Annotated in this window: 59 protein-coding genes and 1 other RNA gene (1 of these 60 only partly in view); 22 read left to right on the top strand and 38 right to left on the bottom strand. The window is 63.0% G+C overall.

Annotated features, from left to right (window positions below):
- A protein-coding gene (locus AC1RQ9_RS02575; RefSeq protein ID WP_485985455.1) for a peroxiredoxin crosses the window boundary here: on the top strand, positions 1-3 show its final stretch. Its footprint begins 501 nt before the window's first position; 3 of the gene's 504 nt are visible here — the last part of the coding sequence; its start codon lies off the left edge, out of view; it ends in the stop codon at positions 1-3.
- Positions 4-6: 3 nt separating this feature from the next.
- Here the strand turns inward: AC1RQ9_RS02575 and AC1RQ9_RS02570 are convergent, their stop codons facing one another.
- The 4 genes from AC1RQ9_RS02570 to aat all read right to left on the bottom strand — a co-directional run bounded on the left by AC1RQ9_RS02570 (position 7) and on the right by aat (position 2506).
- Positions 7-312 carry a hypothetical protein gene (locus AC1RQ9_RS02570; RefSeq protein WP_485985454.1) on the bottom strand — a complete coding sequence of 102 codons (306 nt, stop codon included), beginning with the start codon at positions 310-312 and terminating at the stop codon, positions 7-9.
- A 135-nt stretch (positions 313-447) separates the two neighbouring features.
- Complete coding sequence (locus tag AC1RQ9_RS02565; RefSeq protein ID WP_193732523.1) at positions 448-1050, bottom strand: DUF4412 domain-containing protein; 603 nt, start codon at positions 1048-1050, stop codon at positions 448-450.
- 38 nt (positions 1051-1088) lie between these two features.
- On the bottom strand, positions 1089-1778 hold the full coding sequence (locus AC1RQ9_RS02560; protein ID WP_485985453.1) for a hypothetical protein: 690 nt from the start codon (positions 1776-1778) through the stop codon (positions 1089-1091).
- A 68-nt stretch (positions 1779-1846) separates the two neighbouring features.
- A complete protein-coding gene (gene aat, locus AC1RQ9_RS02555; RefSeq protein WP_485985452.1) occupies positions 1847-2506 on the bottom strand; it encodes a leucyl/phenylalanyl-tRNA--protein transferase in 660 nt (219 codons plus the stop codon).
- A gap of 82 nt (positions 2507-2588) precedes the next feature.
- Between aat and AC1RQ9_RS02550 the strand changes: the two genes are divergently transcribed.
- A complete protein-coding gene (locus tag AC1RQ9_RS02550; RefSeq protein ID WP_485985451.1) occupies positions 2589-3563 on the top strand; it encodes a 2-hydroxyacid dehydrogenase in 975 nt (324 codons plus the stop codon).
- A gap of 448 nt (positions 3564-4011) precedes the next feature.
- On the opposite strand, the gene AC1RQ9_RS02545 is transcribed toward AC1RQ9_RS02550, so the two are convergent.
- The 3 genes from AC1RQ9_RS02545 to AC1RQ9_RS02535 form a co-directional block, all read right to left on the bottom strand.
- Positions 4012-4863: an EcsC family protein gene (locus AC1RQ9_RS02545; RefSeq protein ID WP_485985450.1), complete on the bottom strand. Its 852-nt coding sequence runs from the start codon at positions 4861-4863 to the stop codon at positions 4012-4014.
- A 180-nt stretch (positions 4864-5043) separates the two neighbouring features.
- Positions 5044-5457 carry an EVE domain-containing protein gene (locus tag AC1RQ9_RS02540; protein WP_193732529.1) on the bottom strand — a complete coding sequence of 138 codons (414 nt, stop codon included), beginning with the start codon at positions 5455-5457 and terminating at the stop codon, positions 5044-5046.
- A gap of 10 nt (positions 5458-5467) precedes the next feature.
- Positions 5468-5761: a YciI family protein gene (locus tag AC1RQ9_RS02535; RefSeq protein WP_010506782.1), complete on the bottom strand. Its 294-nt coding sequence runs from the start codon at positions 5759-5761 to the stop codon at positions 5468-5470.
- A 176-nt stretch (positions 5762-5937) separates the two neighbouring features.
- Here AC1RQ9_RS02535 and AC1RQ9_RS02530 point away from each other — a divergent pair, with 176 nt between their 5' ends.
- The 8 genes from AC1RQ9_RS02530 (at position 5938) to AC1RQ9_RS02495 (ending at position 11429) form a co-directional block, all read left to right on the top strand.
- Positions 5938-6741 (top strand): heme ABC transporter permease, encoded by an 804-nt coding sequence (locus tag AC1RQ9_RS02530; protein WP_141260689.1) that lies wholly within the window; start codon positions 5938-5940, stop codon positions 6739-6741.
- Positions 6738-6884 (top strand): heme exporter protein CcmD, encoded by a 147-nt coding sequence (locus AC1RQ9_RS02525; RefSeq protein WP_193732531.1) that lies wholly within the window; start codon positions 6738-6740, stop codon positions 6882-6884. Before AC1RQ9_RS02530 ends, AC1RQ9_RS02525 begins: the two co-directional genes overlap by 4 nt.
- Positions 6881-7414, top strand: a complete 534-nt coding sequence (ccmE, locus tag AC1RQ9_RS02520; protein ID WP_193732532.1) for a cytochrome c maturation protein CcmE — start codon at positions 6881-6883, stop codon at positions 7412-7414. The genes AC1RQ9_RS02525 and ccmE overlap by 4 nt, the downstream gene beginning before the upstream one ends.
- A gap of 9 nt (positions 7415-7423) precedes the next feature.
- Positions 7424-9403: a heme lyase CcmF/NrfE family subunit gene (locus tag AC1RQ9_RS02515; protein WP_193732533.1), complete on the top strand. Its 1980-nt coding sequence runs from the start codon at positions 7424-7426 to the stop codon at positions 9401-9403.
- Positions 9400-9972: a DsbE family thiol:disulfide interchange protein gene (locus tag AC1RQ9_RS02510; protein ID WP_485985449.1), complete on the top strand. Its 573-nt coding sequence runs from the start codon at positions 9400-9402 to the stop codon at positions 9970-9972. The genes AC1RQ9_RS02515 and AC1RQ9_RS02510 overlap by 4 nt, the downstream gene beginning before the upstream one ends.
- Positions 9969-10448, top strand: coding sequence for a cytochrome c-type biogenesis protein (locus AC1RQ9_RS02505; protein WP_193732535.1), 480 nt, complete (start codon positions 9969-9971; stop codon positions 10446-10448). The genes AC1RQ9_RS02510 and AC1RQ9_RS02505 overlap by 4 nt, the downstream gene beginning before the upstream one ends.
- Before the next feature lie 7 nt (positions 10449-10455).
- Positions 10456-11178, top strand: coding sequence for a c-type cytochrome biogenesis protein CcmI (gene ccmI / locus AC1RQ9_RS02500; protein WP_193732536.1), 723 nt, complete (start codon positions 10456-10458; stop codon positions 11176-11178).
- Positions 11179-11249: 71 nt separating this feature from the next.
- A complete protein-coding gene (locus AC1RQ9_RS02495) occupies positions 11250-11429 on the top strand; it encodes a DUF1674 domain-containing protein (RefSeq protein WP_193732537.1) in 180 nt (59 codons plus the stop codon).
- 129 nt (positions 11430-11558) lie between these two features.
- On the opposite strand, the gene AC1RQ9_RS02490 is transcribed toward AC1RQ9_RS02495, so the two are convergent.
- Together AC1RQ9_RS02490 and AC1RQ9_RS02485 are read right to left on the bottom strand one after the other, a co-directional pair.
- On the bottom strand, positions 11559-12080 hold the full coding sequence (locus AC1RQ9_RS02490; RefSeq protein ID WP_485985448.1) for a hypothetical protein: 522 nt from the start codon (positions 12078-12080) through the stop codon (positions 11559-11561).
- Between the two features lie 49 nt (positions 12081-12129).
- Complete coding sequence (locus AC1RQ9_RS02485) at positions 12130-13302, bottom strand: serine hydrolase domain-containing protein (RefSeq protein ID WP_485985447.1); 1173 nt, start codon at positions 13300-13302, stop codon at positions 12130-12132.
- Positions 13303-13387: 85 nt separating this feature from the next.
- Here AC1RQ9_RS02485 and AC1RQ9_RS02480 point away from each other — a divergent pair, with 85 nt between their 5' ends.
- On the top strand, positions 13388-16087 hold the full coding sequence (locus AC1RQ9_RS02480) for a M16 family metallopeptidase (RefSeq protein ID WP_485985446.1): 2700 nt from the start codon (positions 13388-13390) through the stop codon (positions 16085-16087).
- Positions 16088-16496: 409 nt separating this feature from the next.
- On the opposite strand, the gene rpsA is transcribed toward AC1RQ9_RS02480, so the two are convergent.
- The 4 genes from rpsA to aroA all read right to left on the bottom strand — a co-directional run bounded on the left by rpsA (position 16497) and on the right by aroA (position 20480).
- Positions 16497-18212 (bottom strand): 30S ribosomal protein S1, encoded by a 1716-nt coding sequence (gene rpsA / locus AC1RQ9_RS02475; protein WP_010513132.1) that lies wholly within the window; start codon positions 18210-18212, stop codon positions 16497-16499.
- Positions 18213-18215: 3 nt separating this feature from the next.
- Positions 18216-18419: a hypothetical protein gene (locus AC1RQ9_RS02470; protein ID WP_485985445.1), complete on the bottom strand. Its 204-nt coding sequence runs from the start codon at positions 18417-18419 to the stop codon at positions 18216-18218.
- 70 nt (positions 18420-18489) lie between these two features.
- A complete protein-coding gene (gene cmk / locus AC1RQ9_RS02465) occupies positions 18490-19131 on the bottom strand; it encodes a (d)CMP kinase (protein WP_485985444.1) in 642 nt (213 codons plus the stop codon).
- A complete protein-coding gene (gene aroA, locus AC1RQ9_RS02460; protein WP_485985443.1) occupies positions 19128-20480 on the bottom strand; it encodes a 3-phosphoshikimate 1-carboxyvinyltransferase in 1353 nt (450 codons plus the stop codon). The genes cmk and aroA overlap by 4 nt, the downstream gene beginning before the upstream one ends.
- Before the next feature lie 178 nt (positions 20481-20658).
- Between aroA and AC1RQ9_RS02455 the strand changes: the two genes are divergently transcribed.
- Positions 20659-20997 carry a TIGR02300 family protein gene (locus AC1RQ9_RS02455; RefSeq protein WP_193732544.1) on the top strand — a complete coding sequence of 113 codons (339 nt, stop codon included), beginning with the start codon at positions 20659-20661 and terminating at the stop codon, positions 20995-20997.
- Positions 20998-21039: 42 nt separating this feature from the next.
- Here the strand turns inward: AC1RQ9_RS02455 and folB are convergent, their stop codons facing one another.
- The 9 genes from folB to AC1RQ9_RS02410 all read right to left on the bottom strand — a co-directional run bounded on the left by folB (position 21040) and on the right by AC1RQ9_RS02410 (position 29499).
- Complete coding sequence (folB, locus tag AC1RQ9_RS02450) at positions 21040-21441, bottom strand: dihydroneopterin aldolase (RefSeq protein ID WP_485985442.1); 402 nt, start codon at positions 21439-21441, stop codon at positions 21040-21042.
- Between the two features lie 11 nt (positions 21442-21452).
- Entirely contained in the window at positions 21453-22250 is a 798-nt protein-coding gene (locus AC1RQ9_RS02445) for an SDR family oxidoreductase (protein WP_485985441.1), read from the bottom strand.
- Positions 22247-22843 (bottom strand): recombination mediator RecR, encoded by a 597-nt coding sequence (gene recR / locus AC1RQ9_RS02440; RefSeq protein ID WP_485985440.1) that lies wholly within the window; start codon positions 22841-22843, stop codon positions 22247-22249. The genes AC1RQ9_RS02445 and recR overlap by 4 nt, the downstream gene beginning before the upstream one ends.
- Before the next feature lie 22 nt (positions 22844-22865).
- Positions 22866-23189, bottom strand: a complete 324-nt coding sequence (locus AC1RQ9_RS02435) for a YbaB/EbfC family nucleoid-associated protein (RefSeq protein ID WP_010506817.1) — start codon at positions 23187-23189, stop codon at positions 22866-22868.
- A gap of 15 nt (positions 23190-23204) precedes the next feature.
- Positions 23205-25211, bottom strand: coding sequence for a DNA polymerase III subunit gamma/tau (locus AC1RQ9_RS02430; protein WP_485985439.1), 2007 nt, complete (start codon positions 25209-25211; stop codon positions 23205-23207).
- Positions 25212-25277: 66 nt separating this feature from the next.
- An RNA gene (ffs, locus tag AC1RQ9_RS02425) (signal recognition particle sRNA small type) lies at positions 25278-25372 on the bottom strand.
- 71 nt (positions 25373-25443) lie between these two features.
- The gene (gene ggt / locus AC1RQ9_RS02420) at positions 25444-27219 is read right to left on the bottom strand and encodes a gamma-glutamyltransferase (RefSeq protein WP_485985438.1); all 1776 of its coding nucleotides are present in this window, start codon (positions 27217-27219) and stop codon (positions 25444-25446) included.
- A gap of 179 nt (positions 27220-27398) precedes the next feature.
- Entirely contained in the window at positions 27399-28211 is an 813-nt protein-coding gene (map, locus tag AC1RQ9_RS02415; RefSeq protein WP_485985607.1) for a type I methionyl aminopeptidase, read from the bottom strand.
- A gap of 139 nt (positions 28212-28350) precedes the next feature.
- Positions 28351-29499, bottom strand: a complete 1149-nt coding sequence (locus tag AC1RQ9_RS02410; protein ID WP_227672569.1) for a D-alanyl-D-alanine carboxypeptidase family protein — start codon at positions 29497-29499, stop codon at positions 28351-28353.
- Positions 29500-29811: 312 nt separating this feature from the next.
- Here AC1RQ9_RS02410 and clpS point away from each other — a divergent pair, with 312 nt between their 5' ends.
- The 3 genes from clpS to AC1RQ9_RS02395 all read left to right on the top strand — a co-directional run bounded on the left by clpS (position 29812) and on the right by AC1RQ9_RS02395 (position 33096).
- Entirely contained in the window at positions 29812-30192 is a 381-nt protein-coding gene (clpS, locus tag AC1RQ9_RS02405) for an ATP-dependent Clp protease adapter ClpS (protein ID WP_026019524.1), read from the top strand.
- A 161-nt stretch (positions 30193-30353) separates the two neighbouring features.
- Entirely contained in the window at positions 30354-32684 is a 2331-nt protein-coding gene (gene clpA, locus AC1RQ9_RS02400; RefSeq protein WP_485985437.1) for an ATP-dependent Clp protease ATP-binding subunit ClpA, read from the top strand.
- Between the two features lie 88 nt (positions 32685-32772).
- Positions 32773-33096 (top strand): YnfA family protein, encoded by a 324-nt coding sequence (locus AC1RQ9_RS02395; RefSeq protein ID WP_485985436.1) that lies wholly within the window; start codon positions 32773-32775, stop codon positions 33094-33096.
- Positions 33097-33216: 120 nt separating this feature from the next.
- On the opposite strand, the gene AC1RQ9_RS02390 is transcribed toward AC1RQ9_RS02395, so the two are convergent.
- From AC1RQ9_RS02390 to AC1RQ9_RS02380, 3 genes are read right to left on the bottom strand one after another with little or no spacing between them, the layout of a single operon-like run.
- Entirely contained in the window at positions 33217-33786 is a 570-nt protein-coding gene (locus tag AC1RQ9_RS02390; protein ID WP_485985435.1) for a hypothetical protein, read from the bottom strand.
- A 55-nt stretch (positions 33787-33841) separates the two neighbouring features.
- Positions 33842-34771: a polyphosphate kinase 2 family protein gene (locus AC1RQ9_RS02385; RefSeq protein WP_485985434.1), complete on the bottom strand. Its 930-nt coding sequence runs from the start codon at positions 34769-34771 to the stop codon at positions 33842-33844.
- A gap of 2 nt (positions 34772-34773) precedes the next feature.
- Positions 34774-35532, bottom strand: a complete 759-nt coding sequence (locus AC1RQ9_RS02380; RefSeq protein ID WP_485985433.1) for an SDR family NAD(P)-dependent oxidoreductase — start codon at positions 35530-35532, stop codon at positions 34774-34776.
- Between the two features lie 130 nt (positions 35533-35662).
- Between AC1RQ9_RS02380 and AC1RQ9_RS02375 the strand changes: the two genes are divergently transcribed.
- Entirely contained in the window at positions 35663-36247 is a 585-nt protein-coding gene (locus AC1RQ9_RS02375; protein ID WP_193732554.1) for a YqgE/AlgH family protein, read from the top strand.
- Between the two features lie 15 nt (positions 36248-36262).
- On the opposite strand, the gene AC1RQ9_RS02370 is transcribed toward AC1RQ9_RS02375, so the two are convergent.
- The 7 genes from AC1RQ9_RS02370 to AC1RQ9_RS02340 form a co-directional block, all read right to left on the bottom strand.
- Positions 36263-37138, bottom strand: a complete 876-nt coding sequence (locus tag AC1RQ9_RS02370) for a TIGR01459 family HAD-type hydrolase (protein WP_485985432.1) — start codon at positions 37136-37138, stop codon at positions 36263-36265.
- Positions 37135-38211 (bottom strand): quinone-dependent dihydroorotate dehydrogenase, encoded by a 1077-nt coding sequence (locus AC1RQ9_RS02365; protein ID WP_193732556.1) that lies wholly within the window; start codon positions 38209-38211, stop codon positions 37135-37137. Before AC1RQ9_RS02365 ends, AC1RQ9_RS02370 begins: the two co-directional genes overlap by 4 nt.
- Positions 38212-38255: 44 nt before the next feature.
- The gene (locus AC1RQ9_RS02360; protein ID WP_485985431.1) at positions 38256-39464 is read right to left on the bottom strand and encodes an L-dopachrome tautomerase-related protein; all 1209 of its coding nucleotides are present in this window, start codon (positions 39462-39464) and stop codon (positions 38256-38258) included.
- An 86-nt stretch (positions 39465-39550) separates the two neighbouring features.
- Positions 39551-40861: a c-type cytochrome gene (locus tag AC1RQ9_RS02355; protein ID WP_485985606.1), complete on the bottom strand. Its 1311-nt coding sequence runs from the start codon at positions 40859-40861 to the stop codon at positions 39551-39553.
- Positions 40862-40890: 29 nt separating this feature from the next.
- Positions 40891-42678: a GMC family oxidoreductase gene (locus tag AC1RQ9_RS02350; protein WP_485985430.1), complete on the bottom strand. Its 1788-nt coding sequence runs from the start codon at positions 42676-42678 to the stop codon at positions 40891-40893.
- Entirely contained in the window at positions 42675-43325 is a 651-nt protein-coding gene (locus tag AC1RQ9_RS02345) for a gluconate 2-dehydrogenase subunit 3 family protein (RefSeq protein ID WP_485985429.1), read from the bottom strand. The genes AC1RQ9_RS02350 and AC1RQ9_RS02345 overlap by 4 nt, the downstream gene beginning before the upstream one ends.
- 117 nt (positions 43326-43442) lie before the next feature.
- A complete protein-coding gene (locus AC1RQ9_RS02340; protein WP_485985428.1) occupies positions 43443-43583 on the bottom strand; it encodes a hypothetical protein in 141 nt (46 codons plus the stop codon).
- Between the two features lie 11 nt (positions 43584-43594).
- Between AC1RQ9_RS02340 and cbiB the strand changes: the two genes are divergently transcribed.
- The gene (gene cbiB / locus AC1RQ9_RS02335; protein WP_485985427.1) at positions 43595-44638 is read left to right on the top strand and encodes an adenosylcobinamide-phosphate synthase CbiB; all 1044 of its coding nucleotides are present in this window, start codon (positions 43595-43597) and stop codon (positions 44636-44638) included.
- A gap of 95 nt (positions 44639-44733) precedes the next feature.
- Here cbiB and AC1RQ9_RS02330 read toward each other — a convergent pair whose 3' ends face one another.
- From AC1RQ9_RS02330 to cobU, 4 genes are read right to left on the bottom strand one after another with little or no spacing between them, the layout of a single operon-like run.
- Entirely contained in the window at positions 44734-45003 is a 270-nt protein-coding gene (locus tag AC1RQ9_RS02330) for a hypothetical protein (protein WP_485985426.1), read from the bottom strand.
- Between the two features lie 39 nt (positions 45004-45042).
- Positions 45043-46515, bottom strand: a complete 1473-nt coding sequence (locus AC1RQ9_RS02325) for a cobyric acid synthase (RefSeq protein WP_485985425.1) — start codon at positions 46513-46515, stop codon at positions 45043-45045.
- Entirely contained in the window at positions 46515-47123 is a 609-nt protein-coding gene (cobO, locus tag AC1RQ9_RS02320) for a cob(I)yrinic acid a,c-diamide adenosyltransferase (RefSeq protein ID WP_485985424.1), read from the bottom strand. Before cobO ends, AC1RQ9_RS02325 begins: the two co-directional genes overlap by 1 nt.
- Positions 47120-47713: a bifunctional adenosylcobinamide kinase/adenosylcobinamide-phosphate guanylyltransferase gene (gene cobU / locus AC1RQ9_RS02315; RefSeq protein WP_485985423.1), complete on the bottom strand. Its 594-nt coding sequence runs from the start codon at positions 47711-47713 to the stop codon at positions 47120-47122. Before cobU ends, cobO begins: the two co-directional genes overlap by 4 nt.
- Here cobU and cobT point away from each other — a divergent pair.
- On the top strand, positions 47712-48740 hold the full coding sequence (cobT, locus tag AC1RQ9_RS02310; protein WP_485985422.1) for a nicotinate-nucleotide--dimethylbenzimidazole phosphoribosyltransferase: 1029 nt from the start codon (positions 47712-47714) through the stop codon (positions 48738-48740). The two genes, cobU and cobT, sit on opposite strands and share 2 nt — an antisense overlap.
- A complete protein-coding gene (gene cobS / locus AC1RQ9_RS02305; RefSeq protein WP_485985421.1) occupies positions 48737-49489 on the top strand; it encodes an adenosylcobinamide-GDP ribazoletransferase in 753 nt (250 codons plus the stop codon). Before cobT ends, cobS begins: the two co-directional genes overlap by 4 nt.
- On the opposite strand, the gene AC1RQ9_RS02300 is transcribed toward cobS, so the two are convergent.
- Positions 49386-50042: a histidine phosphatase family protein gene (locus AC1RQ9_RS02300; protein ID WP_485985420.1), complete on the bottom strand. Its 657-nt coding sequence runs from the start codon at positions 50040-50042 to the stop codon at positions 49386-49388. The two genes, cobS and AC1RQ9_RS02300, sit on opposite strands and share 104 nt — an antisense overlap.
- 275 nt (positions 50043-50317) lie before the next feature.
- Between AC1RQ9_RS02300 and AC1RQ9_RS02295 the strand changes: the two genes are divergently transcribed.
- Positions 50318-51595 carry a restriction endonuclease gene (locus AC1RQ9_RS02295; protein ID WP_485985419.1) on the top strand — a complete coding sequence of 426 codons (1278 nt, stop codon included), beginning with the start codon at positions 50318-50320 and terminating at the stop codon, positions 51593-51595.
- A gap of 22 nt (positions 51596-51617) precedes the next feature.
- On the opposite strand, the gene AC1RQ9_RS02290 is transcribed toward AC1RQ9_RS02295, so the two are convergent.
- Entirely contained in the window at positions 51618-52514 is an 897-nt protein-coding gene (locus tag AC1RQ9_RS02290; protein WP_485985418.1) for a hypothetical protein, read from the bottom strand.
- A gap of 403 nt (positions 52515-52917) precedes the next feature.
- On the opposite strand from AC1RQ9_RS02290, the gene AC1RQ9_RS02285 reads away from it, so the two are divergent.
- Complete coding sequence (locus AC1RQ9_RS02285) at positions 52918-54369, top strand: amino acid permease (RefSeq protein ID WP_485985417.1); 1452 nt, start codon at positions 52918-52920, stop codon at positions 54367-54369.
- Positions 54370-54562: 193 nt separating this feature from the next.
- Positions 54563-55705 (top strand): hypothetical protein, encoded by a 1143-nt coding sequence (locus tag AC1RQ9_RS02280; RefSeq protein WP_485985416.1) that lies wholly within the window; start codon positions 54563-54565, stop codon positions 55703-55705.
- Positions 55706-55740 lie beyond the last annotated feature (35 nt).

Here is a 55740-nt window from a genome sequence, read left to right as displayed (position 1 = left end):
TGAAGTTCAGTAATACGGCCGTCCCGGACCGCCATAGGGGCCATAGACCACCGTGGGCGGCGGAGGGGGCGGCGGCGCGTAATAAGCCATGGGCGGCGGGGCCGGGCGGTAATACATCGGCGGCGGAGGGGGCGGAGGCGGCCCATAGGCATCCACCATCGCACCCGCCACGGCACCGCCAACAAGACCGCCCACCAGACCGCCGACAAACGCATCGCCACCGCCACGCCCATGGGCATGCGCCTGCGGGGCGGCTGTCGCCAGCCCGGCCAGAACCAGAAGCCCCGCTGCGATACGTCCTGTGTTCTTCATCAACCTGTTCCCGTTACTGATCCTGATCCGGCGGGAGAAGCGCCCCGCCGGAATCGGTTAGACAGCATCGCGATGGCGATTTACGGGCAGGTTGCGCCCTTTTCATGCCATAAAGCGGACCGGGCCGGGTCCGTATCAGGGATGGGCCGCGTGCAGTTCCTTCAGCCCCGACGGGACGGTGAACACGCTTTCATCCTGCGGCGTACGCGTAACGGATGCTGCTTCGACCATCACCTTGCCATCGCGGATGACTTCCATCATCACGCCATCATCGGTGTAGCAGATCTCGCTTGAACGCTGGTCGGTATCCTGTGTCTGCCACAGGGCGCAGGGAATTCCCGCAACCTTTGACACGCCGGTGCGCAGCCACGTGCCCTGCGCGCGCTGGCCCATCTGCACATTGGCCGCCCCCGGGGCGGGAATGACCGTCTTGACCTTCTGGCCGGGATTCACCACCGTCAGGGTCCCGGCATGGTAATCGGTAATCATGTAGGTGGCGGCATTGGCCGGGTCCACGCGCTGCATCATGCGGCTGGCGGACCAGCGCATGCGCTGGCTCATTACCTCACTCGTGTCATGCGGGGGATAGATGGTGTAGGTCACGTCCACATCATCCTGCGGGGTGACATAGGGGCTCTGCGGATCCGGATCGGCGGCGGAGGCATGGCCTGCCACCCCCGCCAGCAGCAGGCAGGCCACCAATGCAGCCCGGCGACCGCCATGCGCAAATCGTTTCACTTCATGTCATCCTTGAAAACTGGCCTTGAACAACGGCATCAGCCGCCCTTCTTGTCCGCATCCTTGCGGGCGGGCGGCGTGCCGGGCGGGGGTGGCGGGTCGATCTTGCGGTAACCCTCCGGTGGCTGGAACATGCTGTCGGGGATCGGACCGTACACCACCTTCGTCGCTTCCAGCCGCCCCTTCAGCCCGTCACCATCCACGCCGATTTCCTGCAGCACCACGCCATCATCGGTCACGCAGGCGGTGGCGCTGCCCTGATCGGTGGTGACATCCCACTGCGTGCAGGGCACGCCCGCCACGGTGGAACTACCCTTGCGCGAGAAGGTCATGGACAGGTCGAGCAGGAAGGGATTGCGAATGCCATAGCGGGCATCAAGCTGGCTGTACACCTTCTGCGGGTTGATGATGATCGTGACCTGGCGACTCATGCGGTTGAGAATCGTCTCGCCCATGCCCTGAGGGCTGTCGATTCGCATCAGGCCGCCGTTATAGGCGAACCATGTGCGCACGGCCTTGGGTTCGGGCACGCCATCGGGCTGTACGTTATAATCCACCTGCACGTCACGGGTGGGGGTCAGCGGGGGATGAACGCTGGAAGGGTCCTCCGCCCGCGCGGCGGGAATGTCGCAGCCGGACGCGATACCCGCCGCCAGTGCGGTCATGCCCAGCCGCAGCGCACCCGTCCTTGTCCACTGCCATCGCGGGCGGGCCGTTCCATGCTTCATCGTGTTTTCCCTTTCATCTGCCAAGACGGAACCCCGCATGGCCGATTGTGTCAACCGCCCGCACCCCGTCACGCGCGCAGGGCGCGGATGGCGGTTTCCAGTTCCGTTACGCGATCATTTCCAATCCACGCCGCCTGCCCCCGCACCGCATGGCCCAGCTGCCGCATGTAGTCCCATGCCGGAATTTCCACCCCGCCGAAACTGGCCAGATGGTCGGTGCCGAACTGTGTGTCCAGCAGGCTGAATCCCCCCAGCCGCAGCCGCGCGACAAGATGGACAAGGGCGACCTTGGACGCATCACGCATGCGGCTGAACATGCTTTCGCCAAAGAACGCCTGCCCGATCGCCACGCCATACAGGCCGCCAACCAGCCTGCCTTCGTGCCTGACCTCCACGCTATGGGCATGGCCCATGTCATGTAGCGCGCAGAACAGGCTGCGGATGCGCGGGCTGATCCATGTCGTCTCGCGTCCCGGCGCGGGTTCGGCGCAGCCATCCATGACGGCGGGGAAATCCTGATCCGCCGTAACCGCAAAGCGCGCCGACAGCACGGTGCGCATGAGCCTGCGACTGACATGAAACCCGTCCAGCGGCAGGATACCGCGCATTTCGGGGCGGTACCATTCCAGTTCATCCGACCCGGCATCCGGCGCCATGGGAAACAGCCCGGCCATGTAGGCGCGCAGCATAAGTTCCGGCGTGATGGGAACCGTCTCTTGACCCGTCATGTTCTTAGGATAACCCTTTTCGCATGCCTTCGTGGGCATGATCGCCCATGGCATGCCCGCCTGTCAGGAGAAACCACCCCATATGTCCGATACCCGTCCCCGCCTGTTGCTGACCCAGCGCCAGACCACCCCGGTCATGCAACGCATTGAACAGAGCTTTAACATACCCGCCGTTCCAGACCAGCAGATGACAACGCGTGAACTTCTGGATGCGGCGCGCGCATTCCAGCCGCGGGCGATCATGACCGCCACCGGGCTGCCGCTGCGGGGCAACGACGTGCTGCTGCTGCCCGACAGTGTAAAGGTCGTGGCCACGGTCAGCGTCGGCACCGACCATCTGGACATTCCTGCCCTGCATGCGCGCGGCATTGTTGTCACCAATACCCCCGACGTACTGACCGAATGCAATGCGGACATGGCCATACTGCTGATGCTGGCGGCGGCGCGACGGGCCAGCGAATACGGCGCGCTGATGCGCAGGGGCTGGGGCCGGTCGCTGGCCATGGATGAACTGCTGGGCACGCGCATAAGCGGCAAGCGGCTGGGCATTGTCGGCATGGGCCGCATTGGCCGGGCGGTGGCCAGGCGGGCCCGTGGCTTTGATATGAAGGTGATGTATTCCAACCGTCGCCGCCTGCCGGCGGATCAGGAAGCGGGCGCGACCTTTTTCAGCACCGTGACCGACATGCTGCCGCATTGCGATATCCTGAGCCTGCACCTGCCCGCCAGCCCCGAAACCGATGGCATGATCAATGCCGACCTGCTGTCCCGCCTGCCGCGCGGGGCAATTTTCATCAATGCGGCGCGTGGGGCGCTGGTGGATGAGGATGCGCTGATCGATGCCCTGCGCAGTGGCCGGCTGGCAGCCGCCGGGCTGGATGTCTACCGCAATGAACCCAACCCCGACCCGCGCTTCCTTGAACTGCCCAACGTGTTCCTGACCCCGCATGTCGGCAGTGCGACGGTGGAAACCCGCACTGACATGGGCATGATGGCGGTGGACAATGTGGAAGCCGTGCTGGCGGGCCGCGACGCGCTAACGCCGGTTGCGGCCTGATCCGGCACAATGACAGGAAGGACAGGCGCATGATCGGACTGCCCGGTGTTTTTGTGGTGTTCGCGCTGATTACAGTGCTGCTGGAGTATCTTGTTCCCCGCTTCCACGGGGTGCTGGATACGCTGCTGGCTTTTTAAACGCTTTTCGCGCTGGTAGCCGCCTTTATCGAACTGCGCGCCCATCCGAAACCCGCGCCAGCCGTGCCCGACAAACCAGCCTGAGCGGCTGGCAGGGACGGTGGCAGGCCCTGTCCCTGAAACTTAGAAAGTGTTCAAAAAAAACAACGCGTCAATAAACAAAAATAAAAGTCTTTGGGTGCCGCCTTTTTTCAAAAAGGCGGCATTTTTTAAAGCTTTTTGAAAAATGCTTCACCAAAAGCTTTCTTATGATCGTCGGATGTTATCCGGGCTGGCTTTTCAACCAGCCTGCAGAAACCATCCTGTTGCCTTCAGCTTTCGCGAACCTGTGCTGCCGCATGGCTCTTCAGGTCCATCGCGGTGCGGCGGACTTCGGGGCCGTATTCACGCTCCAGCCTGCGGATGGTGAAATGCGCCTGCGCCACGGCGCGGTAATGCGACAGGAACGCCACATTCAGCGACGCCCCGCACAGCGCGCCAGCCACCGGCATCATCTGCAATGCGAATTTACGCGACAGGCCCAGCCCGTAATGGGTCGCGACCTCACTGACCAGCATGACGACCGGGCGGCCGCGCAGCATGGCGCGGGCAGAGAAATAGCCCAGTTCGTTATCCTCGCCCTGCCCCTGGTTTTTTGCCCCGCCAAAGGGGAAGGCACGCAGGGCGAACACTTCCAGACAGGCGGCACGCGCATCTTCCTGCGACAGGTCTTCACCCTGTTCACGCGCAATGCGGGCGATTTCGCGCATGATGGTCAGGGTGGTGAAGCCCACATCCGCCACAAGGCCCGGCAGGCCGGTAAAGCCGCCTACGGCCCCCGAGACCGTGACGGCGGCCTTCAGCGCCGGGTCACGCCATCCCGCGCCATCATCAGGGGTGGCGGAGATGTCACGGGGGCGGTCCATGCCCACAACCGCAAGGTCGAACGCGCGCCGGATCGCGGTTTCCGCCGTGGCCTGCAGCCGTGCCTGCAGTCCCGGCGCCAGCCCCAGCGTGCGCATGCCCAGCATGGCCGCCTGCCCCACGGCCCCACCCATGAGATCGGCAAGGCGCACCAGCACGCCGCGCCCTGATTCAACCCGTTCCAGCGCCTGCTGGAGTTCAGTGATACACGCGCTGTCCAACGTCAGCGGCGCCAGTTCGTTTGAGGAACCTGCACTCATTACAATGCCCTTCGCCTGATCTTCCGTACCTTCACGGACCGGTCGCGCCATGCCCGTCATAAAGACGGGGCATGGGAAACCGCCCGCGACACCCATGCGGCAGTTCCCACCGTTTCAGCACCATGGCGGCGTTCTTGCAACGTGCGTCGCCATGGTGCTGCCATGAAACGTGGCACGCCCCTAGCTGTTCCAGCCCCCCATCCGGCACAGGTGCCCCCAGTGTGCGTCCGAAACCGGCACGACGGACAGGCGCGACTGCCGGATCAGCGCCAGGTCCGCAAGCGCCGGATCGGCCTTCATCGCCGTCAGCGTGACCGGATGCGGCATCGGGCCGATGGCGCGCACGTCAACGCAGACCCATCTGCCATCCGCCGCCGTGGGGTCGGGATAGGCTTCGCGCACGACCTCCACCACGCCCACGATTTCACGGCCCACGTTGGAGTGGTAGAAAAAGGCCCGGTCGCCCACCTTCATGGCCGCCAGGTTTTTCTTTGCCTGGTGGTTGCGCACGCCGGTCCACGGTTCAATATCGTTTTCAACCTGCTCGGACCATGAAAAGGCATCGGGCTCGGACTTGATCAGCCAGTAGGACATGACCGTTTTTTTACTCCACCCGAAGCCCATCACGAAAAACTGAACGGAACGGACGGATCACCACGCTCTCGAACAGGTCAACCTTCGCATAGGGGTCTTCCACCGCGAATCCTTCCGCCGCGGCGCGGTCGGCCACGTCCACCACCAGCAGGCTGCCACAGGGGCGGTTTTCCGCGTCCAGCAGCGGCCCGCCATGGATGATGTGGCGCTTCCACCGTTCCAGATAGGCAAGGTGGCGTTCACGCGTTGCCTTGCGGGTTTCAAGGCTGGCGGGCTTGTCGGTGCAAATGATCGCAAACAGCATGTTTTCTCCTCCTGCGGGTCGACCGTACCATCATGGGACAGGACTGGCCGTGTCTTTTTTAACGCGATAGTGTAGAGCAGGAAAACGCAAGCCCCCACCCATGCAAGGGTGATGGCACGAATTTCTTGACCGTTTTCATTGCAGGGACAGGTGCCCCGGGCACGGATGGATCAACCTTGAACGCAACGCAGAGCCTTACCGCACGAACCGGTAACCTTTTTCACCGTTACGCCAATCCCGGCCGCTTCCTGCGCATGGGGGCGAAGCTGCAGCCATGGCTGACATGGCCCGCGCTGGTGCTGTCCATTGCCGGAATCGTGTGGGGGCTGTTCTTCTCCCCCGCCGACTGGCAGCAGGGCGACAGCGTGCGCATCATGTACGTGCATGTGCCGACCGCGTGGCTTGCCTCGTCCGGTTACATGGGACTGGCGGTCTGTTCGCTGCTGTCGCTGGTCTGGCGGCACCCGCTGGCCGACCTGGCGGCGGTGGAAATCGGGCCGGTGGGCGCATCCATCACCGCCGTCTGCCTTGCCACCGGTTCGCTGTGGGGCAAGCCGATGTGGGGCACGTGGTGGGTGTGGGATGCACGCCTGACATCCGTTCTGGTGCTGTTTTTCCTGTATCTGGGCCATATCGCGCTGATCCGTGCATTTGATGAACCGCAGCGCGGCTACCGTGCCGCCGCCATACTGGGGCTGGCGGGCGCGGTTGACCTGCCGATCATCAAGTTCAGCGTACAGTGGTGGAACACCCTGCACCAGCCCGACAGCATCACGGTTACGGGGGCGCCGACCATGTCCACCTCCATGCTGTGGCCGCTGGGGCTGACCACGCTGGGATTCACGCTGGGATTTGGCGCGATCGTGCTGGCCCGCCTGCGCGCATCGGTCATGGAAAGCCGTATCCGCACGATCCTGGCCGCCAACCGTGGCCGCCAGTCCGCCAACCCCGCCCCCAAGCCTGACAGTGCCGCCGTATGACCCACCTGCCCTATATCCTGGCCGCCTATGGCCTGACGCTTGGCGTTGCGACGGTTTTGTCCGTCAACGCCGCCATCCGCCTGCGCACCGCGCGCAAACGTCTGGCCGCCATTGAACAGCCCCGGACACGTCAGCCCTCATGACCCGCAAAAGCCGACGCCTGTGGCTGGTGGTGGCGTGCATGATCGGACTTGGTTCCGCTGCCGCGCTGACGCTGAACGCCTTTTCATCCAATATCGTTTTCTTCATGGCGCCGTCACAGGTCCATGCCAAGCCGCCCCCGGCCGATCGCACCATCCGCCTTGGCGGCATGGTCGTGGCCGGCAGCGTGCACCGTGAAAAGGTAAAGGATTCACCCGTCAACCTGTTTGACGTAACTGATGGGCAGGCCGCCGTGACCGTGCGGTACGAAGGCATCCTGCCCGACCTGTTCCGTGAGGGGCAGAGCGTGGTCGCCGTGGGCACCGTCAACCCTGACGGCACCTTCCGCGCCAGCGAGGTGCTGGCCAAGCATGACGAGACCTACATGCCCAAGGAAGTGGCGGAGGAACTGCGCCGCAGCGGCAAGTGGGATCCCCGTTTCGGCAAGGCCCCGGACGCTGCCAGCTGGAACACCATGACGGCTGCCGACACGCCGAAAAAACCGGCCACCCAGACACCTGACGGAAACTGACATCCGACAATGAACCCGGAACTTGGAAATTTTGCGCTGGCGCTGGCATGCTGCATGGCCGCTGGACAGGCCATCCTGCCCCTGATCGGGGCCAACCGGCGTGACGCACGCCTGATGGCGTTGGCCCCGGCGCTGGCGGTGGGGCAGATGATCGCGCTGATCACCTCCTTTGCGTGCCTGATCCACGCCGCCATCACCAATGACTTTTCCGTGCAGAACGTGGCCGCCAACAGCGCGGTCAGCAAGCCGCTGCTGTATAAGATCACCGGCGTATGGGGCAACCATGAGGGATCGGTCCTGCTATGGGCAATGATCCTGTCCATATGCGGTGGCGCGGTCGCCCTGTTCGGGCGCAACCTGCCTTCCGCCCTTCAGGCACGCGTCATTGCGGTGCTGGGTGGGGTTGCGGCAGGATTTGAACTGTTCTGCCTGACCACGTCCAACCCGTTCGCGCGTGTCTGGCCCGCGCCGCTGGATGGGCAGGGCATGAACCCGCTGCTGCAGGACCCCGGCCTCGCGTTCCATCCGCCCATTCTCTACACCGGCTATGTCGGCTTTGCCGTGCCGTTCGCCTTTGCCATCGCCGCCCTGATCGAAGGGCGCGTCGATGCGGCATGGGGTCGCTGGGTGCGCCCGTGGGCGGTGGCGGCATGGTGCTTCCTGACCTGCGGCATCGCCATGGGGTCATGGTGGTCTTACTACGTGCTGGGCTGGGGTGGTTACTGGTTCTGGGATCCGGTGGAAAACGCATCGCTGATCCCGTGGCTGACGGGCACGGCGCTGGTGCATTCGGCCATCGTGGTGGAAAAGCGCGAGGCGCTGAAGATCTGGACCGTGCTGCTGGCGATTGGCACGTTCTCGTTCTCGCTGTCCGGCACGTTCCTTGTGCGTTCGGGTATCCTCAATTCCGTCCATGCCTTCGCCAATGACCCGGCGCGTGGCGTATTCATCCTTGGCCTGCTGGCACTGGTCATTGGCGGGTCGCTGCTGCTGTTCGCCATCCGCGCCCCGCAACTGACCACCGGCGGGCTGTTTTCGCCCGTATCGCGTGAGGGACTGCTGGTCCTGAACAACATCCTGCTGTGTTCGATCTGCGCGGTGGTGCTGACGGGCACGATGTACCCGCCGTTCATGTCGCTTCTGTTCGGCAAGACGATTTCGGTCGGCAAGCCGTTCTTTGACGCAACCACCATTCCGCTGGCCATACCGCTTATGGTGTTCATGGGCTTTGGCCCGATGGTGCCGTGGAAACGGGCACAGATGTGGCCGGTGCTGCGCCGCCTGTGGTGGGCGGCCTGTGTGGCGCTGCTGGCGCTGGTGCTTGCTACCTTCCGGATGCGTGACATCCTGGCGGTACTGGCCACGGCGACGGCCGTATGGGTGATCTGTTCCAGCATTGCCGATATTGCCGAACGCCTGCGCCTGTTCCGCCAGCCCCTGGCGCAAAGCTGGCAGCGCGCACGCAGCCTGCCACGCGCGGTGTTCGGGGCGGCCCTGGCCCATGCCGGTGTCGGGATTGTCGTACTGGGCATTGCCGGGATGTCGCAGGCTGCGCACCGGATTGTGGAAGTGCATGTGGGCGAGAGCGAGATGCTGGCCGGTGACAGCTGGACCCTGACCGACGTGCACCCGGCGGAAGGTCCGAACTACAGTGCGCTGGTCGCGACCATCGAGGTCCGCCACAATGGCCGCCTGATCACGACGCTGCACCCCTCCAAGCGCACCTTCGCCAGTCAGCACCAGACCACGACGGAAGTGGCGATTCATACCAACCTGCTGGCCGATATTTACGGCGTGCTGGGTGACAAGCATGGCGATGACGCCAACCCGACCTATGTGCTGCGCCTGCATTACAACCCGCTGGCGCCGTGGATGTGGCTGGGTGGGCTGATCATGGCCTTTGGCGGCGCGCTGTCGCTGTCTGACCGGCGCGTGCGCGTTGGTGCGCCCCGCCGGGCCAAAACCGTGGACGTGGTGGTGGTGCAATGAGTGACCAGCCTTCTTCCCCTACCCGTCGCCGCCTGCTGATGGCGGCCCCGCTGGTTGTGGCTGGCGGGATAGGCGTGGGCTTCTGGCGCATGCTGTCGGGCATGACCAGGGGATCATTCGATCCGCATGACATCCATGCCCCGGCGCTGAACCGCCCCGTGCCGGATTTCGCTCTGCCGGACCAGGCGCCGGGACAGGGCTTTTCCGCACAGGACCTGCGTGCGCTGAAATCCCCGGTTCTGGTGAATTATTTCGCATCATGGTGCATTCCGTGCGTTGCCGAAATGCCGGTGCTGAACGCGCTGAAGGAACGCCTGCCGATCTGGGGCATTGCGTATAAGGACAAGCCCGAACACGCGCTGGGCTTCGTGCAGCGCGCGGGCAATCCCTATGCCCGCATCGCCGCCGACCGTGACGGGCTGGCCGCGATCGACTGGGGTGTGTCCGGCGTGCCGGAAACCTTCCTGATCGGGCCGGGCGGTGTGATCCGGTGGCATACGGCCTCGCCCATTACCGAAACCATGATCACCAATACGATCATGCCGCTGGCGGACAGCCTGAAGTCATGAAAACACATCCCCTGCGCCACTATGGTGTGATTGCCCTGCTGGCCTGCCTGCTGTTTGCCCCGTTTGTGGCGATGGCGGTGGATGACCCGTCGGAAATGCTGCCCGACCCGGCGCAGGAACAGCGCGCCGAGGCGATCGGGTCGCAGTTGCGCTGCCTTGTGTGCCAGAACGAGTCGATCGAGGACAGCAGCGCCGACCTGGCCCGTGACCTGCGCCATGTCGTGCGTGAACATGTGGCCAAGGGCGAAAGCAACCGGCAGATCATGGACTGGATGGTCAACCGCTATGGCAACTTCATCCGCCTCAAGCCACCACTGACCATCGGCACGCTGCTGCTGTGGGTCATGCCGCTGCTGGCGCTGTGCATTGGCATGGGCGTGGCGTGGTGGACATTCCGCAGGCCCCGTACGGTAACGCCCACGCCCCTGACGGACGCGGAACGTCGCCGTCTGTCCGACCTGACCGAAACACGCTGAGAGTCTTATGATCTGGATTGGTATCTGCCTGCTTGGCGTGATCGCACTGTTACCCGCACTCATCTCGTTCCGTCGTACCACCCTGCTGCGCGATGAGCGCGAGACGGCCCTTGTCCTGCATCAGGCGCAGCTTGCGGAACTGGAACGCGATCTGGTCGAAGGCATGATCGCGCCGTCCGAACATGACAGCGCGCGGCTGGAAATCCAGCGCCGGGTGCTGGGCACCGACATGCTGCCTGCCTTCGTCGCGGGCAAGGGTAGCTCCACCGGGGTCATTACCGCAGCCCTGGTCGCGCTGCCGGTAGCGGCCATCGGGCTGTATCTTACGGTCGGGCACCCGTCGCTTCCGGCACAGCCGCTGGCCCCGCGCCTTGTGGCGCTTCAGCATGAGGAGCACCGCAATGATGCAATCATCGACCGGCTGCGCGATCAGCTGAAACAGATCCCGGCGGGTGATCCCAGCCTGTTCCAGGGCTACGTGCTGCTGGGCCAGGCCGAGGCCGGGCGTGACCATTACGCCGCTGCTGCCCAGGCATGGCGCAGCGCCATAGAACAGCGCTTCGACCCCGAAGTCGCCGCCCGTGCGGCCGAAGCGCAGATGATGGCCGATGGCGGCCATATTTCTCCCGAAACGGCGGACCTCTACCGTCGCGCACTGGACGCAGCCCCCGCGGATGCGCCATGGCGGATGACGGTGCAGCAGCGTATCGCGCAGTCCGAACATCAATAACGCGCTACCCCGACCATCGCAGGGGCGTTTTGGGCTTGCCAGTTTCAGGACATTGGGCGGAAACTGGCGGCATGAGCAAGGACAAGACCCCCTCCCCCGCCCCTGCCGCCGATACGGTGCAGGACGAAGCGGCCAAGGAAGCCGCGCTGCTGAAACAGCCTGCCGAAGCGGATGAAGTCGGCGGCCCGAAGGGGCCGGAGCCGACCCGCTATGGCGACTGGACGGTCAAGGGACGGTGCGTGGATTTCTGAAAATCCACTGATGGAAATTAAAAATTTTTTGGCGTCGCCTTTTTTTAAAAAGGCGGCGATCCCTGAAGCTTTTTGAAAAAGCTTCACCAAAAACTTTTGACAGTTTCTGACCTGTATCCGGCGTGGCGGTCAGCCGATTTCGTTGGGCAGCGGACCGCGTCCAAAAGATGTTTGCCGTGCCCGGTGTCCCGGCGGCGGCACGTTGCATGAAATCAGGTAGATCCCTGCAACGAATACAAGCTGCGACAGGGAATTGAACCACAGGGCCAGTTCATACGCCCGATCTGCCGTAACCGCCTGATAGAAGGCATAGGCGGCAAACGGGATGGAAATGGGCCGCATGCCCGCCAGCATGACGCGCATCGGATTCTGGTAACCCGGTTTGACCAGCCTGCGCATGCGGTGGATGCCGATATAGAAGACAACCTCGAAAAACCAGCCGAGCACATTGGCGATCAGGTTATCCAGCGTCATGCCCTCCAGCACCAGCAGGGCAGAAATGGACGCGGCTGACAGGACGATGGACCCGACCTGAAAGCTCATGCCCATTTCCATGGCCGTCAGGCGTTCGGGCAGGGCGTCGGCAAAAGGCTGGAAAACCCGGTCCAGCAGCCAGGCATCAAACTGATTGACGCGATCACCAAATGACATGACAGTTCCCAGTATCCTCGTATCCGTCGTAGTGCGGGCGCACGTCCCGTCATGCGCCACAGGCGGCGGCGACGACCGCGTCGGGATACGTCCCCGCCATGCCCGCCAGCGCGGTGTTGCTCAGCATGACAATGCTCATGCCCCGCGCACGGTCCACCGCCCATTGATGCCCGTACACGCCCCCCCATGTAAAACTGCCGGGGCTGAGTGGCGTACGCGCAGACGACGGGTCCGCAATGACCGCAGCCCCATAACCGAAGCGCCGCCCGCGCGCCAGCGGTCCCATATCAATATCGCCAATGGCGTTCTGGCCAAACAGCATGGCGGATGCGGGCGATAGCATGCCTTCGCCACCAATGCGCACGGCTTCCAGAAATGCAAGGAATTCCGCAGCCGTCCCCACCATGCCCGCACCGCCGGATGGATAGGAATCGGGGTTGCGGATGCGATCGGGCGCAAAACGGATTTCCCCCATCCCGCCACCGGGCAACATGCGTGGCAGGACATATTCCGCCCCCATGCGGATGGGCACGGGCCGTGTATCGGCATAGCAGGCGGCGGGTGACTGCAATGGCGTCAGCATGAAGCCACTGTCGCGCCAGCCCAGCGGCGCGCCGACATAACGCCTTACCGCAGCAGGCAGCGACAGGCCGGATGCCTTTTCAATCACGCCGCCCATCACATCCAGCCCCAGCGAATAGGCCCATCCCTGCCCCGGCGCGAATATCAACCGCGTCGTAGCCAGCCGGGACAAGTTATCCGCCAGCGACAGTCCCGGTTCCGCGATGCCATCAGAGACACCGGCGCGGGTATAGGGATTGTCATCACGCGGGAAAGCAAATCCATAGGTCAGGCCACTGGTATGGGTCAGCAACTGGTGCAGCGTGATTTCGCACGCGCCCCCATCGGGCAGGACGGGACGGAAATGCGGCAGGTAGCGCGTCACGGCGGCATGCAGGTCCAGCAATCCTTCCTCCACCATGGCCAGCGCCACGGCAGTCACGACCGGCTTGGTCAGGGAAGCAAGGCGGAACAGGGTATCGACCTGCATGGGAATGCCGCCCTCCCGGTCGGCCTGGCCTGCGGCTTCCGTCACCACGACCTCCCCATCCACCGCCACCATGACCACCGCACCGACCAGCCGGGACGTTTCCACGGCCGTATCCATGACCTGGCGGATACGTTCACGCATGTGGGCCTTCTCCACCGGAACACGGGACATGGTCTGATCCTTTATAACGGGCCGTTATGACAGATAGGGGCCGCATGAACTGGTCGCCATGGGCAAAGCAGCGTAATCTGGGGATATGATAGCACGCCTGTTTTCCAAAACATTATGCCTCTCCCTCCTGCTATGTGGCAGTTGCCTGGTACCGCCTGCAGCCCATGCCGCGGCACCGGCTCCGACCGTTGCCCAGCCTGCTGAAGCGCCGTTGCAGGCCACGCTGCCCAACGGGTTGCGCGTGGTGATCGTGCCCGACCGTCTGGCCCCGGTTGTCAGCACCGAAATCAATTACCTGGTGGGATCGGCGGCGGCGCCCGCGGGCTTTCCCGGCACGGCGCATGCATTGGAACACATGATGTTCCGTGGCAGCAAGGGGCTGGACCGTGACCAGATGGCCGCCATCGGTGCGCGGCTGGGGGGCGATTACAATGCGGACACGACGGAAAACGTAACACAGTTCTTCTATACCGCGCCTGCTGACAACCTTGACGTACTGCTGCGTATCGAAGCCATGCGCATGAAGGGCCTGACGCTTGCGGCCGGGGACTGGGCGCATGAACGCGGCGCGATCGAGCAGGAAGTCTCACGCGATCTGTCCAGCCCCGGCTATGTCTATCTGGCGCGCCTGCAGTCGATCCTGTTTGCCGGCACGCCCTATGAACATGATGCGCTGGGCAGTCGCCCGTCCTTTGACAAGACGGATACCGCGCTGCTGCGCCGGTTCTACCGGCAGTGGTATGCACCCAACAACGCCATTCTGGTCATAACGGGTGATGTGGATGCGGCCCGTACGCTGGCGATGGTGCGCGATACCTTTGGCCCGATCCCGTCGCGCAGACTGCCCGCACGCCCGCAGATCCACCCCGGTCCCGTGCAGGCCCAGACCCTGCAGTTCCCGACCGATTACCCCGTGGGCCTTGTCGCCATTGCCAGCCGCATGCCGGGACAGAACAGCCGGGATTATGCCACCGCGCGCATCCTGTCCGATGTGCTGAGCAGCCAGCGTGGCGCATTATATGACCTGGTGCCGCAGGGACGCGCGCTGCTGTCCAGCTTCGACTTCGTGACCAAGGCGGATGCCGGGATCGGCATTGCCATCGCGGCCTTCCCCAAGGGGAGCAACCCCGCCCCGCTTCAGGCACGCATGCAGGACATCCTGCGCAGCCTGCGCGAAAACGGTGTGCCGTCCGATCTGGTCGATGCGGCCAAGCGCAAGGAACTGGCGCAGCTTGGCTTTGCCGCCAACAGCATTTCCGGCCTTGCCGAAAGCTGGTCGGAAGCACAGGCCGTCATGGGCCTGCAATCCCCCGATGATGAAGCCGCGGCCTTTGCCACTGTCACACCGGAAGATGTCAATCATCTGGCACGTGCGGTACTGGACCCGCAGCAGTCCATCACCGCCATCCTGACCCCACGCGATGGCGGCCACCCTGTGGCCGACAAGGGATTTGGCGGCGCGGAATCCTTTGCCAGCACACCCGACCACCCCGTGACCCTGCCACGCTGGGCCAATGACAGCCTGCTGGCGTTGCGCCCGCCCGAGGCATCGGTCCAGCCTGCGCAGTACACCCTGCCCAATGGCCTGCACCTGATCGTGCGCCCGGCTTCCGTCAGCCATACCATCAACCTGTATGGCACCATCCGCCAGAATGAAGACATGCAGGAACCAGCAGGCAAGGAAGGCATTGCCGATATTACGAATGAACTGTTCAGCTATGGCAGCACGACGCACGACCGGATCGGGTTGCAGAAGGCGTTTGACGACATTGCCGCCAGCGAAAATGCCGGGGCCGATTTCAGCCTGAACGTACTGACGCCCGATTTTGACCGAGGCCTGGAACTGCTGGCGGAAAACGAACTGCACCCCGCCCTGCCTGAACAGGGGTTCAAGGTGGTGCGCGCCAATACCGCGGCCTCCCTGTCCGGCCTGCTGCATTCGCCTGAATACCTGTTCCAGCGCGCGATGCAGGGCGCGGTATCCCCTGCGGGCGACCCGTCCCTGCGGCAGGCGCAGCCGGATGAGGTGATGAAACTGACGCTGGCGGACTGTCGCGCATTCTGGAAAACGGCCTACAGGCCGGACCTGACCACCATTGTCATTACCGGTGACATTACGCCCGCCGCCGCCTACCGCGCGATATCACGCACGTTTGGTACATGGCGCGCCAGTGGGCCGACACCCATGGTTGACCTGCCCCCGCGCCCCGACAGCCATACCAGCGTAATGAAGGTGCCCGACCCGTCCAGCACGCAGGCTACCGTCTCCCTGCCCGAAAGCCTGTCGCTGAATGTCGCCAACCCGGAACACTTCGCGCTCAACCTGGGCAACGAAATCCTTGGATCGGGTTTTTCATCCCGCCTGTACCGCGACCTGCGCGTACGCAGTGGTTACGTCTATACCGTGCGCAGCCACCTGACATGGAAACGCCACCGCAGCGCCTACAGCATTTCCTTTGGCGCGGATCCCGACAAGGTCGCGGCGGCACGTGATGCAGCCATCCATGACCTGATGGCCATGCAGATACAACCCGTTAGCGAAAACGAACTGGCCATGGCCCGCGCGGGCATGCTGCGTGGGCTGGCCCTGCAATCCGCCAGTCTGGACACCATTGCGGCAGGGTACCTGCATTTCAGTGACCTGGGCCTGCCGCTAAACCAGAATGATATCGCGGCACAGGCCTATTATACACTGGATGCCAACGCCATACGCGATGCATTCCGTAAATGGATACGTCCCGCCGACCTTGCGGAAATCATCAAGGGACCGGCGACGACGCCATGATGAATGTATGGGGCTGGTGCCTGCCAGCCCCTATATTTTTAATAATGAGTAAATATTGAAGCATAATCAGGCACGGTACTGTCGCAAATAACCATTTCCATAACAGTGAAAAACCCTGCAGCAGGGTTGAAAAAATACTAGAATCGTCGATAGACGATCCATATTCGAATCAAAAACTGAATAAACCAGTCCATTCTGAAAATATGTAACGGTCTGAACAGACAGTATTTGTAAAATTGTATAAATTACACAGAAGTTCTGGATGAAGTTTTTAAAAAATCTTCGAAGAACGCCACCATTTAAAAAAAGATGGCACCCATACAAAAAAGGGGGCGATGCATTTCTGCATCGCCCCCTTTTCCGGCGTATCGCCCGACCTGCCAAGGCAGGCCGGATCATACGGACGGGATCAGTTCTCGGCGTTACGGCGACGGATCGCGGCACCCAGAATGTCACCCAGCGAAGCCCCGCTATCGGACGAACCGTAGTCGGAGATCGCCTGCTTGTCTTCCTCAACCTCACGGCCGCGGATGGTCAGGGCCAGCTTGCGGGCTGCGCGGTCAACCGACACGACCTTCGCATCGACGCGTTCACCAACGGCGAAACGCTCCGGACGCTGATCGGCCTTGTCACGGGCCAGTTCCGCACGGCGGATGAAGCCGGTCAGAACGTCGTCAACCTTCACCTCGATGCCGTTCGACTGAACAGCGGTGACGATGCAGGTCACGATCGCGCCCTTCTGCACCTTGCTCAGCGTGTCAGCAGCAGGGTCTTCCTGCAGCTGCTTGATGCCCAGCGAGATGCGTTCCTTTTCCACGTCCACATCCAGGACCTTGGCCTTCACGACCTGGCCCTTTTCGTAGTGGCTCATGGCGACTTCGCCCGGCTCGTCCCAAGACAGGTCGGACATGTGAACCATGCCGTCGATGTCCGCGGACAGGCCGATGAACAGGCCGAATTCGGTGATGTTGCGGATCTCGCCTTCCACCACGGAACCAACCTTGTGTTCCTCGGCGAACTGCTCCCACGGGTTGCGCTGCACCTGCTTCAGGCCCAGCGAGATGCGGCGCTTCGCGCTGTCCACATCCAGAACCATCACATCGACTTCCTGCGAAGTGGCGACGATCTTGCCCGGATGAACGTTCTTCTTCGTCCAGGACATTTCGGACACGTGCACCAGACCCTCGACGCCCGGCTCCAGCTCCACGAATGCACCGTAATCGGTGATGTTCGTGACGCGACCGGTGTAACGGGCACCCGGCGGGTACTTGATCGCCACGTTTTCCCACGGGTCAGCTTCAAGCTGCTTCATGCCCAGCGAGATACGCTGCGTGTCGGGGTTGAAGCGGATGACCTGCACGCGGACCGGCTGGCCGATCTGCAGGGCTTCGGACGGGTGGTTGATGCGCTTCCATGCGATATCGGTCACATGCAGCAGGCCATCGACGCCGCCGAGGTCCACGAACGCACCGTAATCGGTGATGTTCTTGACCACGCCATCGAGGATCATGCCTTCCTTCAGGCCCTGGATCAGTTCGCTGCGCTGTTCCGCACGGGTCTCTTCCAGAACCGCACGACGCGAGACGACGATGTTGCCGCGTGCGCGGTCCATCTTCAGGATCTGGAACGGCTGGGGCACGCCCATCAGCGGGGTCACGTCGCGCACGGGGCGGATGTCCACCTGGCTGCCGGGCAGGAACGCCATTGCGCCGCCCAGATCAACGGTGAAGCCACCCTTGACGCGGCCATAGATGGTGCCGTTGACGCGCTGGTTGTTTTCGAACGCCTTTTCAAGGTTCGACCAGGCTTCCTCGCGGCGGGCCTTTTCGCGCGACAGGACGATGGACCCGTCACGGTCTTCGTACCGCTCGACAAACAGTTCGATAACGTCACCCGGCTTGACATCGGGGGTCACACCCGGCGGGCCGAATTCCTTCAGGGCGACGCGCCCTTCGCTTTTCAGGCCGACATCGACAATCGCGTATTCATCCGTCAGGCGGACAACGCGACCGGTGACAACGGAACCGTCAAATGCGGAGTCGCGACCGAGGGTTTCCTCAAGAAGGGCGGCAAAGTCCTCGCCACCCTTATGGTCGGCGACGGGCTGTGTTGTGGCTGAAGCCATGAGCTACTCGTAAATCCTGTAACCCTGTCCTACCCTTGGGGTGGATACAGGGACAATCCTGCGCCCCCGCCTGCCCGCACGGAAGCGGGACAATGGGAACGGCTTGCCCGGCGGATACGCCACGACACGGTCGTGGCTCGCCTGACGGCCAAAATTGACGCCATACCCCGCGCCACGCGGGCGCGTGGGGTATATACCGTTCAGCACAGACACCCTATGGGCGGCGTATGTCAATAAAAACCCGCAATATGGGGCCTGGTTCCCACACAAAATCACCCTAGCGCGTCATGCGCGCCACGATCCGCAGGGCTTCGGCCAGCACTTCATCCGCGCTCAGGCCATCGGTCTCGATGCGTACGGCGTCACCGGCGGCGCGCAGGGGGGCGACGGCGCGGCTGGAATCGGCCCTGTCACGGGCTTCGATCTCACGCTCGACCCGGGTGATCTGGTCCTCGCGGTCGGGTGCGCCGGCGTCGGTCGCCAGCTGTTCCCACCGCCGCGTGGCGCGTGTGCGCGGGGATGCGGTAATGAACAGCTTGACCGGGGCATCGGGAAAGATGACCGTCCCGATATCGCGCCCGTCCAGCACCGCGCCATGTTCGCCCGCAAAACGGCGCTGTACGTCAACCAGAACGCGGCGCACGGCTGGCTGGGCTGCGACTAGACTGGCCGCGCGATCGACCTCGGGCACGCGCAGGTCGGTGCGGCTCAGGTCTTCCAGCCCGACACTGGCGGCGAATGCCTCCGCCTGTCCCTGCGCGGGGTCATGGCCCGCGTCGATCATCCGTCGCCCCGTCGCACGATACAGCAGCCCCGTATCAAGGTAAGGCAGGTCGAGCGCCTGCGCCAGCCGCCTGGCAAGGGTGCCCTTGCCTGCCGCAGCAGGACCGTCAACCGCTATGACCAGTCGCCGGGTCATGCCGCGATCCCGGCGCCGATGCTGTTCATGAGCGTGATGAAACCGGGGAAGCTGGTGTCAATGAACGCGGTATCATCGACGCAGACCGGCTTTTGTGCCGCAAGGCCCATCACGATCGCGCTCATGGCCAGCCGGTGGTCCATGCGGGTCTGGACCAGACCACCGCCGGGAATGGCCCCGCCCGTGCCGTGCACGATCATGTCATCACCCACGACATCCACCTTCACGCCATTGGCTTCCAGCAGGGCAACGGTGGCGGACAGGCGGTCGCTTTCCTTCACGCGCAGTTCCTCCAGCCCGCGAAAGCGCGACTGCCCGGTGGCATGGGCCGCGACCACCGCCAGAACGGGATATTCGTCAATCATGGACGGCGCGCGGGTTGCGGGCACGTCCACGCCATGCAGGACGCCTGCGGTGGCGGTGATATCGCCCACAGGCTCGCCCCCTTCCATGCGTTCGTTGCTGATGACCAGATCCGCGCCCATTTCCTTCAGTGACGTGAACAGCCCGGTGCGCAGCGGGTTCAGCCCCACGCCACGCACGCTGACCGTTGACCCCGGCACCAGCAGGGCCGCCGCCAGAATGAACGCCGCCGATGACGGATCGCCCGGCACCACGATGTCACGCGCCACCAGTTCGGGCCGCCCCTGCAGGGTAATGACGCGGCCACCGGCGCCCATGGGCTCGACGGTCACGGTGGCACCGAAATGGCGCAGCATGTTTTCGGTATGGTCACGGGTGGCCACGGGTTCTTCCACCCGGGTCTCGCCCTGCGCATTCAGGCCGGCCAGCAGCACGGCCGACTTCACCTGTGCGGACGCCACCGGCAGGCGGTATGACAGCGGCGGCGGGTTGGCGTTGCCCTGTATGGCCAGTGGCAGGCGACCGCCCTGACGCGACAGGAACACGGCACCCGTGGCGGCCAGCGGGTCCATCACCCGCTTCATCGGGCGACCGCGCAGGCTGGCGTCCCCCGTCATGACAGACGTAAAGCCATGACTGGCCAGAATGCCCGACAGCAGGCGCGCCGCCGTGCCCGAATTGCCCATGTCCAGCACATCCGCCGGTTCACGCAGACCATCCAGCCCGCATCCCTGCACCGTCCAGTTCCCGGTTCCCGTGCGCGTGATGTCCGCACCCAGCGCGCGCATGGCATCGGCGGTACGCAGCACGTCTTCGCCTTCCAGCAGGCCGGTGATGTGGGTCGTGCCACGCGCAAGGGCCGCGAACATCAGCGAACGGTGGCTGATCGATTTGTCACCCGGCACCTGGACCGAACCGGAAAGGGGCGCGCGCGGAGCATGGACCGTCAGCGCGCGGACGGAAGATTGGACGTGATCGGTTTTCATACGTCCTCCAATTCCGTATTCCGGGTGGCAAAGTCAATCACAGATCGGCATGATCGCCCTGCCGGCGCATGCCCCGGTGTTTGACATTACGTCTACAAACTGGCATGGGGCTGCGCCTTTTGCCACTTCCGGATACCGTGGCTTCATTCATAATCAAAACAGGATCGACAGGTTCAAGATGGCTCAGTCCAACCTCGGCACCAAACGTGTCTGTGTCTCCTGCAGCGCCCGTTTCTACGATCTGAACAAGAATCCGGCCGTCTGCCCCAAATGCGGCGCTGAACAGCCCGTGGAACTGCCGCGCGTCCGTCGCCCGGTGGAAGCTGCCCCCGAATCCAAGCCCAAGGCGGCTGATGACGCACTCGAAAACGATGTCGACGTCGATCTGGATACCGACGCCGATGATGATGACGCCGCCGTCCTGCCTGACGATGCGGGCCTTGATGACGATGACGACGACGATATCAGCAGCGCCGACATCGACGTGAAGACCGACAAGGACGACCACGACAACTGACATGATCCGGCCCGGGACACACTGTTCCGGGCCGTTTTTGTATCAGGCGCGCGGGTTGCGGCGTTCGATCTCGACCCCGACCGATTCGGCGTCGTCAAAAATATCCAGCTTTTCCACGCACACGCGCGTGATGTGGATGCGCCTGTCCTCCAGCACGCCAGCCGCGATTCGTTCGGCCAGCGTTTCCACCAGCGCGACATGGCCACGGGCCACGATTTCGCGCACCAGCAGCACCACACGTTCATATGATACCGTGCGCCCCAGATCGTCCGGTCCCACATCCAGCGTCGCACTGTCCGGCACGCCAAAGACCACATTGACGCGGATGCGCTGGGTCACGCCCTGTTCATGTTCAAATACGCCAATATGGGCATCCAGCACCATATTGCGCACAAACAGGCAGCGCAGTGGCTGCGGTTCATTCCATGGCGGCAGCAGGGACATGGCGGATCCAGTCAGTTGAAAGGTTCAGGCCGGGGGGGAGCGGGCGACCACTGCATGTGCTGCCCCCCGTCAAGGGCAAGCATCTGCCCGGTTACGGACGGCAGGCAGAGCAATGACAGTGCCGCGCGCGCGATTTCATCCGGCGTCGCCCCATGCCCCAGCGGGACGGAGGCGCACTGCCGGGCAAAATGGTCCGCCGTCTGCCGTGGCGTGGGCAGCACCGGGCCGGGACCGATGGCGTTGACCCGGATACGATGCGGCGCCAGCGCCAGCGCCATGGTCTGCGTCAGGGTCCACAGCGCGGCCTTGGATACGGTGTAACTGACAAAATGCGGGGTCAAGGACCACACGCGCTCATCCAGCATGTTCAGCACCATGCCTTCGGCCCCGGGGGAGAGCAGGCGTGCAAATTCCTGCATCAGCACGAAGGGCGCGCGCGTATTTGGTTCCATATGCCCGTCCCATCCCGCCCGTGTGGCGTCATCCCATTCATCACGGCGAAAGGTGCTGGCATTGTTGACCAGCACGCCCACCGGCCCCAGCGCGTCCGTAACGGCGGGCAGCAGGGGACGGACCGATGCTTCATGTGACAGGTTGGCCTGAAAGATCCCTGCCCTGCGGCCAAGGGCACGGATGTCCGCCGCCGTCTGTCCGGCTGCATGGGCGGAATCATTGTAATGGATGGCGATATCGAAACCCGCGCGCGCCAGTTCCAGCGCAATGGCGCGGCCCAGCCGGGCAGCGCCCCCCGTCACCAGCGCCACGCGTGGAATGACAGCGGGCACGGGCCATGAAAGTATATCGCTCACGCAGGCCTGCGCGCCATGATGGCGGCGGCCAGCGTCCCGTCATCCAGCACGTCCAGCGCACCACCCACCGGCACGCCCTGCCCCACGCGGCTGACCTGCACATCAAAGCGGGAAAGGCGTTCATGCAGCCAGTGCATGGTGGTCGCCCCTTCCACCGTCGTGCCCAGCGCAAGGATGACCTCACGCACGCCACCTGCGGCGATACGGTCGAACAGGGGCTGCACGTTCAGGTCATCCGGCCCCATGCCCGACAGGGCGGACAGCGTACCACCCAGCACCTGGTACACGCCGCGATGCACGCCCGCGCGTTCCAGCGCCCACAGGTCGCCCACGTTTTCCACCACGCAGACCAGCCCGTCATCACGCGTGGGATCGGCGCAGATACCGCACGCGTCGGTCGTGTCGAGGTTACCGCAGGTTGAACAGGTGCGCACCGCGCGCGCAGCCTGTTCCATTGCTTCGGCCAGGGGCAGCATCCGCGCATGGGGCTGGCGCAGCAGGGCAAGCGCCGCACGGCGGGCCGAACGTGGCCCCAGTCCCGGCAGGCGGCCCAACAGGGTCACCAGCCGGTCAATTTCGCCCCTGCCGCTCATGCATGTCCCCCGGTGTTGCGGATCAGAACGGGAATTTCATCCCGCCCGGCAGGCTCAGGCCACCGGTGACCTTCTTCATTTCCTCGCTGGCGGTGGCGTCGAGCTTCTTGCGCGCATCCGCACTGGCCGCAAGGATCAGGTCCTGCAGCATTTCCATCTCGGCCGGATCAGCCAGCTTGGGATCGATGCGGATCGCCTTCATGTCGCCCTTGCCGTTCATGGTGATGGTCACCATGCCAGCGCCCGCGCTGCCTTCGATCGTCATGTCTTCCAGCTTGGCCTGCATTTCTTCCATGCGGGCCTGCATCTGTGTGGCCTGCTTCATCAGGCCGGCAAGATTTTTCATGTTCAGTTGCTCTCCTCAGGCAAAATCATCTGAATCCAGATCGTCCTCTTCTACCAGATCGGCATCAAGAGGCGCGAATTCGAGATCCGGGGCCAAATTCCCGGCCGCCATTTCTTCCGGTGGCAGGCCATAGTCATCCAGCGCATGGTCCGTGACCTCACCCAGGCGTGCCGTCGGGAAAACCTGCATCACGGCCTGCACCAGCGGATGCGCCTGCGCCGCGGCACGGTGCAACTGGATGATCTCCGCCCCCTGTTCGGCCAGGGTCGCTTCCCCCTGATCTTCCGACAGGCGCACCTGCCATGCGGAATCGCCAGTGCCCTCACGCAGCACGGTTTCCAGACGGCGGGCAAGACCGGGCAGGCTGTTGCGCTCGATCCGTATCTCGATCAGCGGCGGGGCGAAGGACACCAGATGCGTCGCATGCCGCAGATGGCCATGCAGCATGGCGTCACGACCTGATACAAACGCCACCGCCTCGCGCCATGTGCGCGGCGGGGCGACGGGTTCCGGGGCGGGGGCGGTTTCCGCCACCTTTCCGGTCCGGGGCGCGGGTTGCTGTGGGGTTTCAACCCGCGTGCCGCCATTGGCCACCATGCGGATCCCGCTGCCAGCATTCGGGTTCGCGCTGGTGGCGGACGGTGCGGAGACGGCTGACGTGGCCGCACCATTACCATTCCCCGCCGGTTCCGACACGCGCAGGGGGGCGGCTGCCGCATCCTGCCCCAGCATCTTGCGCACAAGATCGCCCGGTGGCGGCAGGTCGGCCACGTAACACAGGCGGATCAGCACCATTTCGGCTGCCTGCCTGCGGTCGGGGGCCTGTTCCACTTCCGAGAGTCCCTTGAGCAGCATCTGCCATGTCCGCCCCAGCACCGGCACCGGCACACGTTCGGCCAGGGCCGCGCCCCGCTCGCGCTCGGCTTCGGGCAGTTCGGGATTGTCGCGCAGCGCCGGAATCGCCTTGATACGCGACACGGTATGCACCAGTTCCAGCACATCACTAAGCATCACGCCCAGATCACCGCCGCGCACATAGACATCCGCCGTGATGGCCAGGGCCCGGTCGGGTTTGCCCTCCAGCACCGCATTCAGAAGGTCGAATACCAGCCCACGATCCGCCAGCCCCAGCATGCCCGCCACAAGGTCCATGCCAATGGGGGCCGCATCCGTACCGCCTTCCCCATCCAGCGTGCCCTGGGCAATGGCCTGATCCAGCAGTGACAGCCCGTCACGCACCGACCCGTCGGCCGCGCGTGCGATCAGCGACAAGGCATCGGGGGAAAAGCGGACATGTTCGGCCTGTGCCACCCGGTCGAAATGCGCGGCCAATTCCACCTGCGGCACGCGGCGCAGGGCAAAGGTCTGGCAACGCGAGAGGACGGTGACCGGCACCTTGCGCAGTTCGGTGGTCGCAAAAATGAAGGTGACCTGCGCGGGCGGTTCCTCCAGCGTCTTGAGCAACGCATTGAACGCGTTGCGCGAAAGCATGTGCACCTCATCGATGATGAAGACCTTCATCCGCCCCTGCATGGGACGGAATCGGGTCGCCTCGATGATTTCGCGTACATCATCGACGCCGGTGCGCGATGCGGCATCCATTTCCAGCACGTCGGGGTGCCGGTCCGCCAGAATGGCGACACAGTTGGGGCACACGCCACACGGGTCAGCCGTGGGACCACCCTTGCCATCCGGCCCGGTGCAGTTCAGGGCGCGCGCGATGATGCGGGCCGTGGTGGTCTTGCCCACGCCCCGCACGCCGGTCAGCATGAACGCATGCGCGACCCGTCCCAGCGCAAAGGCATTGCGCAGGATACGGACGGTTGTTTCCTGTCCGATCAGGTCGTCAAAGGTTGTGGGGCGGTATTTCCGGGCCAGTACCCGGTAGGGTGCTGCGGACGCTGCATCCGGTGTGGCGGGTGCGGGCGGCTGCCCTGCGTCACCAAAAAGTCCGGGACCGTCTGCGGGCGGTGCAGGCAGCCCGGCCTCCTCGGAACGATCCTGATCCGACGGGACGGTCATTGATGCATCCGGGCTGGAGAAGTGGCGACCGCGCCCAGAGCGCCATCGCGACACGGAAACTTTCGGGTGGAAGACCGGCCATAACCCGGACGAAACTCACTACGGCTGCTTCCTTCCGGACCTGACCAGGTTAGCAAGGTATCCGTCTACAACCGATCTCCCGAGCGGGTTCTAACACATACACCCGCCCCATGCACAAGGGGGCGTTGGAAAAAATCGCACCCCCACCCACTTATTCCCCGACGGCGGCGCCGGACTGGTGGCGCATGTCCGCCCCGCCGTAATAACGGGCCTGCCCAACCCGCCCTATGCGCGGGCCACCGGACAGGATGCTTTCGGCCAGTCCCCATGGGGCGTGTTCTTCAATATGGTACCCCTCACGTATCAGGGTGTGCATCACGGCGGGGGACAGCGCGCCGTGTTCCACCTGCACCACATCGGGCTGCCACTGTTCATGGATACGCGGCAGGTCAACCGCCTGCTGCACATCCAGCCCGTAATCCACCATGCCAGTCAGGACCGACAGGATGATGGTGGGAATGCGCGACCCACCGGGGCTGCCCAGCACCATGACCGGTTGCCCGTCGCGTGAAACGATGGTGGGCGCCATGGATGACAGCGGCGTCTTGCCCGGTGCGATGGCATTGGCGGCACTGCCGACGATGCCGAACATGTTGGGTTCACCCGGACGGCTGGAAAAATCATCCATCTCGTCATTCATCACGATGCCGGTCCTGCCTGCCACGACCCCGGCCCCGAACCAGCCGTTCAGGGTGTAGGTCACGGCAACGGCGGTCCCGTCCTGATCCGCGATGGAATAATGGGTGGTCTCTTCCTTTTCGCCTTCCGCTTCACCCGGATGCAGGCTGGCGGAGGACACGGCATGGTTGAGCGGCAGGTATTGACGGACCTGTCGTGCATAGGCCGGGTCGGTCAGGTGCGCCACCGGATTGGTCACGAAAGCCGGGTCGCCAAGGTTCTGCCGGTCGGCATAGGCGTGGCGCATGGCCTCGACCTCACGCTGCACGCTGGCGGCCGTATGCAGGCCCAGGGCATGCATGTCGTAACCCGAAAGAATATTGAGCATTTCGCACAGCGCGACACCACCCCCGCTGGGTGGCGGGGCCGTGTCGATATGATAGCCGCGATAGTCACATGACAATGGGGCCATCATGCGCGTGTGGTAACTGGTGAAATCCTTGCGCGACAGGATACCACCGCCTTTCTGGCTGCTTCTGACGATTTCCTTCGCGATCGGGCCATCATAGAATGCCCGCGTACCATCACGCGCGATCCGTTCCAGTGTCCGGGCCAGATCCGCCTGCACCAGCCGTTCACCTGCAACCAGCGGCGTGCCATCAGGGTGCAGGAAGATCGCACGCGCATACGGATCCTTCGCAAAGGCCGCGGTCATGGTATGCAACAGGTCAACGTCACTCTGTTTCAGAATGAACCCGTCACGCGCAAGAGCGATGGCAGGCGCCATGACATCGGCGCGCGACAGCCTGCCCCAGTGCTCATGCACGTCCTCCATCCCCGCAACGGTGCCCGGCACCGCCACGGCCCGCCAACCAGCAGTGGACGCCCCGGCGATAACGTGACCCGACGCATCCTGATACATGGTGGGGGTCGCCGCACCCGGCGCGTGTTCACGGAAATCAACAAAGGTGACATGCCCGTCCGGCGTGCGCAGGGTCATGAACCCGCCGCCGCCGATATTTCCCGCCGCCGGATAGACCACGGCCATGGCGTACCCCACGGCAACGGCCGCATCCACCGCATTGCCGCCATGTGCCAGGATGTCCGCCCCCACATGGGATGCCAGGTCCTGCGCGCTGACCACCATCGCGTGCCGTCCCGGCATGGGGGCAAGGCCCACGGCCTGTCCCGTCCGGGTGGTTTCAAAGGCCAGCGGGTCGGCAACGGCAGCCTGCCCGGCATCCGGCATGCCGGTGACAAGGCAGGCCAGAAAGACCGCGCCGTACCGCAGGTTACGGGAAAAAGGCATATTGGCTCCGTTGCTGGTTTCTGTTCCCCTGCATGTCAGGCAGCGGGGCTGTCCCTGAAGGTTGCCTGAACAGTCCGTCCCGGGGGACAGCCTTCAGTCATAAGGACTTTTGGGTGACGTTTTCTGCAGCAAACGTCAAAGAATGCCGCCTTTAGAAAAAAGGCGGCATCCAAAAACTTTTATGTTTCATCAACCGGATAAGGCGGACAGGTATAGCCTGCGGGTGACAGGGTGAAGACCTCGCACCCGTCCTCGGTCACGCCCAGCATATGCTCGAACTGGGCTGACAGGGAACGGTCGCGCGTGACGGCGGTCCACCCGTCTTCCAATATCTTCACATCCGGACGCCCGGTGTTCAGCATCGGTTCGATGGTAAAGAACATACCCGGACGCAGGACCAGTCCCTCACCGGGACGACCGTAATGCAGCACGTTTGGCGGGGCATGGAAGGTGCGCCCGATTCCATGGCCACAGAAATCCTGCACCACCGAAAAACGGCGCGCTTCGGCATAGGTCTGGATGACATGCCCGATATCACCCAGCGTCGCACCCGGACGCACCGCGTCGATGGACAGCATGAGGGATTCGTACGTCGCCTCGATCAGCTTCTGTGCCTTGATGGGTACCTTGCCGACCGTGTACATGCGGCTGGTATCGCCAAACCAGCCATCAAGGATAACGGTCACATCGATATTCAGGATGTCACCATCCTTCAGTTCCCGATCACCGGGAATACCATGGCAGACGACATGGTTGATCGAAATGCAACTGGAGGCCGGATACCCACGGTAACCCAGCGTTGCCGGCACCGAACCATTGGCGATCATGAAATCGTGGATCAGCTTGTCCAGCGCACCCGTGGTGACCCCGGCGCGCACATGCGGCGTGATCATGTCCAGCGTCCGTGCGGCAAGCTGGCCTGCGGCACGCATTCCGGCAAAATCCTCGGGGGAGTGGATCTGCACCCCGCCGCCGCGCATATCGCCTTCCATGGCGTTATCCTTTCCTGTGTTCGTCACATGACCACCCGCCCGCAGTCATGAAAGGGACAACAGGAACACGCCTGACCCGCATGCCAGCAGCGCCGGATGGATAATGTGATGCCTTCTATACAGCGCCCGGAACGCGCTGTCAGCTTCGCGCCTTCGCATGGGTGTGCGTGGCATGGGCGACATGACCCATGCCAACCAGATGCACGCGGGCATGCACAACCGTGGGATGGACATGCACGACCGTGCCATGTCCCCGGCGGATGCGGGTATAGGAGGCGGGAATCGAGGGCGCTTCGGCCACTTCGTCAGGCTGCACGGCGTTCAGCCGCATGGAGGCAAGGCTTACGCCATGCGCGCCATGCCGACCCGCCACGGCACCGCCACCGGCGCGCGCCAGCAGCAGCGGACGCATGGCGGGACGCGCCGCAGGGGTGGGGGCGACCGGGGCAATGCCCTTTGCCTCGAAACCGTTATCCAGCAGGGCCGTCATGGTGGCGTTGCGGCGGTTATTGGATTTCGCCCCCATCACCACACCGATCAGGCGCACGTTATCACGCATGGCGGAGGTAACAAGGTTATGCCCCGCGACGGCGGTATAACCGGTCTTCAACCCATCCGCGCCGGGATAGGCACCCAGCATCGGGTCATGGTTGGGCACTTCATGCCCATGGAAATAGAATCCGGGCACCGCGAAATAATGGTAGTACTCGCCATAATCCATGATCAGGTGACGTGCCAGCACCGCAAGGTCGCGCGCCGATGTCATCTGTTCCGGATTCGGCAGGCCGGAGGCATTGCGGAACACGGTGTCATACATGCCAAGACGCCCGGCCTCGCGCGTCATCATCGCGGCAAAGCGGGTTTCATCCCCACCGCCCAGGAATTCACCCAGCGCACAGGCAGCGTCGTTGGCGGATTTGGTGACCAGCGCCAGCACCGCCTGTTCTACCGTCAGGGTACTGCCCGGCCGCAGCCCCAGCTTGGACGGTTCCATGGAGGCGGCATGGACCGACACCGGCATGGGCTGGTCCAGCGTGACCTGACCCGTACGCACGGCCTTGAAAGCAAGGTACAGCGTCATAAGTTTTGTCAGGCTGGCGGGATAACGCCGCAGGTCGGGATCCTGTTCTGACAGGACGGCGCCCGTGCGGGCATCCAGTACGATCGCGCTGACCTGCCCCACATACTGGGCACGGGCGGTATGCATGCCACCAAGGCCGACACACAGCCCGACGGTTGCGGTAACCTTCAGTCGGGAAAGACGGGACATGGGAATACGGCGGCTCATGGAATGGTGAAACCTGCGCGTGCGATGACAATCATACGGCTTCCGAGCACACGGGCATTACCCGACGCCCCTCCATCCATTCATGGGTTGCTTGATTGCAACCATTCTAAAAGAAAGGTTTTCTATTCGTCCAGAGCGTATTTCCATGCCCGCCGATTATGGCGGACAGAAGGCCTGCTTGCCGGGATCGCAAAAAAATCCTTGCATCCATGTCGCGCCACCCCTTCCAACTGACGGCAAAGTTCCAATATGGTACCTGTCATGTCTGCTATTGCTCGCCCTTCCCTGCCCCGCCCCGTGTCGTCGCCCGAAATGGGCGGCACGTATCCGCACGGACATGGTGGCAACACGCCACCACGCCGCAACGGTGGGCAGGATTCCCCTCCCGGCAATGATGACGGCATGATCGACGTTGTCATCCGCACCCGCCCGCAGACCCGCAAGCCGGCGATGTACAAAGTGCTGATGCTGAACGATGATTACACCCCGATGGAATTCGTGGTGCATGTGCTGGAACGCTTTTTCCAGAAAAACCGCGAGGAGGCGACGGACATCATGCTGCACGTTCACAAACGTGGCGTCGGCGTGTGCGGGGTCTTTACGTATGAGGTTGCGGAAACCAAAGTAACACAGGTGATGGACCTGGCACGCCAGAACCAGCACCCGCTGCAATGCACCATCGAGAAGGACTGACCCCACGGACAAGCGCATCTTTCCGCCCCCGTCGCGATCCGATCGCGTTCCATGGCATTTTGTGCTGGCATTTCCATTACAACGGGGCAAGGATTGTCCTGACTTACCGGTTATGATCTCCGGGGCCCGGGTGGCCCCTCTTGGAAAAGGAGCGTCTCGGCATGTTGTCACGTAATCTTGAACAGACGCTTCACCGTGCGCTGACACTGGCTGGCGATCGCCGGCACGAATACGCAACGCTTGAACACCTCCTCCTCGCCCTGATCGATGATCCGGATGCCGTGACGGTATTCCGCGCCTGCGGGGTTGACCTGACCAAGCTGCGCACTGACCTGACCGACTTCCTTGACAAGGATCTCGCAGGGCTTGCAGCCGACCGTACCGTCGATCCCAAGCCCACTGCCGCCTTCCAGCGCGTGATCCAGCGCGCCGCGATCCATGTGCAGTCCACCGGCCGGGACGAGGTGACGGGGGCGAACGTGCTGGTCGCCCTGTTTGCCGAACGCGAAAGCCACGCTGTCTATTTCCTGCAACTGCAGGACATGACGCGTCTGGATGCGGTCAACTTCATTTCCCACGGAATCGCCAAGGCGCCCGACCGCTCCACGCGCCGGCCTGTCGCAGGTAGCGCGCCCGAAGGCAGCGAAAGCGAGGAACGCGGCAAGACCGGGCAGAAAAGCCAGGATGCGCTGTCCACCTACTGCACCAACCTCAATGAAAAGGCGCAGGAAGGTAAGGTTGACCCGCTGATCGGCCGCGACTCCGAAATCGAGCGCACGATCCAGATCCTGTGCCGCCGCACCAAGAACAACCCGCTGTATGTAGGCGACCCCGGTGTCGGCAAGACCGCCATTGCCGAAGGGCTGGCCAAGCGCATTGTCGAAGGCGACGTGCCTGAAGTGCTGCTTAATTCCACGATCTATTCACTGGACATGGGCGCGCTGCTGGCCGGCACCCGCTATCGTGGTGATTTCGAGGAACGGCTGAAGGCGGTCGTGACCGAACTGGACAACAATCCCGGTTCCATCCTGTTCATTGACGAAATCCATACCGTCATCGGTGCGGGTGCGACTTCGGGCGGGGCCATGGACGCGTCCAACCTGCTCAAGCCAGCCCTGGCCGCCGGCACGCTGCGCTGCATGGGGTCAACCACGTACAAGGAATACCGACAGCATTTTGAAAAGGACCGCGCACTGGTGCGCCGGTTCCAGAAGATCGACGTGGCGGAACCCTCGGTCGATGATGCGGTCAAGATCCTGCGTGGCCTGAAGGTCAATTACGAAAAGCACCATAAGGTGCGTTACACCGATGATGCGATCAAGGGTGCGGTGGAACTTTCCGCCAAGTACATCCACGACCGCAAGCTGCCGGACAAGGCCATCGACGTGATTGATGAAGTTGGCGCATCGCGCATGCTGGTGCCCGAAAACCGTCGCCGCAAGACGGTCACGCTGAAGGATGTCGAGGATATCGTCGCCAAGATCGCGCGCATCCCGCCCAAGAGTGTCTCGTCCGACGACAAGGAAACGCTGCGTTCGCTGGAGCGTGACCTGAAGGGCATGGTCTATGGGCAGGACAAGGCGATCGAGGCCCTGACGGCCGCGATCAAGCTGTCACGCGCCGGGCTGCGTGACCCGGAAAAGCCGATTGGCAACTACCTGTTCTCCGGCCCCACGGGTGTCGGCAAGACGGAAGTGGCCAAGCAGCTTGCCAGCACGCTGGGGATCGAACTGATCCGTTTCGACATGTCGGAATACATGGAACGGCATTCGATTTCGCGCCTGATCGGTGCGCCGCCGGGCTATGTCGGTTTTGACCAGGGTGGCCTGCTGACCGATGCCATTGACCAGCACCCGCATGCGGTCCTGCTGCTGGATGAAATCGAGAAGGCACATCAGGACCTGTATAACGTCCTGCTGCAGGTGATGGACCATGGACGCCTGACCGACCATAACGGCAAGACGGTCGATTTCCGTAACGTGGTTTTGATCATGACCACCAACGCAGGCGCTGCGGACCTGAGCAAGGAAGCGATCGGCTTTGGCCGCACGTCCCGCGAAGGTGAGGACGAGGATGCGATCAAGCGCCTGTTCACGCCGGAGTTCCGCAACCGGCTGGATGCGATCATCCCGTTCGCCAACCTGTCGCCGCATGTGGTTGACCGAGTGGTGGAGAAGTTCATCTTCCAGCTTGAAGCCCAGCTGGCGGACCGTAACGTGATGATCGAAATCTCGTCGGCCGCGCGCGAATGGCTGGCGGAACGTGGTTACGACCGCCTGTATGGCGCACGCCCGCTTGGCCGTGTCATTCAGGAATACATCAAGAAGCCGCTGGCGGAAGAACTTCTGTTCGGCAAGCTGACCAAGGGGGGTGTTGCCAAGATCACCCTCAAAGATGGCAAGCTGGACTTTGAATACATCTCGCAGGCGGAAAACCCGTCTACCGAAGGGGATGAAGGTGACAGCACGCGGGAAGAAGAAGCCGCCGACTGACAAAGCCCTTGTGACTATTGCCTGAAAAATGACAGGGACCAGAAATGGTCCCTGTTTTTTTGTACTTTTTGTCCCCGAAAGGAATCCCATGCTGACCGCTGCCATTTATGTTCCCGCCGCATTTGCGGAAATCTGCGGATGTTTCTGTTTCTGGGCGTGGATGCGTATGGGACGTTCGGCACTGGTTCTGGTACCGGGCTGCCTGTCGCTGGTGCTGTTTGCATGGTTGCTGACATTCAGCCCGGCCGATAACGCGGGTCGCGCCTATGCCATTTATGGGGGTGTCTATATTGCCGCCAGCCTGATCTGGTCATGGCTGGTGGAAAAGCTGCCGCCTGATCGCTGGGATATCGGGGGGGCTGCGATCTGCCTGGTGGGGGCTGCCATTATCCTGCTGGCCCCGCGCGGCTGAATGATACGCCGACAGAAGTAAAAGTTTTTGGTGAAGCTTTTTTCAAAAAGCCTTAAGGAACGCCGCCTTTTTTAAATAAAGGCAGCACCCAAAAACTTCCCCGGGATCTAAAACGGTTCCTTACTGGTAACGCGTGCCGTTGACCGTCACATATCCCGCCACAGGCCAGGTGCGACCGGTGCCATGATGGGTCCAGTCAATGCCCTGGCTACGTGCGTTGTCATAGTAATACCGACCCAGCACATCCGCCTGATCGCCCTTGGCCACCCACGGCCATGCGGGTGCGGACATGCGGTCCAGATCGGACACGATGCGGATGGACACGCCATTGCCGACATCAACATAGAAATAGCCATGCAGGCCACTGCGGGTCCGTTTTGACGCGGACACCGCGATCACACGGCCACAGACATGCTCGACCCGATCAGGCTGGTCGCCCTGCCTGCTTTCCGCCGCTTCGACATCGGCAAGAAATTTACGGTCATCGCAGGATTCCGGCATGGGGCTGGCAATGGCCTGGGTCTGTGCATTGTCCTTTTCACTGCCGGACTGCTGGTACTCTTCCCCGGCCTGTTCCCGCCTGTGGTGATGGTGGCGACGTGCCTCGGCTGGCGCCATAAGCGCGCCCTGCACCGCCAGGACCGCCGCCAGCCCCATCACCCCACGTATATGCCAGCGCGTTACCGCCATGACTGTTCTCCATTCACACAAGATCACAATCTTTTGCGGGGTGTGGGCACGCACGTCAATGAACGGCGTGATGAGGACTTTGTGGTGCTTCTGCCTCAAGCTGCTTACGGGCCTTTTCCATTTCCGCCTCCATGGCGGGATCGGATGCCGGCATTTTCAGATGCAGCTTTTCCAGCGCGTCGATTATGGCCTCGATCACCACCAGCCGCTCAAACCATTTCTGGTCGGCAGGCACCACAAACCACGGCGCATCGGGATGGGCGGTGCGGCGGATCGCTTCCTCATACGCGCTCTGGTAATCATCCCAGTACTGCCGTTCATGGATGTCGGCTGGCGAGAATTTCCAGTTCTTGGCGCGATGCTCGATCCGGCGCAGGAAGCGCTTGCGCTGTTCTTCCTTTGACAGATGCAGGAAGAATTTCAGCACGATCGTACCCTGACGCGCTATATACTGTTCGAAATGGCTGATATCCTGATACCGGTCCTGCCAGAATGTCGACTTTCTGCGCAGCGAAGCGGGCAGGCATTCATGATCCAGCAGTTCGGGATGCACGCGGGTGACCAGTACTTCCTCATAATGACTGCGGTTGAAAATGCCGATGCGACCTGCCGCGGGCGCTGCCAGATGTTCACGCCACAGGTAACCATGCGACAGTTCAACCGGGCCGGGCTGCTTGAATGATGTCACGCTGACACCCTGCGGGTTGATGCCGGACATGACATGCTTGATCACGCCATCCTTACCCCCCGCATCCAGCGCCTGCAGCACGACCAGCACGGACCATGTGCCATTGGCGTACAGAACGGATTGCAGTTGTGACAGGCGGCCAATGCGTTCCTTCAGCAACTGCTTGCCGGTTTTCTTATCCAGTCCGCACGCTTCCGCCGCCCGCGTGGGACAGGACGCCAGGGAAAAATCATGCCCGTTGCGCACGCAGAACTGACGCGCCAGCCTGTTACTCATATCCTTTGTCTTGCGCGCCATGATCAGTCCTTCATCCCCCGCGCCACTGCAAGCCCGCCCGCCGCCTGACAGACCGGCATCATCTCGATTTCATTGATGTTGACATGCCGCGGCAGGGACAGGACCCAGGCCACCGCTTCAGCAATATCGGTCGGCAGCAGTGGCCTGGTCCCTTCGTACACCGCCGCCGCCTTCGCATCATCACGCAGGCGCACCTGACTGAACTCACTCCCCCCGCACAGGCCAGGCTCAAGGTTCGTCACACGCACATTATGGCCCAGCAGGTCACAGCGCAGGTTGCGCGTGAACTGCCTGACAAACGCCTTGGTCGCGCCATACACATTGCCGCCGGTATAGGGATATGTGCCAGCCGTGCTGCCCAGGGTAACGACATGCCCGCGATCGCGCGCCACCATGCCGGGCAGCAATACACGGGTCAGTTCGACCATGCCGGTCACATTGGTGGAAATCATGGTCTGCCAGTTGGCGATATCCGCGTCCTGTGCCTTTTCCATGCCCAGCGCCAGTCCGGCATTGTTGACCAGCACGTCCACATCGCGCCATCCCTCCGGCAGGCTGCCCAGCAGGGCCGCGATGGCGGCGGCATCATCCATGTCCAGCCGGAAGGGCAGCAGGTCCGGCCCCAGTTCCGCCGCCAGTGCATCCAGACGTTCCTGCCTGCGACCGGTTGCGATGACACGGTATCCGTCATGCACAAGGCGGTTGGCAATCGCCCTGCCGAATCCGGCTGTGGCACCGGTTACCAATGCGGTCTGCTTCATGGTCGGTCTCCTTCCTGCATGTAACGGCAAGCCTTGCATATTGCAGGCCATCCGTCATTGAGAACAATCACACCACAGATCATGCCTGAAATGGTTGCAAAGGGGGGCAATTCCGGTTCTATGGTGGTGTATGGCTTCCTTTGCGACAACTCCAGGCTGCAGCCTGACAGGTCACCTGCTTGTGGCCACCCCTGCCCTGACTGATCCCGCTTTCGCGCGCAGTGTCATCTATCTGTGCGCCCATTCGCCCGAGGATGGGGCCATGGGCCTTGTCGTCAACCGTCGCCTGTCGCAGCCTGTACTGGATGATGTGCTGGAACAGCTTGGCATCGCCCCCGTCCCCCCGCGTCGCCGCATCAACCTGTGCGCGGGCGGCCCGATGGATAACGGGCGGGGCTTCGTGCTGCATACATCGGACTGGAGCGGTGACGGTAGCCTGCCGGTGGACCGCACCACCACGCTTACCGCCAGCCTGGACGTGCTGCGTGACATTGCCGATGGCAATGGTCCCGCCCATGCGCTGCTGGCCATGGGGCATGCCAGTTGGGAAGCAGGGCAACTGGAAGAAGAAATGTTGCACCACGACGCATGGATCGCGGCCCCGGCCACCGAAAACATCGTATTCGGGGCCGATCACAATGCAAAGTGGCGGCAGGCGCTGGCCAGCGTGCGCATTGACCCTGCGTGGTACAGCGCCTCCTCCGGTCATGCCTGACCGGAGACGCAGCCCTTACCAGCGCAGCGACGGCACGCAGGCGACCGGCGCAAGCCCGGCAGCCGTGGCTTCTTCCACGGCAAGGTCATAATCCGGGTTGCGCCCCTGCGCCCAGCTACCGCCCAGCATTTCCTGATGGATGCCTCCCAGCACCCAGCAGCCATCAATCCCGACAGTGGCAGCCCCACGCATGTCGGTCGCCAGCGCATCCCCCAGCGCCAGCACGCGATCGCGCGGTACATCCAGCAATGACAGCGCCAGTCCGTACACTTCAGGATAGGGCTTGCCGATCCAGCGCACGTCACGGCCATGTTCCGCATACCAGCTTGCCATGGCCCCCGCGCAGATCAGGCGCTGCGTACCGCGGATGACCTGCTGGTCCGGATTGGCGCAGATCATGGGCAGGCTTTGCGCGGCACAGCGGTCCAGCAGCGGCAGGTAGGGGGCGATGTCTTCCTCCCCCAGTTCGGCATCCGGTCCGGTATTAAGCACGAAATCCGCATCGGCCGGGTCGGTGACCACATCAAGGTCCAGCCCGGTAAAGACATCCACGTCCTTTTCCGGGCCAAGATGGATCATGCGCCGTCCCAGTGCGGCAAACCACGGGTCATCGCGGCTGGACAACATACGGTGGGTGCATTCGCCACTGGTCATGATGGCGTCATACAGGTCGGCGCTGACGCCCATACGACGCAGGTTTGGCTCTACCGTTGCGGTCCGGCGTGGCGCGTTGGACAGCAGCACGACACGACGGCCCGCCTCACGCAGGCGCTGCAGGCATTCCAGAACCCCGGGATAGGGCTGAACCCCATTATGCACGACCCCCCACAGGTCGAGGATGTAGCCGTCATAATCACCGTTCAGCGTGGACAGCCCGTCATGCCATTTCATTTGCCGGCAGTCCCCTTGGCATCGGCCAGTGTCTCGAACCCTTCGGCACGCAGCGCGCGCAGGGTTTCGGCCTTCAGGCGCGCAATGATGCCCGGCCCTTCGTAAACATAGGACGTATAGATCTGCACCAGGTCGGCACCCGCGCGTACCCGGTCCACGATATCGGCCCCGGTTTCGATCCCGCCACAGGCCACCAGCGCCACGCGGCCATTCGCCACCTGTGCCACGCGGGTCAGCATGTCCTGCGCCAGCGCGCGCAGCGGCCGGCCGGACAGGCCGCCGGTTTCGCTGGCATACGGGCTGCGCAGCCCCGCCGGGCGGGAAATGGTGGTGTTGGAGACAATCAGCCCCTGCACGCCACCGGCAATCGCGGCCTCGACCACCGCGGGCACGTCATCATGCGCGATGTCGGGCGATATCTTGACCAGCAGCGGCGGCCGTTCGGGGTGGGCCGTATTGATCGCGTCCAGGATACCCTTCAGCCGCGTGGCCTCCAGCAGGTCGCGCAGGCCCGGCGTATTGGGCGATGACAGGTTGATGACGATGTAATCGGCATAATGCTTAACCCGCCCGACCAGCATGGGATAATCGCGTTCGGGGTCTGCACCGGTCTTGTTGATGCCAAGATTCGCCCCCACCGGCACCTGCGCACCCGGTGTGCGGCGCGGGGATAACACGCGGTGCAGGCGGGCCATGCGTACGGCAAAGCGATCGATGCCCTGATTGTTGAAGCCCATGCGGTTGATGATGGCGCGGTCTTCCGTCAGCCGGAACAGGCGCGGCTGCGGGTTGCCGGGCTGCGGGCGCGGGGTCACGGTTCCGGCTTCGACAAAACCAAAGCCCGAGCGTGCCAGCGGGCGCACGACCAGCGCGTTCTTGTCAAACCCCGCCGCCATGCCGATGGGGTTGGGAAACCGCAGGCCCATGGCCCGCACCGACAGCGCCGGGTCATCTTTCCCGGGGCAGGACACCCCGCCCAGCCCCAGCTGCAGGGCATCAAGGGCGACACGATGGGCGGTCTCGGGTTCCAGACGCCGCATGAGCGGCAGGATCATACGCGACATAATATTCATGACTGGGATTGTTGCCGCAATTCAGCGCCGGGGGAAAGGGGCAACTAACCGTGCGCGGGCTTTGTCGCATCCATGGCCACGGGGGCATCGGTGGGAAAGCGGATCAGGTAATAGGGGGGTACCCGCAGGTCATGCCCGCCATTCAGGCCACCCAGCCGGTTCCACTGTCCCAGCGTGCAGTAAACCATGTCGCCATCAACGAATATCCCGTCGGGTGAAAGAATGCGCGGGTCATGCACCATGGTATCGAACGTCCCGTCGACATTACGGCGGAAAATGGCATCATGTTCGAAATTAGTGGTGTAGATCCGCCCCCCTGCATCATTGGCCAGCCCATCGGCCACGCCCTTTTCCCCCAGGTCGCGGATCCCGGCTGCAAGCTGCGCATCAGTGTTGGAAAAATCGGCCAGAAGGCCGGTGGGAATGCTGTACAGCCGCCTACTGGTCAGGGGGCTGTAATACAGCGTGGCGCTGTCGGGTGACAGGGTAATGCCATCCACCCCGCCCCAGACGAAGGCGGGCGGGTGCCGGGGGGGATCGAACACCAGTGGCCGTCCCTCCACCACTGCCATGAAGGGGCGCTCCGCCTGAATGGAGGGATGATCGGCCAGCACCCGGCGCTGCCGCCCTGTCGCGATATCCACCACCACAAGGGCAGGCGACATGCCAAAGGAGGAATCGGTCACATACACCGTGCCCTGCGCCCCATGCGTCAGATCCACCCGCAGGTCGTTCATGTGGCTGTCCGCAAGCAGGGTCGGCGCGCGCAGGATGATGCTGGCGAAAATCCGGTCCGTTTCGGGATCAATGCCGATGATCTTCGCCGCACCGGGGGCAAGTGGCTGCCCGGCCAGCTTGCCATCATCAATGGCCCATAACCGTCCCCGCGCATCCGTCGTCATGCCATGCACGGACATGAGGCGGTTTGCAGGCGGCTGGTCGGATGGCATGCTGTGCGCGGCATCAGGATAGGGATACAGCTTCCCGTCCTTCAGTTCCGCAAGGGTCGCACCGTGGTGATTGACCGCATGGCGGGGAAAACCCACGAATACGCGCCCATGCGTTACTGCAATTCCCGACGGGCCGGGACCATCAAACCGGGCCACGATTTCAAACGGGCCGGACGGCGCCACGCCATGATCGCGGTTGGTGGCATCATGCGCCGGTTCCGCCGCATGCGCGACACCCGCCATGCCGATGGCCAGTGGCAGGATGGCACGGAACAGGTCACGCCTGTGCATGGACATGGTCATCGTCTCCCCCGGTGCTGGATATCAGGCCATTCATGCAAGTCCGGGGGACAAGGGCAATCGAACGCGTCCCCGCGCATGGTTCACAATCAGTTCATGGGCACGGATACGGGCGGGTGTTCGGGCGACAGTGTGCGCCGTATCCGCGCCACGTCCGCCGCTGTTACGGCGGGCGCGTCATTGCCCCATGCCGCGCGGATGAAGGTGACGGTATCCGCCACGGCATGATCATCCATACGCGCGGCGAACCCGGGCATGACAAACGCGGAGGGTGCCTGCCGCGTGGCACGCAGGGTATTGCCCTCCAGCACGATGCGGATCAGGGAATCGGGTTTTGGGTCCATGACCACCGGGTTGCCCGCCAGTGGGGGAAACGTGGTGGGATAACCGTGGCCATCGGTGCGGTGGCAGGCGGCACAGCTATCGACATAAGCACGTGCGCCCCGGGCTGAAACATCGCCCGCGTGCAGGGCATCGGTCATCGCCGGATCATAGGTCCAGCCCCGCGCCACTGCCGGTGCGGCGGGCGACAGGGTCTTGAGGTAACGCGCGATCGCCAGGCGGTCCTCATCCGTCATGTGCTGCGTGCCATGGCCGATGGCATCCGTCATGCCACCAAAGGCAGCCCCCAGCGGCATGCGCCCGGTAGCCAGGAAACGCACGATGTCATGTTCATTCCACCGCCCCAGCCCGGTGCGGTTTTCCCCGCGCAGGCTGACGGGACGCCAGCCATCCACCGCGTCCCCCCCCGACAGGTACAGCGGTCCATCCTCCGCCGTCAGGGCCTTTTCCTGCATGGTCAGGGCACGTGGCGTATGGCATGCGCCGCAATGTCCCGGTCCTTCGACCAGATAACTGCCACGGGCGACCAGCGGGTCGGCAAAGGTACGGCGGTCCAGGTCATGCCGCACGGCCTTCGGATCCGGTGCATACAGCGTGCGCCAGATGGAAAGCGGCCAGCGCATGGACATCGGCCACGACATGCCGTCCTGCGCCACCGCATGCGCGACGGGTTTCACGCCGTGCATGAAATAGACATACAACACGTGCACGTCCTCATCCGTCAGGCGTGCGTAGGATGGATAGGGCATGGCCGGGTACAGCGTCGCCCCGTCGCGGCGGATGCCCCGGCGCAGGGCACGGCTGAACTCGGCTTCGGAATACTGGCCAATGCCGGTCTGCCGGTCCGGGGTGATATTGGGGGCATACAGCGTGCCGGTCGGCAGGTGGAAGGCCATGCCCCCGGCAAATGGCGCCTCACCGGGCACGGTGTGGCAGGCTGCGCAATCGGCCGCGCGGGCCACGTATTCCCCGCGCGCGATCACGTCACCCTGTGCCTGTCCCTGCGCGCGTGCGGCCAGCCCGCACACCATCACCGCAAGCATTGCACCGGCCAGCATGCAAAGCCGGCCTGTCCATGTCACGGCCCTCATCCCGCCAGTGGCCCGGGATGGGACAGGTAGGTCGTGCGGATATGGTGGGCCGCCCAGTACGCCAGTGCAGCAACCATGCCCGTTGGGTTGTACCCTGTTCCCTGCGGAAAGGCGTTCGCCCCGATTACGAACACATTATGCACATCCCATGACTGCAGGTAGCGGTTGAGCGCACTGGTCCCCGGATCAGTGCCCATTACCGCGCCGCCACCCAGATGGGTGGTCTGGTACTGTCTTGTATCAAACGGCCTGCCGAATTCGCGTTTTGTCAGATTGACGCGGCGCGCGCCCATGGCCTTCGCCACGTCACCGATCTTGTCCACCACATAGCGATTCATGCGGATGTCATTGTCTTTCCAGTCAAACGTCATGCGCAGCAGCGGCTGTCCGTAGGCATCCTTCCATGTCGGGTCGAGGTCCAGATACACGTCCCGATAGGCCATGTTCGCCCCATGCGCATCAATCCGCAGGGAATGGCGGTAGGTATCGATCACGCCTGCCTTCCATGCGGATCCCCAGCGCGGCGTACCCGGCGGCCCGCCGGAATGAGCGGCGGCAATTGCCTTCACACCCGCCTGGTTCACCCATACCGGCGATCCCCCCACGAAACCCAGCGGGCCATGGTCGAAGTTTTCGCTGTTGAAATCATCAAATGCCACGCCACCGCCGCCAGCGCCGACATACTGATTTGTATCAATACTGCGATCGAGCCAGACATTACTGGTCGTCACGTTCTGGTAGACAAAATTGCGCCCCACCACCCCTTCGTTGTGTACGGGGTCATAAGGCCTGCCAATGCCCGACAGCAGCATGAGCCGGACATTATGGAACTGGAACGCCGTCAGGATCACCATTTCCGCAGGCTGGGTCACCACCTTGCCGTCGGAATCGGTATAGGTGACGCCGGTCGCCCGCCTGCCATCCGCATCCAGTTCGACCTTCAGCACGTGACAGTTGGCACGCAGTTCAAACAACGGGTGCCGCCGCAATACCGGCAGGATGTTCACGTTGGGCGATGCCTTGGAATACATGTAACAGGCATACCCGCTGCAATAACCGCAGAAATTGCACGGCCCCATCTGCGCGCCATACGGATTGATATACTGCCGCGATGCATTGGCCGCAGGCAGGGAATAGGGGTGGAAGCCCACTTCCTCCGCCGCCTTGCGGAACAGATGCGCGGTATAGACATCCTTCAGCGCGGGCAGCGGGAAATGGTCCGAGCGTGAGGGGGAGAACACGTTCCCCTTACCCACCACCTGTCCCTTGACCATGTACGCTTCGCCCGATGTGCCGAATACCTTTTCCGCCTTGTCGAAAAAGGGTTCCAGTTCCTCGTAACTGACGCCGTAATCCTGCAGGTTCATGCCTTCGGGAATGAATTTGGCGCCGTATTTCTCGATCACGCGCGTGCGCAGCCGCAGATCATCAGGTGGCATGCGGAAATGCACACCCGACCAGTGCAGGCCCGCCCCACCCACGCCCTCACCGGGCAGGAAGGCGGCCATGCGGCGATAGGGCAATGCCGTCTGCTGGCTGTTGTTGCGTATGGTGACGGTGCTTTTCGACAGGTCCTGGAACAGTTTGTACCGGAAATTGCCCTCCAGTTCATCAATCGAGGCAGGATAGGCTCCATCCGCCGCCGTGCTGCGGTCCGGCCCGCGTTCCAGCATGACGACCGACCGCCCGGCCTCGGTCATTTCCTTGGCCATGATCGACCCGGCCCAGCCACCGCCCACGATCACCACATCAACCGGGTGCAGCCTGCGTGCGTCATCACTCATGCCGTTTCTCCCGAAATGGAGACACTGCCCAGCGGGTAATGCGCACCATACTGGTCCACCCAGTCCATGAAATCCGCCCGCGCACCGGGAAAGCCCAGCATGGTCCAGCCACCCAGGCCGGTATTGCCGCCATGGATGGGATCACAAAACCCGCCTTCCATCACATTGGCCAGCAACTGGTCAAAGAACACGGTGGATGGCATGTCGCCAAAGGTCATGCTGCCGTTTTCGGCCCCGCGCAGCAGATCGTCCTGCAATGCGGGCGCAAGGCCTGCAAACGGTGCGCCATGGCGGGTTGCGGCATGCGCGTTCATGCCCGCAATCCCGCGCCGGTACAGGTCTCGCGGGGCATAAGGCAACTGATAGCCAAGGTTGTCCGGCCCCTGCACGAAGGGGCCCTGCATGTACCACTGCGCGCCATGGGCGTAGGGAGTGTCCATCTGCATGTCGATGAAACGCGGCACATCCAGCGCCAGCGCGCCGGGACCGTTTTCATCGGCCGGGATCAGTCGGTCACATGCGGCGATCAGGAACGCCCATTCGACGGGGGTGAAAAAACGCGGCGCATAGGGCACGGGCCGACTGGCATGACCCGGGGGAGAGGCAAGAACCGTACTGCATGCGGCAATCCCTGCCAGTCCCTGCATGAACCGCCGCCGCGACGAAGTGAACCGTAAACCACTGATACCCAAAAATGCCTACCCGTTATGTCATGTCTCTCTTGATCCGAATGCTCACTATATCCGTGAGGTCTGGATAAATGCCTAGTCCATTTTTCCGACATATTTATTAATGCAAGAAATATTGATCGCGGAAAAACGGGCGGCAGGTAAACTTTTGCACATCCCGTCAACCAGTTCCGCACCAACTGCGGCGTTCCGGTATTCCGGCTCTGACGGGTTCATGATGCGTGCCCTTGACCCGTAACGGACCGCACCATATCCACGCGGACATGCGCCCCGCCCTTTTCATGCTGCGAAACCTTGGTGCCACCTGCATTGCGTCAATGACCGACATGGCCGTGGGCTACCCGCAGGCGCTGGTGCGCCGGGTCGGGCATCCGGTCATGTGGATCGGGGGACTGATCGGCTTGCTGGACAGGCGGCTCAATACACCAGACGCCGCCCCGGCCCGACGCCGGGCCAACGGTTTTGTGGCCAGCATGCTGATTGTATCGGTGCCCACGGCAGCCGCCATGCTGATGGATCACGTCATCCGCCGTGTCCTGCCCCGATGGCTGGCACTACCACTGACGGCGTTACTGGCCAGTTCCCTTGTCGCCCAGCGTTCGCTGCATGACCATGTCGAAGCCGTGGCGATACAGGCACAGGCCAGCCTGCCCGCCGCCCGGCGCGCGGTCTCCCACATTGTGGGCCGTGACCCCGAACAACTGGATGAGGCGGGCGTGCTGCGGGCCGCGACCGAGACACTGGCCGAAAACTTTTCCGACGGCATCGTGGCCCCCCTGCTGTGGATGGCGGCAGGTGGCCTGCCGGGCGCGGTCTTCTATAAATCGGTCAACACGGCGGACAGCATGATCGGCCACCGCACGCCCCGACATGAAGCCTTTGGCTATGCGGCGGCAAGGCTGGATGATCTGGTCAACCTGCCTGCGTCGCGCCTGTCAGCATTGTGGATCATCCTTGCCGCCCGGACCCTGAAGGGAATGAGCGCGCGGGACGCCGTGCGCATCCTGTGGCGCGACGCCCGTCAGCATCGTTCCCCCAATGCCGGATGGCCGGAAGCAGCGATGGCGGGCGCGCTGGGCATTCGCCTGTCTGGTCCGCGCGCCTATGATGGCGTGCGCGTGGCCGAGCCATGGGTGGGCGACGGCACACCTGACCTGCGCCCGGCCGACCTGCATCGTGCGCTGGCGCTGTACCGCCGCGCCTGCCTGATCCAGACACTGGCGGGCATGACAGCCACGGCCCTGCTGGCCCGGGCAGCACGGCGGCGCTGATCCAGCATGCGTGCCTGAAACATACCTGAAAACAGCAGGGACCGGCTTTTTTCAAAAAGACGGCGTCCCGACGAAGCTGTTTGTACCCTTGCCGTTCATGTGGCTTCGTTTTCGCGCTGCAGCAACCCGGTCAGGATCGCACGCGCAATCCTGCGCGTCTGCAATCCCTTGCGCATCCCCATCAATGCCAGACTTGGCCAGTTCCAGCCGCCCTTCCATATCGATGAGAAAATCGCGACGATCGCATATTCGGTGCGCTGGACGGTACGCTGCACTTTGTCAGCCGATACCTGCCCGGCAAGATGTTCCGAACAGACGGCCCGGATTTCAGCAATCACGTCCGGATAGATGAAGCGATTGGTCATTATAAACCATTTCCCACATGATGGGACGGCAACGGGTGTTCAGCCCTGCACCGGGCGCGCCATGGCCAGCAGGCCGTCGATATCGAGATGCATTTCCAGATGGTCCGCCAGCGCATCAAGTGCTGTATCCACTGTCGCATCATGGTCCCGCGCGTGCGAACATGCGCCAAGCCGCGCCAGCAATGCCGCCCTTGCCCGGCCATCGGCCAGCAGGCCATGCACATAGGTACCCCATATCCGGCCCGAAGGGCTGACCGCGCCATCATACCGCCCGTCCAGATCGATCAGCGGGCGCGCGTCATGGTCGGGGCCGATGGTGCGGCCGATATGCATCTCATAACCACGCAGGGGCATGCTTTCGGGCAAAAGCACACCTGTAACATCCTCCAGCTGCTTGCTGCCTTCCAGCACGGTTGTCACATCAAGCAGACCCAGCCCCGCCACGGTGGCGGGTGGTCCCTCGATCCCCCCGGGGTCAGCAATGCTGCGGCCGAGCATCTGGTAGCCACCGCATATGCCCATGACATGTCCACCACGACGGACATGGGCGTGGATGTCGATATCCCACCCTTCGTCCCGCAACGCCGCAAGGTCGGCGATGGTCGCCTTGGCCCCGGGCAGGATCACAAGGTCACAGGGCGGCAGCACCTGTCCCCGCTGCACCATGGTCAGGCTGACGCCATCTTCCGCCGCAAGCGGGTCGAGGTCATCAAAATTGGCGATCATGGGCAGGCAGGGCACGGCAATGCGCACGCCCTGCGTCCCACTGCCGCCTCCACCCGCGCGCAGGTCGGCGGCATCTTCCGCCGGCAGGTCGCGCACGCGGTCCAGGAAGGGCACAAGCCCCACGGGCCGCCAGCCGGTCATGTCGGCAATCGCCGCCATCCCGGCATCAAACAGGGATGGATCGCCACGCATGCGATTGACGATAAAGCCCCTTATGCGCCGCGCGTCATCAGCGGCCACGACAGCCTGCGTGCCGACAAGGCTGGCGATCACGCCGCCACGGTCAATATCGCCCACCAGCACGACATCAACATCCGCCGCCTGTGCAAAACCCATATTGGCGATGTCATCGGCCCGCAGGTTGACCTCCGACGCCGATCCGGCACCTTCGACCAGCACGATGTCCGCCTGACCGGCAAGGGTGTGGAAACTGTTTAGTACCTCGGGCATCAGGCCGCGCTTGAAGGACTGGAAATCGCGTGCCCGCACCTGTCCGCGCATGTGCCCGCGCACCACAAGCTGCGATCCGGTCATGCCCTGCGGCTTGAGCAGCACGGGGTTCATGTCCACCGACAGCGGCACCCCGCAGGCCCGCGCCTGTAGCGCCTGCGCGCGCCCGATTTCGCCGCCATCCGCTGTTACCGCGGCATTGTTGGACATGTTCTGCGGCTTGAACGGGCTTACGCGCAGGCCACGGCGCGTCAGGGCACGGCACAGACCCGCCACCAGCACCGACTTGCCCACGCTGGACCCGGTGCCCTGGAACATGAGCGCGCGGGCCGGCATCAGAACTCGATCCCGGCCTGCGCCTTGACCCCCTTTTTGAAATGATGGGCGACCTGCGTCATTTCGGTCACCAGATCGGCGGCCTCGATCATGGCCGGGCGGGCGTTGCGGCCGGTCACGACGACATGCTGCATGGCGGGACGGGCGGCAATATCGGCCAGCACCGCATCAACCGGCAGATAGTCATACCGCAGCGCGATATTGAGTTCGTCCAGGATCACCATCGCCACGTCCGCGCGCCGCATGGCCGCGCGCGCCTGCTCCCACGCGGCACGGCAGTTGGCGATGTCGCGGGTGCGGTCCTGTGTATTCCATGTAAAGCCTTCGCCCAGCGCGTGCCATTCAACCTGGTCGCCAAAGCGTTCCAGCGCCTTGCGTTCCCCCGTGTTCCACGCCCCCTTGATGAACTGGATCACCACGATGCGCCCGCCATGGGCCAGCGTGCGCAACGCCATGCCAAAGGCGGCGGTGGACTTGCCCTTGCCTGTGCCGGTATGGACCGCCAGCAATCCCTTCTCGATGGATTTGCTGCTGACTTCCCTGTCCTGCACGGCCTTGCGTCTGGCCATTTTTTCACGATGACGAATTTCTTCGGGGGTAAAGGTCATTTCATCTCCATCGGCAGGCCAGCCACTATAAAAACCACGCGCGCGACATCCCGCGCAACGGACTGGTGCAGCCAGCCTGCCTCATCACGGAAGCGACGCGCCAGCGCATTATCAGGGACGATGCCCTGGCCCACCTCGTTTGACACCAGTACGGTCGGCCCCATGCGGCGGCGCAGGGCTGCCAGTAGCGCCTGCGTGGCGCCCGTAACATCATGTTCACCCAGCATGAGGTTGGTCAGCCACAGCGTCAGGCAGTCCACCAGAACGGGCGACGTACCCGCCCCGTCCAGGGCCGCAGGCAGGTCCAGCGGTTCCTCGACCGTATGCCAGCCTGCGCCCCGCCGCGCCCGGTGGTGGGTCACGCGCTGCGTCATTTCCCCGTCATGGGGCTGGCAGGTGGCAAGGTAGGTCCATGGCGCGGGCCATTGGGGGAACAGGTTTTCGGCAAAACGGCTCTTGCCCGAACGCGCGCCCCCCAGCACGAAAATGCAACCCTGCATGCCGGACATCGTATCGGGTTGGGCCGCCGTCTTCATTTTATCCTCCGCCATCTTGCATCCGGGCGCATAAGACCACACAACGCTGCCCATGCCATCCCGTCTTTCCTTTCCACGCGACATGGCCGCGCTGTGCCAGCTATGCCGTGACCTGCCCCCGCCCAACATGGGGGCGGATGCCGCCATAACCGGACATGACAGCCAGCTGACCAAGCCACCGGGCAGCCTGGGACGGCTGGAGGAACTGGCCCGCTGGGCCGGACAGTGGCAGCACACCGACCGCCCCCGCGCCGAACGGGTGGATATCATCGTCTTTGCCGGCAATCACGGCGTGACAGCGCAGGGTGTGACACCGTGGCCTGCTGATGTCACGCGCCAGATGGTCGCGAATTTCCGCAACGGCGGGGCCGCCATCAACCAGATCGCCCGCGTCAGCGGTGCGCGCCTGCATGTCGTTGAGGTCGAGGACCTGCGCCCCACCGCCGACATGACCCACGCCCCCGCCATGGACGAGGCGACCTTCCTGCGCGCGCTGACCACCGGCATGCGGGCCGTGCGGGCGGATACGGACCTGCTGTGCCTGGGGGAAATGGGGATTGGCAACACGACCCCTGCCGCCGCCCTCTGTGCCGCCCTGTTTGGCGGCGGGGGCACGAAATGGGCCGGACGCGGCACCGGGCTGGATGATGCGGGGGTGCGGCACAAGGCCATGGTGATCGACCGCACGCTGGACCACCACGGCACGCAGCTGACGGATCCGCTGACTATTGCGCGTTACCTTGGCGGGCATGAACTGGCGGCCATCCTGGGCGCGGTCATCGCCGCGCGGTACGGGAACATTCCCGTGCTGCTGGACGGGTTCATCTGTACGGCGGCGGCAAGCCCGCTGGCGCTGCTGCACCCCCACGGGCTGGCGCATACCCGGCTGTCCCACTGTTCGGCCGAAGGGGGACATGCCCATCTGGCAGCAGCGCTTGACCTGTCGCCGCTGCTGGAACTGGGGCTGCGACTGGGTGAAGGGTCCGGCGCGGGGCTGGCCATTCCCCTTGTGCGTTCCGCCATCGCCTGCCTGTGCGGCATGGCGACGTTTGCACAGGCGCAGGTCAGCGAAAAGGCATGACCATCGTGACCCGCCTGCGTGCCGACCTTGTCTGCGGGATCGGGCTGCTGACCCGCCTGCCGGTGGGGGGACTGGCGCGGGATGATCTGCCCTATTCCATGACACGCAGCATCTGGTGCTGGCCGCTGGTCGGCGCGGGGATGGGGGCATGCGGTGGCCTGCTTTATGCAGGACTGACCTGGCTGGGCATTGCGGCCCTGCCAGCCGCGGGATGGAGTATCGGCATGCTGCTGCTGGCCTGTGGCGGGCTGCATGAAGACGGACTGGCGGACATGGCCGATGGTTGTGGCGGCGGTGGAGACAGGGCGCGGAAGCTGGAAATCATGCGTGACAGCCGGGTGGGCAGTTATGGTGTGATGGCGCTGGTCATTGCGCTGCTGGTGAGGGTTACGGCGCTGGCCGCCATGCCGGGACCTGTGGCCATCATGGCCATGCCGGTAGCGGGTGCGCTGGCACGCGCGGCCATGGTGGAGGTGCTGTGGCGCCTGCCGCCCGCGCGCAGTGACGGACTGGCCAGTTCCATGGCGCGCCTGCCGGGTTATGCGCTGGCAGCCTGCATGACCCTGGCCGCGGGTAGCGCGGTCGTGCTGCTGCCCCCGGCCCGCGCGGCCCTTGCCTGCACCGTGGCGATCATGGCGGCCCTTGTCATGTGCCGGTTCGCGCGACGGCAGATTGGCGGCCAAACCGGAGACGTTCTTGGTGCAACGGCAGTTGTGACGGAATGTGCGATTCTGACTGTCCTGTCCTGATGCCGGAGGGACCCTGCTCGATCACCCGCACCGACCCCATGGGCGGCGACGGGGCCAGCAGGCTGCCGGGCATGCCATGGACCATTCCCTGCATGAGGCGCAGCGGCCCCCCATGGGTCAGCACGGCACAGGACTGGCCATACTGCTGCATATCGGTCCAGAAACTCCGGACACGGGTGCGCAGGTCGCGACCGCTTTCACCACCGGGGGGGGTGAAATCACTGACATCGGCCGCCCACGCATCAAGCGCCGTGCGTGAAATATGAGTCCATGGACGGCCCTCCCATTCGCCAAAGCTGATTTCACGCAGACGTGAATCCACCTTCAGATCCAGGTTCATGAACTGTGCCACCCGTTCCGCCACCATCTGGCAGCGCCGGGCCGGTGAAGAGAACAGAATCCTGCATCCCACCCCCTGCATGACGGTGCGCAGGCCATCGGCCATGCGCTCCCATCCATCCGCCAGGGCAACGTCCCGCTGGCCGTAACACAGGCCTTCCGCCCCGATGACCGCGGGATGGCGCGCCAGCACAATTGCAAAACGGTCAGTCATCCGCTCCTGCCTTCCAATCTGTCCTGATGAACATCCGCGAAGTTCGTGAACATCGCCATAAGTTGGATAAGGGGGCAGCCCCCCGATAAGGACATGCCACTTTTTTGCCCCACGATGTCGGGGCAGGATCAATACCGGCAAACAGGACTAAATAAAGCCTGTTTACAAAAAGGTATGTATTCTGCATATCGGCATCTGTACATTAATACATTCCAATTTGCTGATACCCCGGGTCTGCACATTCCCGTTCCCAGACCGGAAGGATAACGAGCATCATGCGGATATGGGCCAGTGCCTGCCTGCTTCTGTGCCTGCCAGCAAGCGCGAGCGCCGCAGGCCTGTTCACTGCCGTCCATCCCACACTGGCGTGCGGGGATGATGCCATCCTGCGTACCCTGTCCGACCGGGCCATCGCCGCGCAACAATCACCCGCAGCGCGCAAAACGCTGATCCGGCAGGGCGACTGCCACAGTGTCACGCCCGATATCCGCTGGGAAAAAATAGCCAACCGCAACGGCCTGCCGCTGATGCGGCGCGTGCCGCCGGTGCCGGGCCTGCCGCCGCTGTATTTCATGACGGGCGACATCGCCCCCGTCGGTGGTGTTGCGGCCATGGCAGCCGAAGACCGCCCTGCCCCCCATGTTCCGCTCGCGCCACCTGCACCTGCCGCGCCTGCCGCCATGGATACCCCCACCCCCACCGGCCCGCAGCATACCGAAGCGGACGACACCCCGCCCGCCGCCCCGCCGGTGATCGTACAGCAGGCGGAAACACCCCGACCGACCGACATCTTTTTCATGACGCGCGGATTCCAGAAACTGGGGGCGCTGATCCTGACGCTGATGCTGGTCTGCGGGGCGGGATGGGTCATGGTGCTGATCCTGCGCGCATGCTGGCTTATGGCGCGGCGGCGCAAGGCCATCAGGCTCTGTCTGGGACTGGCGCAGCGGCATTCCGCCATGCTGGGACGGTGGTACCAGAATGCGCATGACACGACAGCAACCGCGCATTCCCATACCTCGTGGGCGACGTATCTTGACCGCTTCGTGCGCAGCACGCTTCTGCCTACGCTGACGCGGCATGAATACCACACGCTGTGGCCCAGCATCCAGAAAGCCGTACAGGGGCACATCACCACCATGGCCGCCAGCACGGCCAGCAGGCCGGCCGCCACCGCCATTACGCCCAGCACCTATCACCAGGACATGAACCAGGCGGAATACGCCGCTTTCTGTTCACAATGGATTGAAAAGGCGGGATGGGACACCCACCCCCCCGTGGCCACGGGACTGGGTTCCGTTATCCAGTGCAACCGCAATAACCTGAAAATGCTGGTTCATTGCTGGATGGATCGCAAGCCGGTGCATGATGACGTGATCTGGCAGGGCATAAAGGAAAAGACCGACAGCAAGGCCAGCGTGGGCGCGATCGTATCAAATGCGCCCTACACGCAGGAGGCACTGCAACTGGGCAAGAAACACCGTATTTTCCTGCTCCATCATGAAGATGTGTTCAAATTCGTATCGGGCATAGAAGTGCCCGATGTCGCCTGAAACACCCAAAAGGCCGTAATCCCTATTCCTTGCGCGCCTGACGGGCGGCAAGCGCGTTGAAGCACAGCGCCGCACCCTGTGCCTGAACCGGATTGCCATCCAGAAAACGGGTATCATCCTCCCGCTTCTGCCCGGTCATGCGCTGGCTGCAGTAATCGAACAGCGCACGACTGTCACGCACCCGCGCGCAGTTCAGCAATCCGACAAAACTGACATATCCCGCATGGTCATGCAGTCCCGTGACGTAGGCTGCGCACTGTTTCAGGACAGGCGGGGCAATCCGGCGGGACATGATGGTGGCGTATGCCGCTTCTTCGCGCGTTGTGCAGGCATTCACGCCCGCACTGTCATGGTGCAGGGTGCAGTACTGCGCCACCGCCCCGTGCAGGTATCCCCCTTCGGTCGCACTGTGCGCCCACTGCGCATCCGCCGCGCGGCGGTAACTGAACACCGCCGCGGCACGATCCGGCGTAATGGCGCGAAACGGCACGGGGCGCGATCCGCAATACAGGGTCATGCGATAGCTGTCCGCATCATCCGGCTGGCTGGCAAAATCCAGATAGACCGGATTGAGCGGCAGCGGGCAGAGCATCCGCCCCGATGGCAGGGTCGGGTTCTGTCCATAATCCACCTTGTACACAAGATGGCTGTCGCTACCCCGCTCCAGCGAAACTTCCAGAAGTTCACCATTTGTAAAATCGATCCCGCTTTCCGACAGCCGCAGTTCCCCTGTCGCGGCGGCGGTCTGGCTGTCCTGCGGGCGCAGCACGAAATACTGCGGGGCGTCCTGTGTCAGTTCGCTGCCTTCAAAACGCTCATTATCGGCACGGGCGGGCACTGTTGCCAAACCGGCAACCATCAGCCCCCCCATGATCACACCGACGCATAATGCCCGCTGTGCAGATTCCTTTTTAAGCATGTCGAAAGGCTTTCTCACTGATTAACTATTGTGCATTTACTGCCAAAGTTTTGAAAATAATGTTTAATTTTTAATCATAATGCTTTTATTAAGGCATCCATACTTGTCAGTCGTTATTTCGTCTGACAATGTTCATGACAGAACAACCAATTGATGATGCATGATATTTCTTTCCGTTTCTGCCCCGTTCCATACCCTGTCGCGTGCGAATGCCCTGTTTGCGGCGGTTGCGGCCTGTTGTCCGGTCATGGGAACAGGAACTGCATATTTTTTATACAGCCTTCCCCACGGAGACTATGAAGATGCCTGCTGAATTCCCGGCGCGCCCTTCGTTTTCCATCCCGGCAGGAACAACTCCCTCGTTCTTCCTTTCCCCCGCGCCGACCATGGCGGAGACCAGAGCATGAGCAAACCGGACCCCGCGCTGGAAGACAGCATCCCCATCGTGCCAGAGGAGGATGATGGCTATCACAAGGGGCTGGGCGCACGCCAGATCCAGATGATCGCCGTGGGCGGCGCGATCGGGACGGGCCTTTTCATGGGGGCCGGATCGCGCCTGCAGGTAGCGGGCCCCTCGCTTGCGCTTGTCTATCTGATATGTGGCGTGTTCTCGTTCCTGATCATGCGCGCGCTGGGTGAACTGGTGATGTACCGCCCCACCTGCGGCAGCTTCGTATCGTATGCACGGGAATTCCTGGGGGAAAAAGCCGCCTTTGTCGCAGGCTGGCTGTCCTTCATGAACTGGGCCACGACCGGGATCGTCGATATCACGGCGGTGGCAATGTACATGCATTTCTGGGGTACGTTCGCCGCCATCCCGCAATGGGCCTTTGCCCTCATGGCGCTATGTATCGTCACCACGCTGAACATGGTGGGGGTCCGGTGGTTCGGGGAGATCGAATTCTGGTTCTCCCTCATCAAGATCGTGGCGCTGTGCCTGTTCCTGGTCATTGGCAGTGTCATTCTGGGCGTGCGCATGCCGGTGGGCGGCCATACGACGGGACTGCACCTGATTGCGGATAATGGCGGCATCTTCCCCCATGGCCTGATCGCCAGCCTGCTGCTGGTACAGGGGGTGGTGTTCGCGTATTCCGGCATTGAACTGATCGGGACGGCCGCCGGGGAATGCGCGGATGTGCGCACCGTGCTGCCGCGCAGCATCAACAGTGTCATCTGGCGTATCGGCCTGTTCTATGTGCTGTCGGTAGTGCTGCTGGTCAACCTGCTGCCCTGGACGGCCTATCATGGCGGGACCAGTCCGTTCGTGACCTTTTTCCAGACCCTGGGCGTACCCGGTGTTGATACGATCATGAACATCGTGGTGCTGACCGCGGCACTATCCAGCCTGAATTCCGGCCTGTATTCCACCGGGCGCGTGCTGCGCGCCATGGCGCTGGGTGGGGCGGCGCCGCAATCCCTTGCCCGCATGAATGCAAATTCGGTGCCCGCCAACGGCATCTGGCTGACAGTTGCGGTTTACCTGCTGGGGGTCGGGCTGAACTATATCGTCCCGTCACAGGTATTTGAAATCGTGCTAAACATGGCGGCAATCGGCATCATCAGCACGTGGGGTTTCATCGTGGTCAGCCAGATGAAACTGCGCCAGGCGGTCCGCAGCGGGCGCATCAGGTCAGCCGGTTTTGAAATGCCGGGAGCCCCCTTCACCTCATGGCTGACGCTTGGCTTTCTGGCCAGCGTTCTGGTGCTGATGCTGTTTGACTATCCCAACGGCACCTGCACGCTGGCCACCATGCCTGTGGTCGCCATCATGCTGATACTGGGGTGGAAATACCTTAACAACACCAGCAGTACAACAGACAGCAAGGACGAACAGCCACATATCCCGACAACCTGAAAAGAAACTGGCGGGGGAACTGCCATTCCCCCGCCAGATCAACCGGCCTGCTGGCCCAGGAGCACAGCATTGATGTCCTGATATCCCCATACCTGCTGCTGCAGGGCATGTAGCAGGCACCCCATACCCTGCCCCCAATACCAATAAGGCCCGGCACGCACTGCCATGCGTGAAGGGACGTCCCGATCAGGAAATGGCCACAACCATGATTTCCTTCATACGTGCCCGCGCCGACAGGCGGCGGGGCAGCGCATCCCTGCGCAATGCGACCGCATTACCACATGACGCCGGTCGCCCCCGCAAACCAGCATCATATATTTCGATACCGGAATCAATGTTATTTGTTGCGGTATCGATTGCATCGGCCTGCGTCGGCATGCCCACGGCCCACGCGGGCGGGACGGGGAATGGCACGGCCGCCGGGTCGCAGGGACTGCATGAAGATTATGCCCAGTGGTACACCGGGTCGCTGGTATCACCATCAGGCGCCCTGACGAAAAAGGGGGTATTCGCGTGGGAACCCTATTTCGCCTACAGCCAGCCCGTTGGCTATCTGGACAGCACGGGGCGGGGAATGTCGCTGAAGGACAAGGCGCATAGCGTATCGAACTTCACGCTGTACAAGTATTCCATCACCAATTCGATCAGCCTGCAGATGACACCGGACATAAGCTATGGCTGGCGCCGGGGGCACCATGGCGGCACGACCAGCGGGCTGAAAATGGGTGACCTGCCGGTGGATGTGATGTGGCGCTACCTTGATGCCGACCCGAAGCGTTATATCCCAGCCCTCAGCCTGTTCGTGGGGGTGGCGTTTCCATCGGGTGACTATACCAGGCTGGGCCGTGACGAGGATGGGGTGGGCACCGGCACCTATACCTTCCGCGTGGCGCTGACGGAACAGTCCACCTATACCCTGCCCGGTCATCATGAACTGCGGCTGCGCATGTGGGGCACGTTCCGCCGCGCGCTGACGCAGGCGCATATTGCCGATGTCAGCAGCTATGGCACCTCGGCCGGGTTCCGGGGACTGGCGCATCCGGGCATGTATGGGGAAAGCGGCTTTTCGCTGGAATATGGCGTCAACCAGAAATGGGTGATCGCCATGGACATGGCCCGTGACTGGGCCAACGGGTCCGTGGTGCGCGGTTACAATGCGCAGGGGAAATACCAGAACATTCTGGGGCAGGCATCGGGTGACTGGGTTATCGCCCCCGCGGTTGAATATAACTGGTCCCCCCGCTTTGGTGTTATTGCCGGTGTCACCGCGATGTTCGCGGGACATAACACCGGACAGGTCATTTCACCGCAGGTTGCCTTCAACAGCGTGTTCTAAGGTTTTCCCGTAAAATTCTGACAAACAATAAAAAG

It is taken from the genome of Komagataeibacter ossonobensis (assembly GCF_057359305.1).
The sequence above is the reverse complement of the archived record's forward strand: the minus strand, read 5'-3'. Positions and strand labels throughout refer to the sequence as shown.

Bases quoted from the DNA above. Each gene is read 5' to 3' on its own strand.
- AC1RQ9_RS02535 (WP_010506782.1), bottom strand. From the start codon at position 5,761: ATGCTGTTTGCGATCATTTGCACCGACAAGCCCGCCAGCCTTGAAACC.
- clpS (WP_026019524.1), top strand. From the start codon at position 29,812: ATGGGCGGCACGTATCCGCACGGACATGGTGGCAACACGCCACCACGC.
- AC1RQ9_RS02540 (WP_193732529.1), bottom strand. From the start codon at position 5,457: ATGTCCTACTGGCTGATCAAGTCCGAGCCCGATGCCTTTTCATGGTCC.
- cobS (WP_485985421.1), top strand. From the start codon at position 48,737: ATGACCATCGTGACCCGCCTGCGTGCCGACCTTGTCTGCGGGATCGGG.
- AC1RQ9_RS02340 (WP_485985428.1), bottom strand. From the start codon at position 43,583: ATGAACCCGTCAGAGCCGGAATACCGGAACGCCGCAGTTGGTGCGGAA.
- AC1RQ9_RS02525 (WP_193732531.1), top strand. From the start codon at position 6,738: ATGACCCACCTGCCCTATATCCTGGCCGCCTATGGCCTGACGCTTGGC.
- cobT (WP_485985422.1), top strand. From the start codon at position 47,712: ATGCCATCCCGTCTTTCCTTTCCACGCGACATGGCCGCGCTGTGCCAG.
- AC1RQ9_RS02390 (WP_485985435.1), bottom strand. From the start codon at position 33,786: ATGGCGGTAACGCGCTGGCATATACGTGGGGTGATGGGGCTGGCGGCG.
- AC1RQ9_RS02430 (WP_485985439.1), bottom strand. From the start codon at position 25,211: ATGACCGTCCCGTCGGATCAGGATCGTTCCGAGGAGGCCGGGCTGCCT.
- aat (WP_485985452.1), bottom strand. From the start codon at position 2,506: ATGACGGGTCAAGAGACGGTTCCCATCACGCCGGAACTTATGCTGCGC.
- AC1RQ9_RS02330 (WP_485985426.1), bottom strand. From the start codon at position 45,003: ATGACCAATCGCTTCATCTATCCGGACGTGATTGCTGAAATCCGGGCC.
- recR (WP_485985440.1), bottom strand. From the start codon at position 22,843: ATGAGCGGCAGGGGCGAAATTGACCGGCTGGTGACCCTGTTGGGCCGC.
- AC1RQ9_RS02345 (WP_485985429.1), bottom strand. From the start codon at position 43,325: ATGCAGGGACTGGCAGGGATTGCCGCATGCAGTACGGTTCTTGCCTCT.
- AC1RQ9_RS02490 (WP_485985448.1), bottom strand. From the start codon at position 12,080: ATGTCATTTGGTGATCGCGTCAATCAGTTTGATGCCTGGCTGCTGGAC.
- AC1RQ9_RS02395 (WP_485985436.1), top strand. From the start codon at position 32,773: ATGCTGACCGCTGCCATTTATGTTCCCGCCGCATTTGCGGAAATCTGC.
- clpA (WP_485985437.1), top strand. From the start codon at position 30,354: ATGTTGTCACGTAATCTTGAACAGACGCTTCACCGTGCGCTGACACTG.
- AC1RQ9_RS02570 (WP_485985454.1), bottom strand. From the start codon at position 312: ATGAAGAACACAGGACGTATCGCAGCGGGGCTTCTGGTTCTGGCCGGG.
- AC1RQ9_RS02505 (WP_193732535.1), top strand. From the start codon at position 9,969: ATGAAAACACATCCCCTGCGCCACTATGGTGTGATTGCCCTGCTGGCC.
- AC1RQ9_RS02485 (WP_485985447.1), bottom strand. From the start codon at position 13,302: ATGTCCCGTGTTCCGGTGGAGAAGGCCCACATGCGTGAACGTATCCGC.
- AC1RQ9_RS02350 (WP_485985430.1), bottom strand. From the start codon at position 42,678: ATGAGTGATGACGCACGCAGGCTGCACCCGGTTGATGTGGTGATCGTG.
- map (WP_485985607.1), bottom strand. From the start codon at position 28,211: ATGGAAGGCGATATGCGCGGCGGCGGGGTGCAGATCCACTCCCCCGAG.
- AC1RQ9_RS02510 (WP_485985449.1), top strand. From the start codon at position 9,400: ATGAGTGACCAGCCTTCTTCCCCTACCCGTCGCCGCCTGCTGATGGCG.
- ggt (WP_485985438.1), bottom strand. From the start codon at position 27,219: ATGCCTTTTTCCCGTAACCTGCGGTACGGCGCGGTCTTTCTGGCCTGC.
- AC1RQ9_RS02360 (WP_485985431.1), bottom strand. From the start codon at position 39,464: ATGACCATGTCCATGCACAGGCGTGACCTGTTCCGTGCCATCCTGCCA.
- AC1RQ9_RS02515 (WP_193732533.1), top strand. From the start codon at position 7,424: ATGAACCCGGAACTTGGAAATTTTGCGCTGGCGCTGGCATGCTGCATG.
- cobU (WP_485985423.1), bottom strand. From the start codon at position 47,713: ATGGGCAGCGTTGTGTGGTCTTATGCGCCCGGATGCAAGATGGCGGAG.
- AC1RQ9_RS02280 (WP_485985416.1), top strand. From the start codon at position 54,563: ATGGCCACAACCATGATTTCCTTCATACGTGCCCGCGCCGACAGGCGG.
- AC1RQ9_RS02495 (WP_193732537.1), top strand. From the start codon at position 11,250: ATGAGCAAGGACAAGACCCCCTCCCCCGCCCCTGCCGCCGATACGGTG.
- AC1RQ9_RS02435 (WP_010506817.1), bottom strand. From the start codon at position 23,189: ATGAAAAATCTTGCCGGCCTGATGAAGCAGGCCACACAGATGCAGGCC.
- cmk (WP_485985444.1), bottom strand. From the start codon at position 19,131: ATGACCCGGCGACTGGTCATAGCGGTTGACGGTCCTGCTGCGGCAGGC.
- AC1RQ9_RS02380 (WP_485985433.1), bottom strand. From the start codon at position 35,532: ATGAAGCAGACCGCATTGGTAACCGGTGCCACAGCCGGATTCGGCAGG.
- AC1RQ9_RS02385 (WP_485985434.1), bottom strand. From the start codon at position 34,771: ATGGCGCGCAAGACAAAGGATATGAGTAACAGGCTGGCGCGTCAGTTC.
- cobO (WP_485985424.1), bottom strand. From the start codon at position 47,123: ATGACCTTTACCCCCGAAGAAATTCGTCATCGTGAAAAAATGGCCAGA.
- AC1RQ9_RS02355 (WP_485985606.1), bottom strand. From the start codon at position 40,861: ATGCTGGCCGGTGCAATGCTTGCGGTGATGGTGTGCGGGCTGGCCGCA.
- AC1RQ9_RS02370 (WP_485985432.1), bottom strand. From the start codon at position 37,138: ATGAAATGGCATGACGGGCTGTCCACGCTGAACGGTGATTATGACGGC.
- ccmE (WP_193732532.1), top strand. From the start codon at position 6,881: ATGACCCGCAAAAGCCGACGCCTGTGGCTGGTGGTGGCGTGCATGATC.
- AC1RQ9_RS02295 (WP_485985419.1), top strand. From the start codon at position 50,318: ATGCGGATATGGGCCAGTGCCTGCCTGCTTCTGTGCCTGCCAGCAAGC.
- AC1RQ9_RS02545 (WP_485985450.1), bottom strand. From the start codon at position 4,863: ATGAGTGCAGGTTCCTCAAACGAACTGGCGCCGCTGACGTTGGACAGC.
- AC1RQ9_RS02455 (WP_193732544.1), top strand. From the start codon at position 20,659: ATGGCTCAGTCCAACCTCGGCACCAAACGTGTCTGTGTCTCCTGCAGC.
- AC1RQ9_RS02285 (WP_485985417.1), top strand. From the start codon at position 52,918: ATGAGCAAACCGGACCCCGCGCTGGAAGACAGCATCCCCATCGTGCCA.
- AC1RQ9_RS02375 (WP_193732554.1), top strand. From the start codon at position 35,663: ATGGCTTCCTTTGCGACAACTCCAGGCTGCAGCCTGACAGGTCACCTG.
- AC1RQ9_RS02560 (WP_485985453.1), bottom strand. From the start codon at position 1,778: ATGAAGCATGGAACGGCCCGCCCGCGATGGCAGTGGACAAGGACGGGT.
- aroA (WP_485985443.1), bottom strand. From the start codon at position 20,480: ATGAAAACCGATCACGTCCAATCTTCCGTCCGCGCGCTGACGGTCCAT.
- AC1RQ9_RS02325 (WP_485985425.1), bottom strand. From the start codon at position 46,515: ATGCCGGCCCGCGCGCTCATGTTCCAGGGCACCGGGTCCAGCGTGGGC.
- AC1RQ9_RS02480 (WP_485985446.1), top strand. From the start codon at position 13,388: ATGATAGCACGCCTGTTTTCCAAAACATTATGCCTCTCCCTCCTGCTA.
- ccmI (WP_193732536.1), top strand. From the start codon at position 10,456: ATGATCTGGATTGGTATCTGCCTGCTTGGCGTGATCGCACTGTTACCC.
- AC1RQ9_RS02365 (WP_193732556.1), bottom strand. From the start codon at position 38,211: ATGAATATTATGTCGCGTATGATCCTGCCGCTCATGCGGCGTCTGGAA.
- AC1RQ9_RS02300 (WP_485985420.1), bottom strand. From the start codon at position 50,042: ATGACTGACCGTTTTGCAATTGTGCTGGCGCGCCATCCCGCGGTCATC.
- AC1RQ9_RS02290 (WP_485985418.1), bottom strand. From the start codon at position 52,514: ATGCTTAAAAAGGAATCTGCACAGCGGGCATTATGCGTCGGTGTGATC.
- AC1RQ9_RS02410 (WP_227672569.1), bottom strand. From the start codon at position 29,499: ATGAGCCGCCGTATTCCCATGTCCCGTCTTTCCCGACTGAAGGTTACC.
- folB (WP_485985442.1), bottom strand. From the start codon at position 21,441: ATGTCCCTGCTGCCGCCATGGAATGAACCGCAGCCACTGCGCTGCCTG.
- rpsA (WP_010513132.1), bottom strand. From the start codon at position 18,212: ATGGCTTCAGCCACAACACAGCCCGTCGCCGACCATAAGGGTGGCGAG.
- AC1RQ9_RS02550 (WP_485985451.1), top strand. From the start codon at position 2,589: ATGTCCGATACCCGTCCCCGCCTGTTGCTGACCCAGCGCCAGACCACC.